Annotated in this window: 56 protein-coding genes (1 of these 56 only partly in view); 30 read left to right on the top strand and 26 right to left on the bottom strand. The window is 67.7% G+C overall.

All coding sequences use genetic code 11. The features are described from left to right. The 3 genes in view from QUS11_04905 to buk are tightly spaced (at most 18 nt apart) and all read right to left on the bottom strand, a layout consistent with a single transcriptional unit that may run on beyond the window. On the bottom strand, positions 1-485 hold the 5' portion of the coding sequence (locus QUS11_04905) for a hypothetical protein (GenBank protein ID MDM7992632.1). 1,090 nt of this gene lie to the left of the window's left edge; the window shows 485 of its 1,575 coding nt (coding positions 1-485); its start codon is at positions 483-485; its stop codon lies off the left edge, out of view. Between the two features lie 2 nt (positions 486-487). Further along, positions 488-2,149 carry a methylmalonyl-CoA mutase family protein gene (locus tag QUS11_04900; GenBank protein MDM7992631.1) on the bottom strand — a complete coding sequence of 554 codons (1,662 nt, stop codon included), beginning with the start codon at positions 2,147-2,149 and terminating at the stop codon, positions 488-490. Positions 2,150-2,167: 18 nt separating this feature from the next. Continuing rightward, positions 2,168-3,256 (bottom strand): butyrate kinase, encoded by a 1,089-nt coding sequence (gene buk / locus QUS11_04895; GenBank protein ID MDM7992630.1) that lies wholly within the window; start codon positions 3,254-3,256, stop codon positions 2,168-2,170. A 69-nt stretch (positions 3,257-3,325) separates the two neighbouring features. On the opposite strand from buk, the gene QUS11_04890 reads away from it, so the two are divergent. Continuing rightward, positions 3,326-3,931: a hypothetical protein gene (locus QUS11_04890; protein MDM7992629.1), complete on the top strand. Its 606-nt coding sequence runs from the start codon at positions 3,326-3,328 to the stop codon at positions 3,929-3,931. Here the strand turns inward: QUS11_04890 and QUS11_04885 are convergent. The 3 genes from QUS11_04885 to lat all read right to left on the bottom strand — a co-directional run bounded on the left by QUS11_04885 (position 3,919) and on the right by lat (position 7,053). Then, positions 3,919-4,263: a YigZ family protein gene (locus tag QUS11_04885; protein MDM7992628.1), complete on the bottom strand. Its 345-nt coding sequence runs from the start codon at positions 4,261-4,263 to the stop codon at positions 3,919-3,921. The genes QUS11_04890 and QUS11_04885 overlap by 13 nt on opposite strands. A gap of 77 nt (positions 4,264-4,340) precedes the next feature. Next, on the bottom strand, positions 4,341-5,681 hold the full coding sequence (gene aspS / locus QUS11_04880) for an aspartate--tRNA(Asn) ligase (GenBank protein ID MDM7992627.1): 1,341 nt from the start codon (positions 5,679-5,681) through the stop codon (positions 4,341-4,343). A 67-nt stretch (positions 5,682-5,748) separates the two neighbouring features. Continuing rightward, positions 5,749-7,053: an L-lysine 6-transaminase gene (gene lat, locus QUS11_04875; GenBank protein MDM7992626.1), complete on the bottom strand. Its 1,305-nt coding sequence runs from the start codon at positions 7,051-7,053 to the stop codon at positions 5,749-5,751. Here lat and QUS11_04870 point away from each other — a divergent pair. Genes QUS11_04870 through QUS11_04825 form a run of 10 tightly spaced genes read left to right on the top strand, consistent with a single transcriptional unit; the run spans position 7,052 to position 15,686 of the window. Then, positions 7,052-8,212 carry a bifunctional enoyl-CoA hydratase/phosphate acetyltransferase gene (locus QUS11_04870; GenBank protein MDM7992625.1) on the top strand — a complete coding sequence of 387 codons (1,161 nt, stop codon included), beginning with the start codon at positions 7,052-7,054 and terminating at the stop codon, positions 8,210-8,212. The two genes, lat and QUS11_04870, sit on opposite strands and share 2 nt — an antisense overlap. Positions 8,213-8,214: 2 nt before the next feature. Beyond that, complete coding sequence (gene rpiB / locus QUS11_04865) at positions 8,215-8,661, top strand: ribose 5-phosphate isomerase B (GenBank protein ID MDM7992624.1); 447 nt, start codon at positions 8,215-8,217, stop codon at positions 8,659-8,661. Between the two features lies 1 nt (position 8,662). Continuing rightward, entirely contained in the window at positions 8,663-9,727 is a 1,065-nt protein-coding gene (gene wecB, locus QUS11_04860) for a UDP-N-acetylglucosamine 2-epimerase (non-hydrolyzing) (GenBank protein ID MDM7992623.1), read from the top strand. Next, complete coding sequence (locus tag QUS11_04855) at positions 9,724-11,127, top strand: transglutaminase-like domain-containing protein (protein MDM7992622.1); 1,404 nt, start codon at positions 9,724-9,726, stop codon at positions 11,125-11,127. Before wecB ends, QUS11_04855 begins: the two co-directional genes overlap by 4 nt. A 46-nt stretch (positions 11,128-11,173) precedes the next feature. After that, positions 11,174-12,238, top strand: coding sequence for a bifunctional diaminohydroxyphosphoribosylaminopyrimidine deaminase/5-amino-6-(5-phosphoribosylamino)uracil reductase RibD (gene ribD / locus QUS11_04850; protein ID MDM7992621.1), 1,065 nt, complete (start codon positions 11,174-11,176; stop codon positions 12,236-12,238). Next, entirely contained in the window at positions 12,216-12,875 is a 660-nt protein-coding gene (locus tag QUS11_04845; GenBank protein MDM7992620.1) for a riboflavin synthase, read from the top strand. The genes ribD and QUS11_04845 overlap by 23 nt, the downstream gene beginning before the upstream one ends. Next, the gene (locus QUS11_04840) at positions 12,853-14,076 is read left to right on the top strand and encodes a bifunctional 3,4-dihydroxy-2-butanone-4-phosphate synthase/GTP cyclohydrolase II (GenBank protein MDM7992619.1); all 1,224 of its coding nucleotides are present in this window, start codon (positions 12,853-12,855) and stop codon (positions 14,074-14,076) included. The genes QUS11_04845 and QUS11_04840 overlap by 23 nt, the downstream gene beginning before the upstream one ends. After that, positions 14,060-14,569, top strand: a complete 510-nt coding sequence (gene ribH, locus QUS11_04835) for a 6,7-dimethyl-8-ribityllumazine synthase (protein MDM7992618.1) — start codon at positions 14,060-14,062, stop codon at positions 14,567-14,569. Before QUS11_04840 ends, ribH begins: the two co-directional genes overlap by 17 nt. A 1-nt stretch (position 14,570) precedes the next feature. Then, positions 14,571-14,978 (top strand): transcription antitermination factor NusB, encoded by a 408-nt coding sequence (gene nusB / locus QUS11_04830; GenBank protein MDM7992617.1) that lies wholly within the window; start codon positions 14,571-14,573, stop codon positions 14,976-14,978. A gap of 3 nt (positions 14,979-14,981) precedes the next feature. Then, on the top strand, positions 14,982-15,686 hold the full coding sequence (locus tag QUS11_04825) for a metallophosphoesterase family protein (GenBank protein ID MDM7992616.1): 705 nt from the start codon (positions 14,982-14,984) through the stop codon (positions 15,684-15,686). Here the strand turns inward: QUS11_04825 and QUS11_04820 are convergent. After that, a complete protein-coding gene (locus QUS11_04820) occupies positions 15,677-16,795 on the bottom strand; it encodes a glycosyltransferase family 4 protein (protein ID MDM7992615.1) in 1,119 nt (372 codons plus the stop codon). The two genes, QUS11_04825 and QUS11_04820, sit on opposite strands and share 10 nt — an antisense overlap. Then, complete coding sequence (locus QUS11_04815; protein ID MDM7992614.1) at positions 16,792-17,607, bottom strand: class I SAM-dependent methyltransferase; 816 nt, start codon at positions 17,605-17,607, stop codon at positions 16,792-16,794. Before QUS11_04815 ends, QUS11_04820 begins: the two co-directional genes overlap by 4 nt. A gap of 141 nt (positions 17,608-17,748) precedes the next feature. Between QUS11_04815 and QUS11_04810 the strand changes: the two genes are divergently transcribed. The 6 genes from QUS11_04810 to QUS11_04785 all read left to right on the top strand — a co-directional run bounded on the left by QUS11_04810 (position 17,749) and on the right by QUS11_04785 (position 27,506). Then, the gene (locus QUS11_04810; GenBank protein ID MDM7992613.1) at positions 17,749-18,333 is read left to right on the top strand and encodes a GNAT family N-acetyltransferase; all 585 of its coding nucleotides are present in this window, start codon (positions 17,749-17,751) and stop codon (positions 18,331-18,333) included. A 119-nt stretch (positions 18,334-18,452) separates the two neighbouring features. After that, positions 18,453-21,287 (top strand): hypothetical protein, encoded by a 2,835-nt coding sequence (locus tag QUS11_04805; GenBank protein ID MDM7992612.1) that lies wholly within the window; start codon positions 18,453-18,455, stop codon positions 21,285-21,287. 49 nt (positions 21,288-21,336) lie between these two features. Further along, on the top strand, positions 21,337-23,715 hold the full coding sequence (locus QUS11_04800) for an ATP-binding protein (GenBank protein ID MDM7992611.1): 2,379 nt from the start codon (positions 21,337-21,339) through the stop codon (positions 23,713-23,715). 7 nt (positions 23,716-23,722) lie between these two features. Beyond that, positions 23,723-24,925 carry a polysaccharide pyruvyl transferase family protein gene (locus QUS11_04795; GenBank protein MDM7992610.1) on the top strand — a complete coding sequence of 401 codons (1,203 nt, stop codon included), beginning with the start codon at positions 23,723-23,725 and terminating at the stop codon, positions 24,923-24,925. Positions 24,926-25,016: 91 nt separating this feature from the next. Continuing rightward, complete coding sequence (locus QUS11_04790) at positions 25,017-26,300, top strand: Glu/Leu/Phe/Val dehydrogenase (GenBank protein ID MDM7992609.1); 1,284 nt, start codon at positions 25,017-25,019, stop codon at positions 26,298-26,300. Positions 26,301-26,747: 447 nt separating this feature from the next. Next, on the top strand, positions 26,748-27,506 hold the full coding sequence (locus QUS11_04785) for an isoprenylcysteine carboxylmethyltransferase family protein (GenBank protein ID MDM7992608.1): 759 nt from the start codon (positions 26,748-26,750) through the stop codon (positions 27,504-27,506). Between the two features lie 36 nt (positions 27,507-27,542). Here QUS11_04785 and QUS11_04780 read toward each other — a convergent pair whose 3' ends face one another. After that, complete coding sequence (locus tag QUS11_04780) at positions 27,543-28,838, bottom strand: SLC13 family permease (protein MDM7992607.1); 1,296 nt, start codon at positions 28,836-28,838, stop codon at positions 27,543-27,545. A 109-nt stretch (positions 28,839-28,947) separates the two neighbouring features. Here QUS11_04780 and QUS11_04775 point away from each other — a divergent pair, with 109 nt between their 5' ends. From QUS11_04775 to QUS11_04755, 5 genes are all read left to right on the top strand, one after another. Beyond that, positions 28,948-29,637, top strand: a complete 690-nt coding sequence (locus QUS11_04775; GenBank protein ID MDM7992606.1) for a hypothetical protein — start codon at positions 28,948-28,950, stop codon at positions 29,635-29,637. Positions 29,638-29,844: 207 nt separating this feature from the next. Next, positions 29,845-30,591, top strand: coding sequence for a SagB/ThcOx family dehydrogenase (locus tag QUS11_04770; GenBank protein ID MDM7992605.1), 747 nt, complete (start codon positions 29,845-29,847; stop codon positions 30,589-30,591). Next, positions 30,591-31,274 (top strand): DUF554 domain-containing protein, encoded by a 684-nt coding sequence (locus tag QUS11_04765; GenBank protein MDM7992604.1) that lies wholly within the window; start codon positions 30,591-30,593, stop codon positions 31,272-31,274. The genes QUS11_04770 and QUS11_04765 overlap by 1 nt, the downstream gene beginning before the upstream one ends. Before the next feature lie 16 nt (positions 31,275-31,290). Beyond that, complete coding sequence (locus QUS11_04760; GenBank protein ID MDM7992603.1) at positions 31,291-32,385, top strand: glycosyltransferase family 1 protein; 1,095 nt, start codon at positions 31,291-31,293, stop codon at positions 32,383-32,385. A gap of 5 nt (positions 32,386-32,390) precedes the next feature. Then, positions 32,391-33,665 (top strand): glycosyltransferase, encoded by a 1,275-nt coding sequence (locus QUS11_04755; protein ID MDM7992602.1) that lies wholly within the window; start codon positions 32,391-32,393, stop codon positions 33,663-33,665. Here QUS11_04755 and QUS11_04750 read toward each other — a convergent pair. Then, the gene (locus tag QUS11_04750; GenBank protein ID MDM7992601.1) at positions 33,647-34,657 is read right to left on the bottom strand and encodes a glycosyltransferase family 2 protein; all 1,011 of its coding nucleotides are present in this window, start codon (positions 34,655-34,657) and stop codon (positions 33,647-33,649) included. The genes QUS11_04755 and QUS11_04750 overlap by 19 nt on opposite strands. After that, positions 34,654-35,757, bottom strand: a complete 1,104-nt coding sequence (locus QUS11_04745) for a hypothetical protein (GenBank protein MDM7992600.1) — start codon at positions 35,755-35,757, stop codon at positions 34,654-34,656. The genes QUS11_04750 and QUS11_04745 overlap by 4 nt, the downstream gene beginning before the upstream one ends. Here QUS11_04745 and QUS11_04740 point away from each other — a divergent pair. After that, positions 35,756-35,950 carry a hypothetical protein gene (locus QUS11_04740; GenBank protein ID MDM7992599.1) on the top strand — a complete coding sequence of 65 codons (195 nt, stop codon included), beginning with the start codon at positions 35,756-35,758 and terminating at the stop codon, positions 35,948-35,950. The genes QUS11_04745 and QUS11_04740 overlap by 2 nt on opposite strands. 169 nt (positions 35,951-36,119) lie before the next feature. Here the strand turns inward: QUS11_04740 and elbB are convergent, their stop codons facing one another. Both elbB and QUS11_04730 read right to left on the bottom strand, forming a co-directional pair. Beyond that, a complete protein-coding gene (gene elbB, locus QUS11_04735; GenBank protein ID MDM7992598.1) occupies positions 36,120-36,767 on the bottom strand; it encodes an isoprenoid biosynthesis glyoxalase ElbB in 648 nt (215 codons plus the stop codon). 78 nt (positions 36,768-36,845) lie between these two features. Further along, entirely contained in the window at positions 36,846-37,667 is an 822-nt protein-coding gene (locus QUS11_04730) for a metallophosphoesterase (protein MDM7992597.1), read from the bottom strand. A 135-nt stretch (positions 37,668-37,802) separates the two neighbouring features. Between QUS11_04730 and QUS11_04725 the strand changes: the two genes are divergently transcribed. Next, on the top strand, positions 37,803-38,471 hold the full coding sequence (locus tag QUS11_04725; protein ID MDM7992596.1) for a hypothetical protein: 669 nt from the start codon (positions 37,803-37,805) through the stop codon (positions 38,469-38,471). Here QUS11_04725 and QUS11_04720 read toward each other — a convergent pair. Together QUS11_04720 and QUS11_04715 are read right to left on the bottom strand one after the other, a co-directional pair. After that, a complete protein-coding gene (locus QUS11_04720) occupies positions 38,468-38,998 on the bottom strand; it encodes a methylated-DNA--[protein]-cysteine S-methyltransferase (GenBank protein MDM7992595.1) in 531 nt (176 codons plus the stop codon). The two genes, QUS11_04725 and QUS11_04720, sit on opposite strands and share 4 nt — an antisense overlap. Then, positions 38,992-39,825 carry a hypothetical protein gene (locus tag QUS11_04715; protein MDM7992594.1) on the bottom strand — a complete coding sequence of 278 codons (834 nt, stop codon included), beginning with the start codon at positions 39,823-39,825 and terminating at the stop codon, positions 38,992-38,994. The genes QUS11_04720 and QUS11_04715 overlap by 7 nt, the downstream gene beginning before the upstream one ends. Positions 39,826-39,890: 65 nt before the next feature. Between QUS11_04715 and QUS11_04710 the strand changes: the two genes are divergently transcribed. After that, a complete protein-coding gene (locus QUS11_04710; protein MDM7992593.1) occupies positions 39,891-40,712 on the top strand; it encodes a PHP domain-containing protein in 822 nt (273 codons plus the stop codon). On the opposite strand, the gene serS is transcribed toward QUS11_04710, so the two are convergent. Genes serS through QUS11_04665 form a run of 9 tightly spaced genes read right to left on the bottom strand, consistent with a single transcriptional unit; the run spans position 40,709 to position 50,466 of the window. Then, positions 40,709-42,001 carry a serine--tRNA ligase gene (gene serS / locus QUS11_04705; protein MDM7992592.1) on the bottom strand — a complete coding sequence of 431 codons (1,293 nt, stop codon included), beginning with the start codon at positions 41,999-42,001 and terminating at the stop codon, positions 40,709-40,711. The two genes, QUS11_04710 and serS, sit on opposite strands and share 4 nt — an antisense overlap. Before the next feature lie 36 nt (positions 42,002-42,037). Continuing rightward, positions 42,038-42,385 (bottom strand): diacylglycerol kinase family protein, encoded by a 348-nt coding sequence (locus QUS11_04700; protein MDM7992591.1) that lies wholly within the window; start codon positions 42,383-42,385, stop codon positions 42,038-42,040. A gap of 13 nt (positions 42,386-42,398) precedes the next feature. Continuing rightward, positions 42,399-43,073: a phosphatase PAP2 family protein gene (locus tag QUS11_04695; protein ID MDM7992590.1), complete on the bottom strand. Its 675-nt coding sequence runs from the start codon at positions 43,071-43,073 to the stop codon at positions 42,399-42,401. 1 nt (position 43,074) lies between these two features. Then, positions 43,075-44,238, bottom strand: a complete 1,164-nt coding sequence (locus tag QUS11_04690; protein MDM7992589.1) for a DegT/DnrJ/EryC1/StrS family aminotransferase — start codon at positions 44,236-44,238, stop codon at positions 43,075-43,077. A gap of 16 nt (positions 44,239-44,254) precedes the next feature. Beyond that, entirely contained in the window at positions 44,255-45,652 is a 1,398-nt protein-coding gene (locus tag QUS11_04685; protein ID MDM7992588.1) for a sugar transferase, read from the bottom strand. Then, positions 45,649-46,791, bottom strand: a complete 1,143-nt coding sequence (locus QUS11_04680) for a glycosyltransferase (GenBank protein MDM7992587.1) — start codon at positions 46,789-46,791, stop codon at positions 45,649-45,651. The genes QUS11_04685 and QUS11_04680 overlap by 4 nt, the downstream gene beginning before the upstream one ends. Then, entirely contained in the window at positions 46,788-48,254 is a 1,467-nt protein-coding gene (locus QUS11_04675; GenBank protein MDM7992586.1) for a radical SAM protein, read from the bottom strand. Before QUS11_04675 ends, QUS11_04680 begins: the two co-directional genes overlap by 4 nt. Next, complete coding sequence (locus QUS11_04670; protein ID MDM7992585.1) at positions 48,251-49,357, bottom strand: glycosyltransferase family 1 protein; 1,107 nt, start codon at positions 49,355-49,357, stop codon at positions 48,251-48,253. The genes QUS11_04675 and QUS11_04670 overlap by 4 nt, the downstream gene beginning before the upstream one ends. After that, positions 49,354-50,466, bottom strand: coding sequence for an NAD-dependent epimerase/dehydratase family protein (locus QUS11_04665; GenBank protein MDM7992584.1), 1,113 nt, complete (start codon positions 50,464-50,466; stop codon positions 49,354-49,356). Before QUS11_04665 ends, QUS11_04670 begins: the two co-directional genes overlap by 4 nt. Positions 50,467-50,588: 122 nt before the next feature. Between QUS11_04665 and QUS11_04660 the strand changes: the two genes are divergently transcribed. Then, positions 50,589-51,497 carry a glycosyltransferase family 2 protein gene (locus QUS11_04660; protein ID MDM7992583.1) on the top strand — a complete coding sequence of 303 codons (909 nt, stop codon included), beginning with the start codon at positions 50,589-50,591 and terminating at the stop codon, positions 51,495-51,497. Here the strand turns inward: QUS11_04660 and QUS11_04655 are convergent. Both QUS11_04655 and QUS11_04650 read right to left on the bottom strand, forming a co-directional pair. Then, entirely contained in the window at positions 51,448-52,641 is a 1,194-nt protein-coding gene (locus QUS11_04655; GenBank protein MDM7992582.1) for a glycosyltransferase family 4 protein, read from the bottom strand. The two genes, QUS11_04660 and QUS11_04655, sit on opposite strands and share 50 nt — an antisense overlap. Before the next feature lie 80 nt (positions 52,642-52,721). Beyond that, a complete protein-coding gene (locus QUS11_04650) occupies positions 52,722-54,005 on the bottom strand; it encodes a hypothetical protein (protein MDM7992581.1) in 1,284 nt (427 codons plus the stop codon). Positions 54,006-54,129: 124 nt separating this feature from the next. Here QUS11_04650 and QUS11_04645 point away from each other — a divergent pair, with 124 nt between their 5' ends. From QUS11_04645 to QUS11_04630, 4 genes are all read left to right on the top strand, one after another. Further along, positions 54,130-54,849: a hypothetical protein gene (locus QUS11_04645; protein MDM7992580.1), complete on the top strand. Its 720-nt coding sequence runs from the start codon at positions 54,130-54,132 to the stop codon at positions 54,847-54,849. A gap of 178 nt (positions 54,850-55,027) precedes the next feature. After that, a complete protein-coding gene (locus QUS11_04640; protein ID MDM7992579.1) occupies positions 55,028-55,294 on the top strand; it encodes a hypothetical protein in 267 nt (88 codons plus the stop codon). Continuing rightward, positions 55,291-55,761 carry an arginine repressor gene (argR, locus tag QUS11_04635; protein ID MDM7992578.1) on the top strand — a complete coding sequence of 157 codons (471 nt, stop codon included), beginning with the start codon at positions 55,291-55,293 and terminating at the stop codon, positions 55,759-55,761. The genes QUS11_04640 and argR overlap by 4 nt, the downstream gene beginning before the upstream one ends. Positions 55,762-55,917: 156 nt before the next feature. Next, positions 55,918-56,127 carry a hypothetical protein gene (locus QUS11_04630; GenBank protein MDM7992577.1) on the top strand — a complete coding sequence of 70 codons (210 nt, stop codon included), beginning with the start codon at positions 55,918-55,920 and terminating at the stop codon, positions 56,125-56,127. Positions 56,128-56,214: the final 87 nt, after the last annotated feature.

Here is a 56,214-nt window from a genome sequence, read left to right as displayed (position 1 = left end):
ACTCTGAGAGGGAGCTCCGGCAGCGGAACAGGTCCGGTGGTGACGGTATCCAGCCGGTTCGACATGGTGATGAGCACGGAGGTGCCGTAGTCCTCCAGGAATGCTTCCACGTCCGTGTCGGTGACCGACGCCAGGGCTCCTGCCAGCATGGAGTCCCCGAGTGCCCGGGCCATGGCGTTCCTGGCGGCGGCAACCCTCTGGATCGAGAAGGACTCGCTGTCCTCGTAGCCCTGCAGACGCAGTTCGCGCCTCACGAGCAGCATCCTCGAGTAGGCCTCGACATAGTCGCGCCCGGGATCGGCGCTTTCTGAGAACGCATCCCTGTCGGCCTGGTCGAGCGAATCCCAGTGGGCCGCGGCCTCGGCCACCGTGACGGTGTCGCCGTCGAGGATGATGAGCCAGGCGTCCCCGGGGCGGGCTCTGCCGCAGCCCAGAACGGCTGCCGGGAGCGCTGCACATGCGGCGATCCTGATGGCGCGGACCATGTCTAGAGTATGACGGAGGGTCTGTATTCTCCGAAGACCTTCCTCAGGACCCCGCAGACCTCTCCGAGCGTGGCGTACTCCCTGACGCAGTCTATTATCACCGGCATGAGGTTCGCATCGGTGGAGGCCGCTGCCTCTAGGGCGGCGAGCCGGGCCGGGACGGCCTGGTTGTCCCTGCCGGCCTTCATCTTCGCGAGCTTGGCCTTCTGGGAGGTCTCGAGCGCCGGATCGACCTTCAGCAGCCCCGAGGGGGGCGGTTCCTCCACCCTGAAGCTGTTGACACCGACCACCACGCGTTCGCCGGACTCGATCTGCCTCTGGCAGACGTATGCGGCGTCCTGGATCTGCCTCTGGGGGAAGCCCTCCTCGATGGCGGCCACCATGCCTCCGAGCGCGTCGATCCTCTCGATGTACGCCGCCGCCTGGCTCTCGATGCCGTCGGTGAGGCTCTCGACATACCAGCTCCCGGCCAGCGGGTCGACCGTGTTCGTCACTCCGCTCTCGCACGCGACCACCTGCTGGGTCCGCAGGGCTATGCGCACCGACTTCTCGGACGGCAGCGCGAGGGCCTCGTCGCGGCTGTTGGTGTGGAGGCTCTGCGTGCCGCCGAGCACCGCCGCCAGGGTCTGTATCGTAACCCTGATGATGTTGTTGTCGGGCTGCTGGGCGGTGAGGGTCGAGCCCCCCGTCTGGGTGTGGAAGCGCAGCATCATGCTCTCCGGCTTCCGCGCCCCGAACCGCTCCTTCATTATCCGGGCCCAGAGCCTCCGCGCGGCCCTGAACTTGGCGACCTCCTCGAGGAGATCGTTGTGCGCGTTGAAGAAGAAGCTCAGGCGGGGGGCGAAGTCGTCGACGTCCAGGCCGGCCCTGATGGCCGCCTCGACGTATGCGATCCCGTCGGCGAGGGTGAACCCCACCTCCTGGGGCGCGGTGCTGCCGGCTTCCCGTATGTGGTAGCCGGAGATGCTGATGGTGTTCCACTTCGGCACCTTGTCGCCGCAGTACGCGAAGATGTCGGTGATGAGGCGCATGGACTGGGCCGGCGGGAATATGTACGTGCCCCTTGCCATGTACTCCTTGAGTATGTCGTTCTGGATGGTGCCCCGGAGCTTCCCGGCCCCGGCGCCCTGCTTCTCGCCCACGCAGATGTACATGGCGAGGAGCACCGCCGCCGGTGCGTTGATGGTCATCGACGTGGAGACCGTGTCGAGGGGGATCCCGTCGAAGAGGATCTCCATGTCGGCCAGGCTGTCGATCGCCACGCCTACCTTGCCCACTTCGCCGGCGCTCAGCGGGTCGTCGGAATCGAGCCCTATCTGCGTGGGCAGGTCGAAGGCCACTGACAGGCCGGTCTGGCCCTGGGAGAGGAGATATCTGTACCTTCCGTTCGATTCCTCGGCAGTTCCGAACCCGGCGTACTGCCTCATGGTCCAGAACCGGCCCCTGTACATCGTGGGCTGCACCCCCCGCGTGAACGGGTACTCGCCCGGGAAGCCCAGCTTCTCTTCGTAGCCGGGGCTCTCTCCGCCGGGGATGTACACCCGCTCGACCGGGATGCCCGATCCTGTCTCGAACGCCGCCTTCTGCTCCGGCGACTTCTTCGTCACGGGAGCGACTGTCTGCTCCTCCCAGCGCTTCTTCTGCTCCTCAAGACGGCCTGGCATGGACTGGCCTCCCTGGCGTCAGCTCACGGCGGGGCTGTACGACCTTGGTTGCTCGAGGCCGCGCAGGACGCGCAGACCTCCGAGGGCGAGGGCCTGCATCTCCATCTCGCCCGGGTAGATCCTGACGGGGGCGAGGAATCCGACGCGGTTCCTCACGAGTGAAGTGAAATCCTCGTCGTACGCGATGCCGCCGGTGAGGATGATCATGTCTATCCTGCCCTCCAGGACGGCCGAAAGGGACGCGATCTCCTTGGAGACCTGGTAGGCCATGGCCTGGTAGACCCTGCCCGCCTCCTCGTCGCCCGCCTTAGCCCTCCGGTTGGCTTCGCGCATGTCGTTGATGCCCAGGTAGGCCACGAGCCCGCCCGATCCCTTGTTCAGCTTCTTGAGCTGATCAAGCGTGTAGCGTCCGCTGAAGCAGAGCGCTATCAGGTCGCCGACCGGCAGCCCGCCCGACCTCTCGGGAGAGAAGGGGCCGTCGCCGTTGAGCGCATTGTTGACGTCGATGATCCTGCCTTCGCAGTGGGCTCCGACGGAGATCCCGCCGCCGAGATGCGTCACTATGAGCCTTGCCCTGTCGTAGTCGATGCCTGCGTCCAGGCATGCCTGCCTCGCGACCGCCCTCTGGTTGAGCGCATGCAGGATCGATCTCCTGGGGAGCTGGGGGAGGCCGCTGTACCTCGCGAGCGGCATCATCTCGTCGACCACCACCGGATCCACGATGAACGCCGGGCAGTCCGCCTCACGGGAGAAGGAGTCGGCTATCAGCGCGCCCAGGTTGGACGGGTGCTCGCCCTGCACGCCCCTGCGGACGTGGTCGAGCATCGTCTCGTTGATGGCGTAGGTGCCGCCTTCGAGAGGGTAGAGGACTCCTCCCCTCCCGACCACGGCGTCGAAGGAGGAAACCGGGAATCCTGCCTTCGCGAGCTCCGACACTATGACTTCCCGGCGGAACTCGTACTGGTCCACTATCCGGTCGAAGGGCGCCAGATCCTCGACGGAGTGGGAGAGCTTGACCGCGCAAACCTCTCTCTCATCCTCGAAAACGGATATCTTTGTCGACGTGGAGCCCGGGTTGATGGCGAGAATCCTGAAGGCATCCTTCATGTTTCCCCCTTGTGGACAGAACCTGTGGATTCTACGCTCACGCCGGTTCCACGGCAAGAACGGGGGGGCATGAAGCGTAACAACCTCTCGATGCTGGCCGAGATAGAGCAGTTGCGCAGGAGGACCGTCCGTCTCGAGGAGGGTTTCGGGATCGAGAAGGACGAAGCCCTCGCGGACGGCTCGCGGAAGGCCCTGGAGGCTCTCCGCGAGAGGAGCCGGACCCGCTACCAGCCCGAGATCAGGATGATCGGGGGCGAACTCGACAAGATCTCCACGAACCTCATCCAGGGGGAGGAGTGGTACGAGGAGGCCGCCCAGGCCGCAGCCACCCTCCGCAAGAGGATCACGGAGATCCTCGCCAGGTTCATAGGTGCGCCAAGCAGGTTCCTGCGAAACGCCGAGACCGTTGCCGCGCTGGCCCCGGGCAGGACGGGGCCGGGAGCGGCAGCGGGGACACACGGGGGAGCGCCGGGCGATCCCGACGAGGACCTGTTGGAGACCGACCCCCCCGTGCCGTGCCCGGTCTGCGGCGCGACCCTGATGACCGACAGGGAGTTCACCTTCCTCAGGTGTCCGGGGTGCGGGGCCTGGGAGTCGCTGGCTCCGGAGACAGGCGGGGAGCCCGACGGCGGGATTCCGGAGCCGGAACGGCCGGACCGGCTTCAGGGGATCTGACCGGACTCCCTGAGCAGTTGCGCGGTCAGGCCCGAATACATCCTGAACCTCGCGCCTCCGAGATGCCTCCCTCCGTACCACCTCGCCACCAGCACCAGGCAGTCCAGCGCGCCTGCAGCCCGCATCACATCCAGGATGCACCTGGAGGCCCCGGTCTCGCCGCCGTCCTCGCGGATCTCCGTCACGGGCCTCCCGTCGATCCGGGCGGCCCAGCTGAGCTGCGTGGCCTTGCCGAGCCTGAACTCGCCCGTGAGGGATGCCACGAGCGCAAGGGCCTCGTCGCGGGAACGGCAGGGGCCGCCGCAGGCCCGGAACCTGCTGCGGTTCTCCACGACCCTCCCGCCGGCCGCCGCCCTGCCCAGGGTGATGAAGGATCCTGCGCGATCCTGCCCCGAAGCTCCGGAGACCGTCAGGGGACCAGCCGCTTCGCGTCCCTGGGGAACATCGTGGTCAGGCGGATGTTGTCGATGTCCAGGAGCCTCGCTGTCAGCCTCTCGAGGCCTATGGCCAGGCCGCCGTGCGGAGGCAGGCCCGCCCTGTGGGCGGACAGGTAGCTCTCGAACTGGGCGGGATCGAGCCCGAAGGAGCGCATCTTCTCCACCTGCATCGCGTAGTCGTGGATCCTCTGGCCGCCCGTCGTGATCTCGAGGCCCCTGAAGAGCAGGTCGAAGCTGAGGGTCAGACCGGGCGCGTCCGGATCGTCCATGGCGTAGAACGGCCGCTTCGACGTGGGGTAGTGGGTCACGAAGGCGAACTCGCTGCCCCACTCCCTGGCGGAGTGCTCGCAGACGAGCCGCTCCTCCTCCGGGTCGAGGTCCGGTTCACCCGAGAAGTCCCTGCCGGCCGCCGCTCCGGCGATCGCGTGGGCCTCCTCCAGTGTGATGCAGGGTATGGCGTCGGGAACGGAGGGGAGCTTCGCGCCGAGGAGATCCAGCTCGTACCCGCACTCCGAGGAGACGCGGCCGATCATGCCGCCCAGCAGCTCGGTCTCCAGGGACATCACGTCGCCGAACCCGGAGATGAAGCCCATCTCCAGGTCCAGCGAAGTGTACTCGTTGACATGCCGCGATGTCTGGTGCGGTTCGGCCCTGAAGACCGGCCCCGTCTCGTACACCCGCTCGTAGAAGGCCACGGCCATCTGCTTGTAGAACTGGGGCGATTGAGCCAGGAACGCAGTCCTGTCGAAGTACTGGACCTTGAAGATGTTGGCCCCGCCCTCGGCCCCGGCGAAGCAGATCTTGGGCGACCTTATCGACGTGAAGCCCCTCGAGGCGAGGTGCTCGCGGAAGCCTGCCTCCAGAACCGAAGCTACGCGCAGCCTGGCGCGCTCGACCGGATGACGGAGGCTCACTGGCCGCAGGTCGAGGTTGGTGTCGATGTGGAGGTCGAGGACCTTCTTCGTGAGGTCGGCCGGGATCGGGGCCGCCGGTTCCGACAGGATCCTGACGGAGTCGACGTGGATCTCGGTGTCCCTGGGCCGTATCGAAGGGTCCTTCATCGAGGCCCGGCGCACCGTGCCGGCGATCTCGACGCAGCTCTCCTCCTGGAGGTGCTGGACTTCGCCGTCGCAGGCGCCCGATTCGACCACGCACTGCACCAGGCCGTCGTGCCGCCTGAGCACGATGAAGGCGCCCCAGGAGAGCCTCCTGATCCTCATCACGGCACCGTGCACGACCACCGGCGTCCCCTCGGGAGCCGCGGAGAGGTCCGCAGCTCCGAGGGGCACGGGGAATTCCTTCGATCCTATCATCCGCATTGGACAGTCTCCCGGCGGCCCAGCCGCCCGTTGTATCCCGGAGCGGCCGGGTGCCGGCCCGCTACAGGGATCTGCCTATGATGTCGAGCGCCAGGTCGATCTCCGAGGAGCTGATGTTCAGGGGCGGCCTGAACCTGATGCTGTTGGTGCCGCAGGGCAGGATGATGGCGCCCTTCTCGTAGATGCTCGCGATGACGCCGTCCCTCGACTTCCCGTCAGGCAGGTCCATGGCGCACATCAGCCCCCGGCCCCTCAGGTTCGAGATCTGCGGGAACCGGGCCGCGATGTCGTGGAGCCCCTTCATGAGCTGCTCGCCGCGCTCGCGGACGTTCCGGAGGATGTTCTCCTCCTTCATTATCTCGAGATACTTCGTGGATCTGACCATGTCGGTCAGGTTTCCGCCCCACGTCGAGTTGAGCCTGCTGGATTCGTGGAAGACGTTGTCCGGGACCTCGTCGATCCTCCTGCTGGAGGCCATGCCGCAGATCTGGCTCTTCTTGCCGAAGGCGAACATGTCGGGCGCTATGCCGATGCTCTGCCAGGCCCACCATTCGCCGGTCAGCCCCATGCCCGACTGCACCTCGTCGAAGATGAGCATGAAGTCGTGAGCGTCCGCCCGCCTGCGGAGCTCGGCCAGGAACTCGGGCCTGAAGTGCCTGTCGCCGCCCTCGGCCTGGATGGGCTCGACGAGCAGGCAGGCGATGTCGTGGCCGTACGCCGATATGGCCGCGTCGATCTCGGCCAGCGCGGCCTTCTCGGATGCGACGGTCTGCTCCAGATGCTTCTCGAGCGGGAAGGTCGCGGCAGGGCTCTGGATCCTCGGCCAGTCGAACCTCGGGAAATACATGTACTTGCGGGGATCGGCCGTGTTCGTGAGCGACAGCGTGTACCCGGTGCGGCCGTGGAACGCGTGCCGGAAGTGGATGACCCTGCTGCCGGTCTCGCCCCTGCCGGCAGCCAGGTTCTTGCGTACCTTCCAGTCGAAGGCGGCCTTCAGGGCGTTCTCGACACCCAGGGCCCCTCCGTCGACGAAGAAGAGGTAGGGGTGGCTCTGCGGGATCACCGTTTCGGCGAAGGTATCGACGAAGAGTGCCATCTCCTCGGTGTAGAAATCCGAATTGGACGGCTTGTTGACGGCCACTTCCGCGAGATGCTTCATGAAGCCCGGCTCCATGAGCTTCGGGTGGTTCATCCCGAGCGGCAGCGAACCGAAGAAGCTGAAGAGATCGAGGAAGTCGCGGTTCCCTTCGGAGTCGTGGACCCAGCTGCCGTGGCTCTTCCGCAGGTCGAGAACCATCTCGAAGCCGTCGGCCAGCATGTGTTTCGCGATGGTCGGCCTGACCATCTGAGACGGGATTCGCCTCATGGGGCACCTTCCTTCGGGAGCTTCGCACACCCCCCGGACCGAGACCAGTTTCCATCCTCCGGGGGCATGCCTGAACGAGTGGGGGCGGCTTCGCCCTCTTGAATCTTTCGGGCGCGCACCTCCGGTGTCAACTCCGCGTTGCAGTGCGATCGAACGCGGTCCTATATTTTACGACTTCGGAGATGCGGCGCGGAAGCCGTCGTTGACTGGCGTGAAACAACCGGAGGGACCCATGAATCCCACAAAGACGCTCGCCGAACTCAAGGCCCTTGCCAGGCAGCTGCCGTCCCGCCGGGTGGCGGTCGTCCGCGCCGACGAGGTGGAGACCCTCACCGCCGTTGGCGAGGCGGTACGGGCCGACATGGTCGAGGCAGTGCTGATCGGCCCCTCGAAGGAGATCAGGGCCTGCGCCGAGCAGGCCGGCTTCGACCTGAACGGGATCGAGATCATCGAGTGCCCCGACGATCCGTCCTCCGCCCTGAAGGGCGTCGAGGTCATCCGGGAGGGGCGTGCCGACGTCCTCATGAAGGGTCTCGTCGCCACCAGCAAGTTCCTGCATGCGATAGTGGACAGGGAGCACGGGATCAGGGGCGAGGGCCTCCTGAGCCATGTCGGGGTGTTCGAGGTCCCAACGTATCACAAGCTCCTCATCATCACCGATGCCGCCATGGTGATAGCCCCGGGTCTCGAGGACAAGGTCGTGCTCCTTCGCAACGCGGTCACGGTGGCGAACGCCCTCGGCATAGACAGGCCCAAGTGCACGATGGTCTGCGCCAAGGAGGAGCCCTACGACCGGATGCCCCGCACCCTCGAGGCCGCCCGTCTCAAGGAGATGGCCGGGCAGGGGCTCCTCGGCGACGTCATCTTCGATGCGCCCCTGTCCCTCGACCTCTCCGTCTCGATGGAGTCGGTGAAGATCAAGAAGTCCCAGAGCCCGGTCGCGGGCGACGCAGACGTCCTCCTGCTGCCAGACATCGAATCGGGCAACATCCTCTACAAGTCGCTCATCTTCCTGGCGGGAGCCGAACTCGGAGCCGTGGTGATGGGCGCGAAGTGCCCCGTCGTCCTCACCTCCAGGGCGGATTCGGCGGAGTCGAAGCTGTGCTCGATCGTGCTCTCCGGCGTAGTGGCATCCTTCCTGGGCGGAGGGAAGGCCTGAGCATGAGGGTCGCGACCGCGTCCGACCATGCCGGGACCGGCCTGAGGCTGACCCTTGCGGAAAGGCTCAGGGCGGCCGGGCACGAGGTGCTCGACCTGGGGCCCGCCGGGCCGGGTTCCGTCGACTACCCCGACTACGCCGGCCCCGTGGCGGATGCGGTGCTCGGAGGTTCCGCCGATCTCGGCCTCCTGATCTGCAACACCGGCATCGGCATGAGCATCGCCGCGAACCGGAGGCGGGGGATCAGGGCGGCGCTGTGCCTCTACCCGCTGATGGCCAGGTACGCGAGGAGGCACAACGACGCGAATGTCCTCGTGCTGGGCGCCGGCCTCACGGGTGACTTCCTGGCATGGGAGATACTGGAGGCTTTCCTGGCGGAGGGCTTCGAGGGCGGCAGGCACCTGCGGAGGATAGGCAAGATCGACGCCGCACCGGGAACCGGAGCCTGACGTGATCGACCTGGTCTGCGGAGCCAGGCCCAACTTCATGAAGGTGGACCCGGTGGTGAGGGCCCTGGGTGACGGGGCGCGCATCAGGCTGGTCCATACGGGTCAGCACTACGACCACGCCATGTCCCAGTCCTTCTTCGACGACCTCGGGCTCCCGCGCCCGGACGTCAACCTAGGCGCCGGCTCGGCTTCGATCACGGTGCAGACCGCGACGGTGATGCAGAGGTACGAGGAGGCACTCCCCGACCCGCTGCCCGAGCTGCTGGTGGTGGTGGGCGACGTGAACTCCACCCTGGCGTGCGCTCTGGTGGCCGTGAGGTACGGCATCCCCGTCTGCCACGTCGAATCAGGCCTCCGGAGCGGCGACAGGACGATGCCGGAGGAGATAAACAGGCTCCTGACCGACCAGCTCTCCGACCTGATGCTCATCACCAGCCCCGAGGCCCGGAGGAATCTCGCTTCCGAAGGCCGCCCGGCCGCCGGTGTCGTGATGACCGGCAATCCCATGATAGACACCCTCTTCAGGCTTCTCCCGCTGGCGAGGCGGAGGCATCGCCCGCCCGGGGGCGGGTACGGCCTCGTGACTCTCCACAGGCCTTCCAACGTCGACTCTCCGGAACGGCTCCCCGCCATACTCGACGCACTCGGATCGCTGTCTCCGCTGCGGTTCCTGTTCCCCGTACATCCCCGCACCGGCAGGAATCTCGAGCAGTGGGGGCTCGCGATCCCGGACAACGTCGAGGTGACGCAGCCCATGGGCTATCTGGAGTTCACTTCGCTCGAGAGTTCGGCCAGTGCCGTCATCACCGACTCCGGCGGAGTCCAGGAGGAGACGTCCGTGCTCGGCGTACCCTGCGTCACGGTGAGGCCCAACACCGAGAGGCCCATCACCGTCGAGCTCGGCACCAACGTCCTCTGCCCCGATCCCGGCGGCATCCCGGATGCCGTCAGGCTGCAGATCTCGAAAAGGCCGCCCTCCCCGCCGGAGATCCCGTTCTGGGACGGGGCTGCGGGCCCCAGGATAGCCAACGCGATAGAAACGTTCATTTCGGGAGGTTTCCGATGACCCGGTACGCGCCGGCTCCTCTCGCTGCGATCCTGCTGGCGTCCTCCTGCGGATCCCCGCTGCCTTCGGGCGGCGGAGCCGGCGTCCAGAGGTTTGCCGTGTCCCTGCAGGGCGAGGAGATAGGCTACTTCCAGATCGACCTCGAAGAGACCGCCGGAGACTCTCTGCTGCTCCGCGAAGAGACTGTCTGGGACCTCAACCTCATGGGCAGCACGAGGCACGTCGTGATGACCCTCGAGGCGCGCGCCGACTCGACGCTGAACCTCTCGAGCCTGGACTTCAGCCTGTCGGACGGTTCGGCCTACCTGGAGTCCCACACCGAGCGGGGCGACGGCGTTCTGATGACCACCGTCACCTCCGCCGGACGCGAGACGAAGATGACCGCCTCCTTCGAGGGGGACTACATCCCGGCCGTCACCGACCTCGCAGCCGCAGGGATGACCTGGCGCGAGGGCGACTCCGCGAGCTTCCCCTCCTTCGACCCCGCCACGGGCTCCGTGAGCGAAGCCGGGATAGCCTGCGTCGCCACGGAGGACGTGGTTCTCCTGGGCGACACCGTTCATGCCTCCGTGCTCGAGATCAGCTACATGGGCACGGTCACGAAGGTCTGGGTCCACGACGGACAGATCGTGAGGGAGCTCGACGAGGGTCTGGGCATGGAGCTCACCAGGGTTCCGCCGGGACAGGGCGGCGACGTGTCGAGCACCCGCGACCTCTACGAGGTTTTCGCCGTGACTTCGACCCCGGTCAGCGACCCGAGGCGCACCGGTTCGAGGACGTTCTCCCTCGAGGGCGACATAGACTGGACGCAGTTCGTCCTGGCCTATCCCCCGGTGCAGACGGCGGAGGGTGCCACCGTCACCGTGACGACGACCACCCCCGATTCGGTCGCCGACTTCCCCGCCGCGGTCCCGGCCGGGTTCGAGCAGTGGCTCTGCGCGGAGCCTATGATCCAGACCGGCGATTCCTCGCTCGTCAGGGTCGCCGACAGCCTGACCGCCGGCGCCCGCGATTCGTGGCAGGCGGCGATGGCCATCTGCAGTTTCGTCGACGTCTTCGTGGAGAACAGCCCGACTGTCTCTCTGCCGTCATCGGTCGAGGTCCTCCAGAGCCGCAGGGGCGACTGCAACGAGCACACCGTGCTCTTCGTGGCCCTCGCCCGGGCCGCCGGCCTGCCGGCCAGGACCTGCGCCGGCATCGTGTACCTCGACGGGTCCTTCGGATATCACGCCTGGCCGCTGGTCTGGGTGGGATCGTGGGTCGCCATGGATCCTACGTTCGGACAGCCGGTTGCGGACGCCACTCACATAATCCTGGCCGAAGGCAGCCTCGAGTCCCAGTACGTGATCACGGCAGTGATGGGCAGGCTCAGCGTGTCGGAAATCACACCGGAGCAGTGAGTTGGACCCGGACTGCCCCCGGCCCGGCCCTTTACTGGAGAAGGCCATGGCCGAGGCGCTGGGGCTGGCCCGGAACGGAAGGGGCGCGACCTTTCCCAACCCGATGGTCGGAGCCGTCGTCGTAAGGGACGGAACGGCGGTCGGGAGGGGATGGCACGGCTGCTGCGGAGGCCCCCATGCCGAGGCTGTGGCTCTCGACGAAGCCGGCGAACTCGCACGCGGCGCGACCCTCGTGGTCACCCTCGAGCCCTGCTGCCACCAGGGCCGCACGGGACCCTGCGTCGAGAGGATCATTTCGGCGGGCATAGCCAGGGTGGTCGCCGCCATGTCCGATCCCGACGCGAGGGTCGACGGCCGGGGATTCGAGGCCCTCAGGGCGGGGGGGATCGAGGTGCTCGTGGGCGCCTCGGCCGCGGAGGCGGCCGAGCTGAACCGGGCGTACCTGCACTACAAGAGAACCGGCAGGAGCTTCCTGAGGCTCAAGCTCGCCGCCTCCCTCGACGGCAGGATCGCGGCCCGTGACGGATCGAGCAGATGGATCACGTCCGGGCCCGCCCGGGAGAGGGCGGGCGGGATGAGGACAGAGGCCGATGCCGTGATGGTGGGGGCCGGAACGGTCCTGGCCGACGACCCCTCCCTTCTGCCGCCCTCGCCTCCTGGTCCGGGCTTCAGGAGGATCGTGGTTTCCGGGAGGAGACCCCTCCCGGCTGATGCGAAGGTCTTCGACGGGAGAGCCCGGACGATCCTGGCGGTCCGGGAGGGGGCGGTACCGCACCGGATTCCCGGCGGAGCCGAGCTGCTCCTCCTGCCGGAGGGTCCGGGGGGCCTCGACCTGGCGGCGCTGCTGGAAGGCTGTGCGGCTCTCGGGATCGGAGAGATCCTGTGCGAAGGCGGAGCGGCGCTGGCGGCCTCCCTGGTTTCCGCCGGCCTGGCGGACAGGCTGAGCTTCCTCACTGCTCCGGTGCTGCTCGGAGCCACCGGGGTGCCGGCGCTGGGGGACATAGGGGCCGGATCGATCACGGAGGCATTCCGGGTGGAGGATCCGCACGTCGAGCTGCTGGGCTGCGACGTGCTGACGGAGGGCCGTATTGTTCACGGGTCTGATAGATAGGACCGCTTCCGTGGCCGAGGCAGGAGCCGTGCTGCGCCTGCGCGCGCCCGGGTTCGCGGTGGAGCGGGGCTGGAGCGTCTGTGTCGACGGCTCCTGTCTGACGGTGAAGGATTCCTCGGGCGGGGACTGCCTGTTCGACCTCTCGGAGGAGACCCTGTCGCGGACGAAGGCGGCCTCCTACCGCCCGGGGGACCTGGTGAACCTGGAGCTTCCGCTGCCCCTCTCCGGAAGGCTGCATGGCCATTTCGTCACCGGGCACGTCGACTGCACGGGCGTCGTGGAGGCAGTGAGGCGGTCAGGTGCGGGCATGGAGGCGACCGTGTCCTTCCCCGGCGCGTTCGAGGGGCTGATCGTCGAGAAGGGATCCGTGGCCGTGGACGGCATAAGCCTGACCGTGGCCTCCTCGGAGGCCGGACGGTTCGGAGTGGCGCTGATCCCGCTCACCGTCGCATCGACCGGCGCCTCCGCCTGGCGCGGGGGCACCCGTGTGAACCTCGAATTCGACATCATCGGCAAGTATGTCCAGGCCGTCCTCGCTGGATCCCGGCAGGGATCCGGGGGGCGGCGCGGTGCGTCCGGAACAGCGGAGCGCGATTCGCTCCTGAGGGAGTACCTTGAACGGCACAGCCAGGGCTGAGGAGGCTCTCGAAGCGATAGGCCGCGGCGAGATGATAATCGTCGTGGACGACGAGAACCGCGAGAACGAGGGAGACATCGTCGTGGCGGCGGAGAAGTGCTCGGCGCGCGCGATCAACTTCATGGCCAGGGAGGCCAGGGGGCTGATCTGCCTCGCCATGACCCGCGAGAGCCTCGACAGGCTCGAGATAGGGGAGATGGTAACGCGCAACACCGCCCTCCACAGCACGGCGTTCATGGTGAGCATAGACGCGGCCCGGGGCGTGAGCACCGGCATCTCCGCCGCCGACAGGGCGAAGACCATCGAGGTGGCCATCGGTGACGGCTCCAGGCCGGAGGACCTCGCCCGGCCGGGCCACATCTTCCCGCTCTGCGCCCGCGAGGGCGGCGTCCTCAGGCGCACCGGGCACACCGAGGCCGCTGTCGACCTCGCGAGGCTCTCCGGCCTCAGACCCGCGGGCGTGCTCTGCGAGGTGATGAACGACGACGGAACCATGGCGAGGCTCCCCCAGTTGAGGGAGTTCGCACAGAGGCATGGCCTGCTCCTCACCACCGTCGAGGAGCTGGTGAAGTACAGGAGGAGGACCGAGAAGCTCGTCCGGAGGGTGGCCGAGTCCGATCTCCCGACCGAGTGGGGCTCGTTCAGGTTGTCCATCTACGAGAGCCTCGTGGACAGGGAACTCCACGTGGCCCTGGTGAAGGGGGATGTCGCCGGGCGAGGCAACGTGCTGGTGAGGGTGCACTCCCAGTGCCTCACGGGGGACGTCTTCGGGTCGAGGAGATGCGACTGCGGCTCCCAGCTCCACCTCGCGATGCACAGGATCGAGGAGGAGGGCGCCGGCGTGCTCCTGTACATGTCCCAGGAGGGCAGGGGGATAGGCATCGTGAACAAGATCCATGCCTACAACCTCCAGGATCACGGGCTCGACACCGTCGAGGCAAACGAGAGGCTCGGCTTCGAGGCCGACCTGAGGGACTACGGGATCGGGGCGCAGATCCTGGCCGATCTGGGGCTCTCGACCATCAGGCTCCTGACGAACAATCCTCGCAAGATCGTCGGCCTGAGCGGCTACGGCCTGGAGGTCGTGGAGCGGGTGAGGCTCGAGGTCGACCCCGTCAGCGAGAACGAGAAGTATCTGAGAACGAAGAAGGAGAAGCTCGGTCACATGCTGGAAGGAGTGGGGAATGGCCTGGATACATGAGGGCAGCCTCGAGGGCGGGGGTCTCAGGGTGGCCCTCGTAGTGAGCAGGTTCAACGGATTCATAACCGAGAGGCTCGTGGAGGGCGCCCTGGACTGCCTGGAGCGCCACGGGGTCAATCCGGACGACATCGACATCTTCAAGACCCCCGGAGCCTGGGAGATACCCGCCGTGGCCTCGCGCGTCGTGCTGGCCGGCGGATTCGACGCGGTCGTCTGCCTCGGCGCCGTGATCCGCGGCGACACACCCCACTTCGAGTACGTAGCCGCCGAGAGCGCCAAGGGCATAGCCGCCCTGGCCGCCGAATCCGACATCCCCGTCATCTACGGGATCATCACGGCAGATTCGGTCGAGCAGGCTGTCGACAGGGCCGGGGCGAAGTCGGGGAACCGCGGTTTCGACGCCGCCATGACCGCCCTCGAGATGGCCGGGCTCTACCGCTACCTCGACGGCGAAGCCTGCGAGGAAGAGGAAGCCCCGGAGGGGGAGAAGTAGCTTGGGAGTCCGCAACAGGGCGCGCAAGTTCCTGCTGCAGGCGAGGTACGCCTCCGACATGAACGGCGACGGCCTCGCCGAGAACCTGGACAGGCTGGGCCTCTCGATGAGGTTCGATCCGCCCGAGAGGCTCTGGATCAGAGAACTCGCGGCGGGGATCGACAGGGACAGGGCGGGTCTGGACGCCGCACTCGAGGGGGCTCTCAGGAACTGGAGCCTCTCGCGGCTCCACCTGCTGGCCAGGCTGATACTCGAGCAGGGTCTGGCCGAGGTGAGATACGCCGGAACCCCGGTTCCGGTGGCGATCGACGAGGCCATCGAGCTGTCGCGCGAATTCCTCGACGACGAGGCCGCGGCCTTCATCAACGGGGTGCTCGACAAGGCCTGCAGATCCGGGGGCGGGGGCTAGCGCTTGCTCCTCAGGGTCCTCTCGGACGTCCACTCCAACCTCCCCGCGCTGGAGGCCGTGCTCTCCCACGCGGACGGTTCGGGCGCCGACTGCACGGTCTGCCTCGGGGACGTCGTCGGCTACGGCGGAGACCCGTCCCCCTGCATCCGGATGGTCCGGGCGGCCTGTGACCTGGTGGTCGCGGGCAACCACGACCTGGGTGCCGGCGGCGTCGAACCCCTCGGGAACTTCGGTCCTGCAGCCGCGGTGACGGTCTGCTGGAACAGGAGGGTCCTCGACCGGGACTCGCTCGGGTACCTCGCCGGGCTCCCTCTCACGGCGCAGAAGGCCGGCTGTATCCTCTGTCATTCCTTCCCGCCCGACCCGGGCTCGTTCACCTACATCCTCCATCCGTCGCTGGCACGGAAGTGCTGCAGGCTCTTCCCCGGAATCGTGATGCTGACCGGCCACACCCACGTCCCCGGGTTGTGGCGCCCGGACGGATCGTTCTCGACCGATGAAGGCGGGATCCTCCCGGGATGCTGCGTCGTGGCCGCGGGCAGCGTGGGCCAGCCCCGCGACGCCGATCCGAGGGCGGCCTACCTGCTTCTGGATACGGATTCGGGAATGTACCGGCATGTGAGGGTGGAATACGACGTGGACAGGGCCGCTGAGTCGATAAGGGCCGCGGGGCTCCCCGACGGCCTGTGGATGCGCCTCTACCGCTGAATGCCCGCCCCGGCGGCCCTGATCATCTCGCCGATGACCTCGCCGGCGGTGACGTCCCACCTGAAGCGCCCGGCCCAGACCTTCCCGGCCTCCGACAGGCGCGCCCTCAGGACGGGGTCGGACAGTACGGCCGACAGGGCGTCGGCAAGGGCTGCAGGATCGCCGTGAGGCACCAGGATGCCCGTCTCTCCGTTGCGCACGGAGTCCCTCAGGCCGTCGCTGTCGCTGGCGACCACCGGGGTCCCGCACGCATTGGCCTCGATCACGGTGAGGCCCCAGCCCTCCTTCTCCGAGGGCAGGGCGGCGACGCATGCGTTCCTGAGCTCGGCCAGCTTGCTCTCCCCGGGGACGAAGCCCGTGAAGACGACTCTGTCCCGCAGGCCCAGCCGGTCAGCGAGACGTTCGAGCTCCTCCCGGTAGTCTCCCGTCCCCACGACCCGCAGGACGACGTCCGATCCGCGCTCCCTGAGGATGGAGAGCGCCTCGATCAGGGTCTGCACCCCCTTGTACCTCTTCAGCCTGCCGACGTAGAGGATCGTGCGCGGATCGTGAGCGTCCGAAGGCGAAGGCGCGTATTCGTCGAGATCTATGCCGCAGGGGCTGACGGAGATGTCTCCGCCGGGGATCCCCCTGCGCTCCAGATCGCGTTTCGTGCTCTCCGAGATGGCGACGAAGCGGCAGCCGCGGTACACCCGCGGTATCAGCCTCTCGAGGGCGTTGACGTAGAGTGCCAGGGGGAATGCCACCTCCCTGTAGGCCGTGGTGCCGAAGAGGTGCGGCACCAGCACCAGCACCGGGGCTGGAGACCAGGAGGGCGAGAAGAATGGCAGCTTGCAGAGGTCCTCGACGACCAGGTCGAAGGAGGCCAGGTCGAGATGCCTCCTGCACCATCCCCGGAGGCCCAGGTTGAACGTGGACCGGCCGCTTCTGCGGATTATCCCGACTCCGTCGATGGTCTCCTCCCGGGGCAGCCCGTCGCAGGCCTGGGAGACCTGCACTATCTCATGGCCGGCCGAGGCGGCCCGCCGCATTATCTCGTGGAGGTGCACCTCGGCGCCTCCCGCCTCCGGGTTCCTCGGATCACGCCAGTTGAGCACCAGCACCTTCATGGGGCTTCCCTCGCGCTCTCCGGCGGAGCGGCTGCACGATCCCCGGGGCGGGAGCCCCTCCCGGCGAAGACTCCGATGACGTAGCCCAGCGCCGGGCCGGCCCGCGTGCCCTCCACCGCCATCCTGACGCGGGCCCTCAGCCTGTGCACCGGGCCGACGAGGACGGGATCCAGCGGGAGCCTGACACCCGCCTTGAACAGGATCTCCCTCAGGATCCGGTACGAGAGCGAAGGGCTCATGAACCGGCCGTAAGCCCTGCAGGGCGCGAGGCCGCTCTTCCGCAGGAGCGTCTCGAGGGACCGCCTCGTGAACTGGGTCTCCCATCCCGCGAACCAGGCTCCGGCGGCGATCAGGATCTTCTTCACCGCTGTGTACGGGTGGAATGTCTGGGGGACGTCGACCAGGACGAGGCCCGATGCCGAGAGCACCCTCCTGTTCTCGTCCAGCAGGCCCGCAGGCTCCCGGAAGTGTTCGAGCACTCCCTGATGGAAAACGAGATCGAAGGATCCGTCACGGAAGGGGAGATGGAAGGCGTCGCCGCAGACGAGGGCGGCCCCCGTGCCCCGGCAGACGTCCCTCGCGATCGAGAGCGCGGCGGGGGAGTAGTCGAGGGCGACGGCGAACGCGCCGGCCCGGGCGAGGGCCGCGGTATCGCGCGCGGTGGCTGCGCCAACCTCGAGACAGGCCCTTCCCCGCACGTCCATGGCCAGGGCGATCTCTCCGGTGATCCTCCCGGCGTTGTCGTAGATTTCCCGGGTCTTGCGCCCCCGGGTCCAGAACCTGTCCCAGTGTCCCCTGTCGGATGTCCTCAAGAGATTCTCCCGTTCTGCAGCGCAAAGCTACACTCCCCGCCCCTCCGGGGGGAAGACCTTGCCCGGGAATGGGGGGAGATGTTATGATAACACGATATTACCCGGTCGTCCGGGTCGTTTTATATGGAAAGAAGAACTTTGATGAGGATATCCCTGAGGAGATTCGCGGAGCGCGACCTGCCCTCGCTCGAGCGCTGGCGCGACGAGATCGACTCCGACAGGTACATGGAGAGGCTGAGCCCCGTGAACTTCGACGGTTCGGGATTCGAGGGCTGGGGCCTCGACTATGTCTGGTACGCGATCGAGGTCGACGGTTCCACCGTGGGCGGCATCTGGTTCGACCTGAAGAGGAACGACAGGTCGATAGGAGTGATGGGGATAGTGATCGGACGGACCGAGTCCCTGGGCAGGGGGATAGGACGCAGGGCCATAGCGAAGGCGATCCCCGCCGCCAGGAGGGTGCTCGGTTTCGACACGGTCCGGCTCCACGTCCGGAGAACCAATCCCAGGGCCATCTCCTGCTACCTCGGCTGCGGGTTCGTGGTCACCGGCGAAGGCTCCAAGCTCCTCGAAGACCGCGGCAAGGTCCCCTTCTACCGCATGGAGATGTACCTCGAATCCGGCGTCCCCGTCATGCCGGCGACCGGAGGGCTCGCCCTGCGCGCTTCCGGCACCGGTCAGGCCGGCCGCCGGAGCGAATCCGGCGGGCAGAGGCGCACTGGCTGATCCCGGAGCGGCGTCCCCGGCTCCACCTGCAGCAGACTCCATATCGCATCATGTTGTGAAGCGGCCGGTCCGGCGCACGGCGGCTGGCGCCCCGATGCAAACAGATGTATACATCGGGCATGAGTGCCATCATCGTAGCGAGGAGCTGCTACTCCTTCGGCTACGGCGTCGAGACGCCGTCCGACATCGCCTGCGCGGCGCCCCCCGGGGCTGCCGGAGTGCTGCTCGCCGATTCCGGGGGTCTCCACGGCCAGCACGAGTTCCAGGCTGCCGCCCCGGACGGGATGAAGCCGGGAGCCGGCTGCCGGATCTCCCCGGGGGTGGTCCTGGCCTCCCTCGAAGGCGGCTGGGCCCAGCTCTCGTCCCTTGTCACGGCCGTCTCGTCGCAGCTCCCCCTCGCCGAGGCCTTCTCGTCCGGCACGGACCGTCTCGCGGCGCTCGTCTCCCGGCCTGGTGACGCCCTGGCCCTGGCGGAGGCCGGGTTCTCGGGCGCCCTTTTCGGTGCGGTCCTCCCGGCGTGTTTCGGAAACGATCCCGGGGTGTCGGAGGCTTCGTTCACCGGGGCGGGCATCGTGCCTGCGGCATGCTGGCCGGTCGTTTCCATCGCGGAATCCTCGCGCAGGGCGCACAGGCTTCTGCGGGCCGCCTCCGCCGGTTCTTCCGAGGCTTCGCTGCCGTCACGGGCGTTCGCCTCGCGCCATGCCTCCATGCCCGGCGACGGAGCGCTGGAGCGTCAGTTCACCGGTCTGCGCGCCTCGCGCGAGGGCGCGGCCCTGCTTGCATCCCGGCTGGACGCGTTCCACCCCCATGCGGGCCTCCTCCTGTCGGCCGGAGATGCCGGCAGCGTGCCGCTCCTGCGAAGCATGGCCGAGGAGGCATTCCGGCGCACCTACGGGAACGGCATGGCGGCCCGGAGGCGCCTGGAGACGGAGCTTTCGGCCATAGCGGCCGCGGGCCTGGCCGGATACTTCCTCGCCTTCAGGGAGGTTGCGGAATTCTGCGCCGCGAGGGGCATATCGGCGACGGCGCGCGGGTCGGCCGCGGGCAGCATGGTGAGCTACCTGCTGGGCATCTCGGGGGTCTGCCCGCTGCGCTGCGGCCTGTCCTTCAGCCGGTTCTTCAATCCGCAGAGGCCCGATCCGCCCGACATCGACCTCGACATCGACAGTGCGCGGCGCGACGAGGTCGTGTCCTTCGTCCTGGGCAGGTGGGGCCGGGAGTCGGCCTGCGTGGGCGAGATCGTGAGGCACAGGCGCAGCTCCGCGTTCCGCTGCGCCGCCTCGGCGGCCGGGCTGGGCCCGTCCGACATAGACTCGATGTCGGTGCTCCTCGACGACCGGGATGCCGCGGTCTGGCGGAGGGATGCCGGCAGACGCCTCCTGGCCGACGCCGCCCTGCTCGAGGGCCTGCCCTCGCATGTCGCCCCCCATCCCTGCGGGATCGTGATATCCCCGCGCCCGGTCTGCGAGGTCGTGCCGCTGTCGCCCGGCACGTCGGGCCAGGCCGTCACCCAGTTCGACATGGTCGGAGTCGAGAGAGCCGGGCTCCTGAAGATGGATCTGCTCGGACAGCGCGGCCTCACCGCCATTTCCCTCGCCCTCGGATGGGATGCGCGGGGCGGGCAGGCGGCCCGGGGCGGGATGCCGCACGTCCCGGGGGACATCCGGGACGCCCTCGAGCTGATGGCGTCGGGCAGGACGATAGGCGTCGCACATGTCGAGTCCCCGGCGCTCAGGGGCCTCCTGACGGAGATGAGGGTGGCGAGCCTCGACGACGTGGCGCGCGCGCTGGCCCTGGTCAGGCCGGGCGCCTCGGGCAGCGGGACCAGGGAGCGCTTCTTCGCGGCCATGAAGGGCGAAGCCCGTCCGGAGTGGGAGTTCGACGAGCTTCGCGACATCCTGGGCGGCAGCTTCGGCGAGATGCTCTACGAGGAGGACGTGTCGGAGTGCGCCGCAAGGCTCCTCGGAATCGACGAAGGGCAGGGCGACCTGGTCAGGCGCCGGCTGAAGAGGAAGAGGCTGTCGCCCGCGGATCTCGAGGCATTCGGGGTGGAGGGCGCCCGGGCCTCGGCCGTCCACGCCTTCCTCTCGCGCTTCGCCGGGTACGGATTCTGCCGGGCCCACGCCTACTCGTATGCAGCGATAGCGTGCATCTCGGCATCCCTGAAGGCCTCGAGCCCGGCATGCTTCATGGCCGCCGTCCTGGCAGGAGGCGGAGGCTTCTACGACCAGCGGACCTATGTGGAGGAGGCCAGGCGCCTCGGGCTCGCGATCGCGCCGCCGGGGGTCAACTCGGGGGAGTGGTGCGCCAGGCCGTCCGGTGGGGGCGTGATGCTCGGATTCTCGAGCCTGCGCGGCATGGGGCCCTCGGAGCATGCCGCACTCGTCCGGGGGAGGCCGTACGACTCCCCGGGGCAGGTCGTCGCCGCGGGCGTGGGTCGCGGGGTCGTGAAGGCCATGGCTCAGGCCGGGTGCTTCGGGGAGATCGGCCTGACCCGCCCCGGGGCCCTCTGGGAGATGAACCGCAGGTCCGGTGGCTTCTTCACGCGGGAGGAGGAGGGGCTGCCCGGGATCCCCGAACACTGCAGGAGCGAGATGGTATCGCTCGATCTCGAGTTTCTCGGGGCGGCGGTCACCTGCAGCCCCCTCTCGCTGGTCGATCGCCCGGACGGCACCGTTCCGCTCGATCGTCTCACCGGGGCCGTCCAGTCCGGCATCTGGGGCAGGGTGGCCTCCCGCAGGAGCCTCTCCGAGGGGGCTGGTTTCCTCATGCTCGAGGACGACAGGGGGTATGCCGACGTCTTCCTGCCGTCCCCCCTGTACTCGCAGTCACGCCTGATATCGCGCAGGGAGGGCGCCACCGTCGTACTGAGGGTCGCAGCGGGCCGCGACGGCAGGCTCCGCGCCACGTCCGTCTCCGCCGGCCCATTGACGCCATGCCGCCGGGTGGTATGAAAAGGTGCGGACATGGAGCCGCAGGCCGGACAGGACTGGAGGAAAGAGCATGCCGGAGCCGCTTGCTCCAGGAGATCTCAGGTGGCGCTGTCCCGAGGGTGCCATGGGTTTCGACAGGACCGACAGGGCTTCCACCAGCAACAGGATCGTCGGCCAGGAGCGCGCAGTCAAGGCTGTGAGGCTCGGCCTCGAGATCCAGTCCCTGGGCTACAACATGTTCGTGACGGGCGTGTCCGGCACCGGGCGCGAGTCCACCGTGAAGCGGATACTCGATTCCCTCGACCTCACCACCGATGATCTGAAGGACATCCTCTTCGTGCACAACTTCGAGGATCCCCAGCGCCCGATGGTCATCACCCTACCCGCCGACGACGGGGAGGAGTTCGTCGGGAGCCTCGCCCAGTGCGTCGAGCTCCTGAAGAGCAACATCCCGGCGGTCATGTCGGGCGACCGCATGGGCAGCGAACGCAAGAAGATCCGTGCCGACGCCACCGCGAGGCAGCAGGAGCATCTTGACGCCTTCAGCCGGGAGGCGTCGGAGAAGGGCTTCGCGCTGGTGAAGGTGCAGACCGGACCCGGCCAGTTCGGCCCCGAGGTCCTCCCCGTCGTGAACGGCGAACCCGCAGGATTCGACAAGCTCGACGAGATGCAGAAGGCCGGGAGCCTCACCGCGGAGGCGAGGGAGAAGTACACATCCGATCACGAGGCGCTCTTCGGGCGCCTGATAGACGTGATCAGGCGCAACCAGAGAATCGAGATGGAGGCGGCCGGGGAGGACCAGGAACTCGTCAGGAGGACGCTCAGGCCGACCGTCGAGGGCATCCTCGACAGGCTGAAGGAGACGGGTGACTCCAAGGTGGAGGCCTATGCCGACTCCCTCTCCGCGGCCATCCTCGACAATCTCGAACAGTTCCTCAACCCCGGCGAGGGCGAGGATCCGTACTACCTCTTCTCTGCCAACCTGCTGGTGGACAACAGCAGAAAAAGGGGCAGGCCGGTCGTGATCGAGCAGTTCCCCGACCAGGTGAGCCTCTTCGGCAGCATCGACAGGCTGACGGTCGACAACAAGCCCTACAGCGACTTCACCCTGATCCGCGCCGGGTCGCTCCTCAGGGCCAACGGCGGATACATAATAATGGACGCCATGGACATACTCAGGCAGCCCGGGCTCTGGCCCGCGCTGATGCAGACCCTCCGGAACCAGACCGTGGTCATCAGGCAGCACGATCCGCTGAACCTATTCCCGATCGACCTGCAGCCCGAGCCCGTGGAGATCGACGTCAAGGTGATCCTCCTGGGCTCCGACTACCTCTACACGATGCTCGGCATGAGCGAGCCGGAGTTCGGGCTCCTGTTCCGCATCAGGGCCGACTTCGACGACGAGATGGACCTGACTCCGGAGAACCTGAGGGATTTCGGCGGCGTGATCGCATTCATCGCGGGCAACGAGAAGCTGACCCCTCTCTCCGGGTCTGCCGTGGCCGCGCTCGCCGAGCAGGCCGTGAGGATGGCGGACAGGAGGGACAGGATCTCGACCCAGTTCAGCCGCATAGCCGACTACGCAAGGCAGGCCGCCTACTGGGCCCGGTGCGAGTCGTCCCCCGTGGTCGAGGCCCCCCATGTCAGGAAGGCGATCCTCGAAAAGCGCGAGAGGCTCTCGATGGGGCAGGAGTACGCCCTGGACAGCATCGAGCGCGGCGAGATGATGATAGACACCTCGGGGGCGAAGGCGGGGCAGGTCAACGGCCTGGTGGTGCTGAGCGGCGTCGACTACTCGTACGGCCTCCCGATGAGGGTGACGGCCCGCGTCTCGGCCGGGCGCGAGGGCGTGATAAACATCGAGAGGGAGGCGGATCTCTCAGGCTCCCTGCACACCAAGGGCATCCTCATCATCACCGGCTTCCTCAGGGGCAGGTATGCGCTCGACTTCCCCCTGTCGCTGTCCGCCAGCATCTGCATCGAGCAGAGCTACGGAGGGGTCGAGGGCGACAGCGCGTCGAGCGCCGAGCTCTATGCCCTCCTGAGCGCCCTCTCGGGGCTCCCGGTGCGCCAGGACCTGGCAGTCACCGGGTCCGTGAACCAGTACGGCGAGATCCAGCCCATCGGCGGCGTGAACTACAAGATCGAGGGCTTCTTCAACGTCTGCAGGCGCAGGGGTCTGACCGGCACCCAGGGGGTGCTCGTGCCCGCATCCAACGTCGGGAGCCTCCAGCTCGACGACGACGTCGTGGCTGCGGTCGAGGCCGGCAGCTTCTCCATCTACCCCGTCAGAACCATCGACGAGGGCATCGAACTGCTCACCGGAATCCCCTCCGGATCTCCGGCGGGCCCGGGCGGCTGCTACCCGGAGGGATCCGTCAACGGGCTGGCAGAGGCCTCCCTCCGCCGCATGGCCGAGATCCTCCGGAGCTTCGGCAGGGGGAGCTGAGGGGCCCTTGCGGAGGCCCAGGGTCTTCACGTCGAGCTGGGGCCAGATGGAGAGCGCCGGTTCCAACATCGGCGATCTGGCCGTGTTCGCATCCCAGATGCAGGAGCTCGGCGGTGCCTTCGACGTGGGCGTGATGTCGGGCGACCCCGCGGGGACGGCCGCCCGGTGGGGCGCGAGGGGATTCTCCACCCGCCGGGGGCGTCTCGCCTCGATGATCCGCGGAGTCCTCTGGGCGGACTATGTGGTCGTGGGCGGAGGGGAGCTGGTCCAGGACAGGTCCTCGCTCCTCTACTCGCCGTTCAACCTGCTGCCGTTCCTGCTGTCGTCCTCCTTCGGGAAACGCTCGTTCGCATGGCTCGTCGGGCTCGGACAGGGAGGAGAGCTGCGCCCCTGGACCCGCGCCTGGATAGCCCGGTGCATGGCGACCGCCAGAGGGATCAGCGTGAGGGACGCGCCTTCCGCCGACCTCCTTGCCGGCCTCGGGTTCCGGCCCGGGAGGGTCCTGCGCGCTGCCGACTCCGCCTTCTGCCTCTGCAGCGGGCGCAGGCCGGGCCCGGTGGACTCGGACATCCTCGGGGCGGCGCCCCGCGATGTTTCCAACCGGACAGGAGGGCTTCTCCCGCTCGAGACGAGGCGGAAGCTGGGGCTCGACCGCCCGGGAGGGGGGAGCTCCGCGGCCGCTGACTGGGCTCGCATGCTCGACGGGCACCTCGCGAGAAGAGGGGGCAGGGTCCTCCTCCTCCCTTTCCACACGGGACCGCTCTCCAATTCCGACGACCACTTCTGCCGCGAGGTCCTCGGCAGTATGCAGAGGGCGGACCGCGCCTCGATCCTCGAGACGGAGAACCTGCACGGGTTCATGGATGCGATGGCCGGGTGCAGGGTCGTCGTGACCGCCCCCCTCCACGGTGCGATCCTGTCCGTGGTGACCGGCGCGCTTCCCGTCGCGGTGCCGTACTCGTCGAAGGGTACGAGATTCATGGAGGAGGCGGGGCTCGGCGACCTCTCCGTGCAGACATCCCGGCCCGGGTGGGCGGATGAGGCGGCCGCGCTGGTCGACGAAGCCTGGCGCACGTGCGGATCTCGCTGGTGCAGTCTCTCCGCGAGACGCTCCGAACTGCGGGCCAGGGCCGAACTGAACACGGCCTACTTCGGGTCGGTGTGCGTGACCGCCAGCCTTGCCCCGTCCGTCCCGCGGCGAGTATATTGACATCGCGAAGCTAGGCGACACTGCACCGAAAACGGTGTGGCGCCTATTTTTATCTCTCCGGTACCCGTAACCGTCTGTTCAGGAGGTCAAAGTGGAGAAGGGGTTCAACCCGTTCGCCATGGCTCAGGCGCAGTTCGACCGCGTGGCCGAAATGCTGGGTCTCGAGCCGGGCGTCCGCGAGTTCCTGCGCTGGCCTCAGCGCGAGTACCATTTCACGATTCCCGTCCGCATGGATGACGGCAGCATCCGCGTTTTCCGCGGTTTCCGCGTCCAGCACAGCGACGTTCGCGGGCCCTGCAAGGGCGGCATCCGCTTCCACCCCCATGAGACCGCCGATACTGTGAAGGCACTCGCCACCTGGATGACCTGGAAGTGCTCGGTCGTCGACATCCCCCTGGGCGGCGGCAAGGGCGGCGTCATCTGCGATCCACACGAGCTTTCCCAGCTCGAGCAGGAGCGCATCTGCCGCGGCTGGGTCCGCCAGGTCTGGAAGAACGTGGGCCCCGTGCAGGACGTGCCTGCCCCCGACGTCATGACCTCCGGCCAGCACATGATATGGATGCTCGATGAGTTCGAGACCCTGTCCGGCGGCAAGTACCCCGGCTTCATCACCGGCAAGCCCGTCGGCGTCGGCGGCTCCCTCGGCCGCACCGAGGCCACCGGCTATGGCGTGATCTACACGGTCCGCGAGGCCCTCAAGCGCAAGGGCATCGACATCAAGACCACGACCATGGCGGTCCAGGGCTTCGGCAACGTCGCGCAGTACGCCGTCGACCTCTTCACCCGCTACGGCGGCAAGGTGGTCTGCGTCTCCTGCTGGGATCAGAAGGACCAGGTCTCCTACACCTACCGCAAGATGGACGGGATCGACCTGAAGTTCCTCATGGGCATCACCGACAAGTTCGGCACCGTCGACGCCGGCAAGGCGATAGCGGCCGGCTACGAGAAGCTCCCCGGCGACGCCTGGATCGAGACGGAGGCCGACATCCTCGTGCCCGCCGCCCTCGAGAACCAGATCAACGGCGAGAACGCCAAGAAGATCCACCCGAGGGTCAAGATACTCGCCGAGGGCGCGAACGGCCCCACGACCCCCGATGCCGACGATGTGATCAAGCAGCGCGGCATCTACCTGGTCCCCGACTTCCTCTGCAACGCCGGCGGGGTCACCTGCTCCTACTTCGAGCAGGTCCAGAACAACATGAACTACTACTGGGAGAAGGACGAGGTCCTCTCCAAGCTCGACACCAAGATGACCAACGCCTTCCACGCCGTGGCCGACATGGCGGAGAAGCACAACGTCTACATGCGCGACGCGGCCTACATGATCGCGATCGAGCGCGTGGCGAAGGCGGCCCAGCTCCGCGGGCTCGTCTAGGCGCAGGTACCGGAACCTCAGGGAGGCCCGGGGGTCCGCCCCCGGGCCCTTCATTTCCGCAGACGCGGAAATGAGCAGGCCCGGCAGTTGCCCGCCACCTTGCGGATCCATCTCCACGGCGGGCAATGAGAGGGCCGGAGCGTACTTCCTCGGACGATGCCCGAAGGGCGAACGATCCTCCTGCCGGCTCCTCGGGGAGCCAGCATCGAAACGTAATAACAGGCTGGAGTCATTGTCTCTCGCATGTTTGCTCCGCAAACATGCTGGCGACGCCTTCATTTCCGCAGACGCGGAAATGAAGGCATTTCAAACCAGGAATGAAACCAGGAACAAGAGGTCTCATCGGCCTTCGATCCGGGGGGGGAACCTCTCCTGCGACTTCCTGGTATCCTCGAACGGAGCGGGTCTCATGAAAGCAGGCGCAGGCCGGGAAGGAGGATTACCCCGATGCCTCTGGTAGAGGAGTTCGAGTCGTCGGGACGCTTCCTGTTCAGGTGGCGGAGCTATCTCCCACTGGTCCTCCTATCGGTCGTCGGCGCCTCCCTGGTGGAGTTCCGGTATCCAGGCGGGAGCCATGTCCTGGACACGCTCTGGGAGATGCTATGCCTGCTGGTCTCGCTCTCGGGACTGGCCGTGAGGGCGGTTACCGTTGGCTACGCGTCCGCGGGCACATCCGGGAGGAACACCCGCAGGCAGGTGGCGGACAGCCTGAACACCACCGGGCCCTACTCCCTCGTCAGGCATCCCCTGTACCTCGGGAACTTCCTCATGGCACTGGGGGTCTTCCTCTTCCTCAGGGTCTGGTGGCTCCCTCTGGTCTACTCACTGGCCTTCGCGCTCTACTACGAGCGGATCATGTTCGCCGAGGAGGCCTTCCTTCGCGGGAAGTTCGGCGTCGAGTACATCGCATGGGCCGTGGGGACCCCGGCCTTTGTGCCCGGCAGGAGCAGGTGGAGGGCGCCCGGCAGGCCGTTCGCCTGGCGGACCGTCGCCAAGAGGGAGAGCCAGTCGCTGGCGGCCGTCTGCATAGCGATGTTCGTCCTGGAGGTCCTGGGGGACATCCGTCACACGGGGGCCGTCATCGCCGATCCAATCTGGGTCTGGATAACCGCCTCGTCCATCCTGCTGTATGCCATGATCAGGATCCTCAGGAAGACCACTCGCATCCTGGACGCCGGCAGGCACTCGCCCGCCCCGGAGGTCTGAGCGGTCCGAACCCCGGCGGCATCGTGAGCGTGCGGGTCACCAGGACGAGGATAGGGCTATGAGAGGGACTCCGATCGCGAGAGAGAGCGCGGTGGACACCGCGCCGAACTTCAGGTACTCCACATAGCCGAGATGGTACGAGTCCTTGGCCCGCTCCGCCACGATTATGTTCGCCACCGATCCCACCAGCGTCAGGTTGCCCGCGATCGTCGTGACGAACCCCAGCAGCACCCATCCCGTCGACGGGTCTCCGAGAGATGCGAGATGGGGGCCGGTGAGCAGTGTCATGGGCACGTTCGACACCAGGTTCGAACCGAGCGTGACGAAGGCCGTGAACAGGGCCAGGCCGCCTGCAGAGACGAAATCCATCGAGGGGGCCGCGGCAGCCCATGCCCTGGCGACGACCCCGGTGCCGTTCAGGCCCGCGACCACCATGAAGAGAGCCGCGAAGAACACGAGCAGGGTCCAGTCCACGCGCTCGAATACGGCGGCGGGGTTCCTGCGCCTCGAGACCATGATGACCAGCACTCCGGCGAGGGCTGTGTAGCCCATGTGCAGGCCGGCGAAGAACCCGGCGGCGATGGCGGCCAGAACCGCGTACTCCACCGGCCTGCCCCGGCCGGAGGCCCGGGTCCGGTCAGCGGGTTCGGGAGGCGCGATGCGCACGGAGACCCTTTTCCCGAAGAACAGCACGAGCAGGACGATGTTGACCGCCAGGGCCGCCAGGACCGCCGGCAGGCTCCTCCACAGGTACTCCGAGAAGCCGTATCCGCTCATCGAACCGATGATCATGTTCTGGGGATTGCCCACGAGAGTGGCCGCGCTGCCGATGTTCGCCCCCGTCGCCAGGGCTATCAGGTAGGGCCCCGGATCGAGCCCGGATCTCCGGGCCGCGGACAGCACGAAGGGCGTCATGAACACGCATACCGTGTCGTTCACGAGGAGCGCCGACAGGGCCGCCGCGGATACGGAGGTCATGGCGAGGAGGATCCGGGGCGAACCCGCACAGGCCGTCGCCCGCCTCGCCAGGACATCCAGGACCCCGGCGTCCTCCAGGTAGGCGGACAGGAGCATCATGCTGAACAGCAGCAGGATCGTGGAGCAGTCCACCGCCCGGAAGGACTCCTCCGGAGTCATCACCCCGAGGGCGACCATGAGCAGGGCGCCCAGGAGGGCGCCCGCGGGCCGCCCGATGGGGATGAAGCTCAGCTCCCTGGCCGCGATCAGGACGTACGTGAGCGCGAAGACCGCAATCGCCGCCGCTGTCAGACCGTACCTCCGGTTCGGGCCGTATCGATGCCGATAGATGCGGGATGGGCCGCTGCGGCGCAAGCCCGTGCGCGTCGGCGCCGATGGCAAGCCGTATGCTTGATGTGCTGCTGGCGACAACGAGCATCAGCAGCCAGGATCCGCTGGGGGAAGAATTGGGCATAGAATCCCGATGAGTTCCGCCGTGCCCGCCGTCGATGGAAATGGCTCTGCCGCCGGGGCATCCCCGGTTGCCGACGCCCGCTGCCGATTCATCCTGGCAGAGCTGGGGCTCGAGCGGGACGGCTCCGGCTACGGCCTCCCCCCCTCCCGCGAGCGTCCAATAATCGACAGCATCGAGCTGTACAGCGATTACGACTTCGACGGAGCTCTCTCGATCGTCCTCGCCGTGCATGCCGGGCGAACGCCCGAAAGAGCCCGCCTCCTCTTCGGATCGATCCACGAGAAGGCGGTCTCGGTGCTCTACGGCGAATGGATCTTCATCCCCGAACCCGTGCTCGCCTGCGGTCCGCGCATCGTCCCGCTGGCCTCCGACCTCGCGATAATCGAGTACATCCGGGGATGGAAGGCGCTGATGCGGGATCTCGGCCCCTCCTGCTGCGAGGCCGGGAGCCCCGCCGGCGCGCTTGCCCCGGCATTGCCGCCGGGCCTCGTCTCCGCCTGCTCGGCCGAGGCGGCCCTTTCTGCGATCGGAAGCGGCGACCCCTGCGAGGGGCCCTTCAAGGTATGCCCCGGCATCTGCCTGAAACACGGCTGGAGGGACTCCGTCGCGCACGACCTGGAACAGGAGGGAGCCCTGGCGCGATGCGTCGGAGAAAGGCTCCGCCAGGCGTTCGACATACTGGGGGAGTCCAGGGTCTGATCCCCGTGCGGAGTCGAATTGTCGACGAATCGTCAGGATGTTGACACCCCGTCGGGCCGGACGCCTCTCCCCGCTCTCTGCTCTCCGCCGGACATGACCCCGGGCACCCCGGCAGTACGATCTTGACCGGCGCCATGCGGGTTGATATGGACGAATGCACGAGTCAGGAAACACTCCACGGCCGGGCATCCGGCAGGGAAGGACCCCATGGGGGACGGAGCGATGGATGCAGCAGTGCTTCTGCGCAGCAGATGGGACGAACTGGAGGGCTTCGAGTCGGATCAGGACAGGGGGATCCCGGCCCCTCCCGCACAGCCCGTACCTCCCGCGGACGCGAAGATCATCGAACTGCCCCCCGCGGATTCCGATCATGCAGGTCCCGCTCTCGGCCGGATGCTCTCGGACAGGAGGAGCCGGCGCAGCTATTCCGCTGGGGATCTCTCGATCGGAGAGCTCTCCTTCCTGCTCTGGGCCGCCCAGGGGCTCCTGAAGCCGCTGCCGAAGCAGGCCGGCTTCCGCACCTCCCCTTCGGGCGGGGCGAGGCATCCCCTCGACACGTACGTCGTGGTCTCCCGCATCTCCGGCATCGAGCCCGGGCTCTACGTCTATCTTCCGAACGGCCACTCGCTCTGGCGCAAGGCAGCCCATCCCGGGAAGGAGAAGCTGCTCGAAGCCTGCAACGGCCAGGCTTTCGCCGCATCGGCCCCCGTCCTGGTGATCTGGGCCGCCGTCCCGGCGCGGAGTTCGTGGAGGTATGGCCCTGCCGCGCCGAAGCTGGTCCTCCTCGATGCCGGCCATGCCTGCGAGAACCTCTACCTGGCCTGCGAGCATCTCGGGCTGGGGACCTGCGCCATCGGGGCGTATCTGCAGGACGAGTCGGACCGCATGCTGGGCCTCGACGGCCGGAGTGAAACGACCGTCTACATGGCCCCCGTCGGGAGGCGCAGGGGCTGATGCTCTTCCTCGGAACGGCGGTGAACGCCGCGACGGTCGCGGCCGGAGGCATCCTCGGGTGCCTCGCAGGGTCCAGGCTGCCGGCCAGGCTCTCTCCCGCCGCCTTCCGGGCGATAGGGCTCTTCACGCTCGTAATGGGGGTCTCCATGGCCCTGGAGACCGGCAGCTTCCTCATACTGGCGATCTCCTGCATCGCGGGCTCCATTGCCGGAGAGGCCGTGGGGCTGGAAGCCCGGCTCCTGCGACTGGGGGAGAGGATCAGAAACAGGGCGGGCCTCTCCTCGGCCACCTTCGCCCAGGGCATGACCACGGCGTTCCTCCTCTTCTGCATGGGCTCCATGACCGTCGTCGGCTCTCTGGAGGAGGGGCTGGGAGGCTCTTCGGAACTGCTCCTGGCCAAGGCCGTCATGGACGGATTCGCTGCGCTCATGCTGGCTTCCGCCCTCGGGTTCGGAGTGGTGCTCTCGATAGTGCCGCTGGTGCTGTACCAGGGCGGGCTGACTCTGGCGGCATCGCTCTTCGGCGCGTCCATCCCGGCCGGCCCGGTATCCGAGATGTCGGCGGCGGGAGGTGTGATCCTGGTGGGTCTGGGCATCGACATACTCGGGATAAGGAAGATCGAGGTGGCGAACATGCTGCCCGCCCTCCCGCTGGCGCTCGCAGCGGGATGGATCGCGGGATGAGCGCGGAGAGGCGCCCTTGAACCTCGCGCTCCAGGTCGACTTCGACCCGTCCCGTCCCACGGGCATCGGCCGCTACGGCATAGAGCTCTCGCGCAGCCTCGAGGCTTCCGGCGAGAAACCGACGGTGTGGATAGAGTCGGGGCGCCTGGCGGCATGGAAGAGGCTCGGGATCGGTACCGGGCCTGTCCGCGTACTGCACCGTCCCGGCAGGATCTCCTCCCGGATAGGCCCCGGCGTGTTCTCCGCCCTGGACGGAGTCGACCTGGTGCATTCCTTCGGGAGCACCGTGCCGAGCATCCACGGAGGCAGGACGAAGAGGTCGACCATGATCCACGACCTGGGGCCCTTCCTCCACCCGGAGATGAAGGAGGCCGGCGACACGGCGGCCTGGAGGGCCCGGATATCGGATGCCGCGGGATGCGCCGACTGCCTGCTGGTCAACTCCCGCACCACGATGGACGACCTGCTCGGCATCTTCCCGCTCGCCGAGGGGCGCGTCTTCCTCACTCCTCCCGGCGTCGACCATCTCCCCCCGCCTTCCGATCCTGGCAGGAAGCCCCCCGGAGGCGGCCACGTCCTCATGGTCGGACTGATCGAACCCAGGAAGAACCTGGGGCGTGTGTTCGAGGCCTGGGCGATGCTCGAGCGGGAGGCCGGCCCGGGCGGCCTCCCGAACCTCGTGGTGGCCGGTGCGGACGGATTCCGCGCAGGCGAGATAAGGGACATCCCCGCGCGCCTGGGCATAGCCGGGAGCGTGCGGTTCGAAGGGTACGTGACGGAGCGGAGGCTTGCCGAGCTGTACTCGGGCGCATCCATCCTGGTGCACGCCGCCGTCTACGAGGGTTTCGGCTTCACTCTGCCCGAGGCCTTCTCCTACGGCCTGCCCGTGGCGGCATCGGGAAGGGCCTCGATCCGCGAGATGTTCTCCTCCGCCTGCGACCTGTTCGATCCCTCCGACCCGGTTTCGATAGCCACCGCCGTGAAGCTCTGCATGGACAGGGGAGTACCGGAGGAACAGCTCGCAGAGAGGCGCAGGATCCTATGTAAGTACACGTGGGCGAACTGTGCGGAAGCCACGATGAAGGCCTTCCGGACAGTGACGGGGGCCTGACCGGCATGTCCAGGGTGCTGCTCGCGGGATGCCCGGGAGGTTCGGAGCATTCCGGCGAGGGAGCCTGCGCGGCGCGCACCTCTAGGTTCCTCGCGGCCCTCGAGGGGGAGGGCCACGAGGTCGCAGCGGTATCGGGAGCCGGACCGGCCGGGGCCTCGAAGCTCAGGAGCCTGCTCGCGGGGGGCCGTTTCGACTCTGTCACCGCCATCAGCCCCTATCCGGCCGAGGCGGCGGCTCTTGCCGGCTCCGACTGCCCCCTCTGGATCGACATCAACGGCTCCCATACGTCCGAAGTGGTCTGCGCGTCGGACGACCCTGTGACGAGGCGGATGCATGCCGTGCGGATCTCGAGCCTCGAATCCGCGCTCCTGGCAGCCGGGGATGCCTTCTCGACCCCGACCTCGCGGCAGAGGCTGGCCGTGCTGGGTGAGCTCCTGATCTCCGGCCGCATAGGGGCCGCCGCACTGGCGGCGCCTCCCGTGCACGCGATACCGCACTGCGCCATGCCCCGCCCAGCAGGCATCCCGCGCAGGAAGGCCCCGGCGGGATGCTTCCCGGTGGTCTCGACCGGCTCCTTCAACACCTGGTTCGACCACGAAACGCTGTTCAGGGCTCTGGAAGGGGCCATGAAGGCGGACGGGAGGATATCCTTCACAGCCACGGGAGGACCCACGCCCCATTCCGGCGGAGGGTGGTCGGAGTTCTCGGCGCTCGCCGCATCGTCACCCATGAGGGACCGCTTCCGCCTGGCGGGATGGCTGCCCGGACCCGGGCTCGCGGAGGTCCTGGAAGGGGCGTCCGCAGCCGTCTTCGCCGACCTGCCGGGGCTCGAGACCGAGCTCGGCGCGCGCACGAGGACCCTGGACTGGATCGCCCGGGGGATCCCCGTCGTGTGCACCGCCGGGTCTGAGGTGGCCGCCGAGGTCGAGTCGCACGGGCTGGGCCTGGTGGTGCCCCAGCGCGATCCCGGAGCCATGGCCGGCGCGATCCTGCGGCTGGCTTCCGATCCCGGGCTCGCATGCCGCATCTCCGAAGCCCAGGAGAGATGGCGTCTCGGTCCCGGGTCCCTGCGGGAGATCTTCGCCCCGTACCTGCGATGGGTCGGCTCCCCCGCCAGGACGCTTTCCGCGCCGTTCCGGAAGGCGCCGGTCCCGCGGTTCGGCTCCGCTGCCTATCGGGTCTTCCTGTTCCGGGATCTGGCGGGGGTGTTCGGATTGTCCACGGCCCTGCGCAGGGCCGTGGGGATCCGCCCCCGGAAGGCTCAGGCCCTCCGGCAGTAATCCTCCAGGAGTCTTTCCGCCATACCCTGGGCCGCGCGCTTCACCCGCCCCCCGCCGGGCGGGGTGGCGAACCGCGACAGGAGCAGGTGCCCCGAAGGCTGTCGCATCCCTTCCACCCGCCACGAGAGCCCCATGGCCGTACCCTCCGCCAGCGCCCTGAGCTGGCGCCCGCGCAGGGCGAGGGCTGCCGAGAGCGCCCAGACGGCCTGGTAAGCCAGCATCAGCGGCAGCATCGAGCGGAACAGGCCGGCGGGCAGGTGCCGCCTGAGGACCAGCAGTCGGTTGCGGACGCAGTTGATCTCCTTGCCCAGAGGATTCCTCGAACCGGTGGCGGAGTGCTCGTGGGCTATCACCGCGTCCGGTTCGTACAGCACGCGCCATCCCCCCGCGTGGAGCCTGAATCCCAGGTCGACGTCCTCCATGTAGAAGACCAGCCGCTCCCAGAACAGCGTTTTCCCGTCCTCGAGGGCGTCACGGCGGACGAGACAGGCGCCCGCGCACGGGAACGGCACCTCCGTGCGGCTTGCGAATTCCGAGGCCGGGCGGCCGGCCCCCCTGTCCCTGGCGAAGCCCATGTGGTCGGTTTCGCCTCCGGCCGAATCGATCAGTCCGGGGTCGCGCGAGTTCCTCATGGAGCTGGTGACGGCGCCGACCCCGTCCCCGGGCCCTCCCGCCGCGCCGACAAGGGCTTCCAGCCATCCCGGTGCGGCCACGCAGTCGTTGTTGACCAGAGCGAGGAGAGGGTTGGAGGCCTCGGCAGCCGCGATGTTGTTGGCCCGCGCGAACCCCAGGTTGGAATCGAGCGCGATCAGCCTCACGGAAGGGAAGTCGCGCACGACCATTCCCGGCGAACCGTCCGTCGAGCCGTTGTCGACCACCAGGACCTCCGCCGGGGCGGGCTCCTGGGAGAGGATGGAGGGGAGGCATCTCGACAGCAGGTCCCTGCCTTCGTAGTTGGGGACGATCACGGTGACCGGCGCGCGGGTGCTCATCTCCAGTCCAGCCTGTAGAGGACGCGGGTATAGGTCTCGCCGCCCGAGAGGGACGTACCCCCGGGGAAGACCCAGGAACCGAGGGGCTCGAACGCGACGCCCAGGCGGTCCTCCGAGCCTGCCAGCCGGGCTACGGCCCCGTGCGGATCGAGGATGTGGGTGGCCCCGTGGTCCCTCAGGTACGAGACTGAGGCCATTGCGTCGGTGTCGAGCCCGGGGTACCCGGACCGGGCCCCGGGCGTCACCAGGCCGCCGAGGTCGAGGAGCCGCCTGTGCCCCTCGTACCCGAAGACCCCTATCTCCTGCACCGCGACCAGCGATCCCGGAGGGGTGAGGGAGTCGAGCCCCGACGCCACCTCGCGGTAGATCTCCATGTTGGCCGCCGCGACGGCCATGTGGGGCCAGACGGCCGAAGCCGAGAGTCCGATCTGCAGGGCAAGCGTGAGTACCGAGGCGGCCCCCGCGCCCCGGCGCGGCACGGGCCCCGGGCCGAAGGCCGCCGACGCCAGCCCGGCGAACAGCAGGGGCATCACGGGGACCATGTAGCGCGTGGTCGCCGGAGCTCCGCCCGCGAGCAGCATGACGGACAGGATCACCGCGGGGAGGACAGCGAGGGAGATGCCTGTCTTCCTCCGCCCCGATCCCTCCGGCGAGGATCCCCTCCCGCGCACGACGGCGCAGATGGCGGCGGCGGCGAGGGGACCGCAGGAGACGGCGAGCGATCCGGCCAGACGGGGCAGCTCCGATGCCAGATAGGAGAGGATCGGAACGGTGCTGGCCTTGGCCGATACGGCTTCGGGGACGGCCCTTCCGAAATAATGGAGGGCGAAGAGGCTCCAGGCCGATACGACCGCCACCCAGGGCAGGATCAGCAGCGCGGTCCGGCGGAGGCTGGTCCTGTACTCGCTGCGCAGGAGGCCAAGGGGTCCGAGGATCGCGAGCTCGGGCCTGACGAGGAAGGCCAGCCCGGCCAGGGCGCCAGGTGCAAAGGGCCGGACGGAGCGTGAGAGCATCGTCAGGAGCCAGGCCGCCGCCACGGCCGCGGCCAGGGAGGCCTCCATCCCCGAGGCTCCCCAGCGGGTCATCCAGGGATCGGCCATGCAGAAGATCATTACTGCGGCCGGAACGCTCCCGCCCTTGTTCCCGGCGATCCGCCCCGCGGCCGCCCAGGCCAGGACGGCGGCCGCTCCCGCCGAGATCGACGACAGGAGCCTGGCCGCGACGGGCCCGCCGAGCCCGGCATGGAAGGGAAGGGACAGGAGGAACGCCCAGGCCGGGCTGCTGCATGCATAGACCGGGGGGGTGCCCGCGGAGAATCGCAGGCCCTCACCTCCGGCGAGGTTCCGGGCGTACTGGAGATGGATGTAGGTGTCGTCTATGGCATATCCCCGGGGGAGCAGGAAGAGCAGGGCCGCCCAGGCCGCCCCTGCGGCGAAAGGCGCGAAGGCGCCGAGCGGATTCCTCAGAGGAGGACCCCCAGCTCCTCGACCATCCGGGCGGCTCCGAGGTAGACCTCCTCGATCCCTTTCGCAACCATGTAGGCGGGGGTCGTGACGACCCTGAAGACCGGGTCGGTCACTGCATCGGAAGCCGGGCATTCGACGGTCAGGGCCCCCAGGGCGCGGGCCCGTGCGGCATCCCCGCACTCCGAGCCCAGCGTGATCGTGACCCCCGGCAGGCACGCCGCGAGGATCATGGGGGCTATGCACATGGCGCCGATGGGCCGGCCAGCCTTCCTGGCGCCGGCGACCAGGGATGCGACCGACGGCTCCACCCAGCCGGACGCCCCGTCCTCCGCGACGCGGCACAGGGTCGTCGCTGCGCCCATCCCTCCCGGAATGACCACCAGGTCGAAATCCGGAGGCCGGAAGGAGCTCAGGGGACGTATCCTGCCCCTGGCCATCCTCGCCGCCTCGTCGAGGACCCTGCGTGACCCGGCGGCCGCACCGGTGAGATGGTTGACGGTTGCCGCCTGCTCGATGTCGGGAGCCGCGAACACGGTCTCGAAGCCCGACTGGCGCAGCGCGAGCATGGCGCAGACCGTCTCGTGTATCTCGGAGCCGTCCCTGTTCCCGCATCCCGACAGCACGATCAGCGCTCTCTCGGGCATTCCGTCCTCCCATCGACCTGCACGCCGGCCGGCACGAGGCACCGGCCGGTGGAATATGGGCCGGGGGGGCCCCGCCGATCAGTCCGCGGGGAATCCGGCCGCAGCCCTCCTCAGGATTCCGAGGAGCAGCGCCTCGCCGGGGGAGTCGAATCCCCCCCGCAGCGCCGCGCCCTCGGGCAGCGATACGAAGCTCGCCGAATCGCGGTCGACCGTCAGCCAGCCCACCTGCGGCAGCGTGGCGCCTGTCGGGCTCGACGGCAGGCTGGCCCCTCCGGACGGTCCCGCGGAGACGTAGAGGACTCCCCCGGCGCGCTCGGTGCGCAGGATGTGGATGTGCCCGGACAGGACCGCCTCGATGTCGGCCCTCTCCGCCGCCGCCCTCACCCCCCCGGCGAGCCCGGGCCCCCCCTGCCCCTCGAGCCAGCACGGCCTGTGCGTGACGAGCACCGACGCGCTCTCGGGAGAGACCCCCGACAGCAGGGAATCCAGGCCGCGGAGCGCGGTGCCGGTGTCGCCGATGTCGCCCGACGTGTCCCACGACACGATCAGCACGCCCATGACGGTGTCCACGCCGGTGCCGGGAGCCGGCACGGAAGGGGTCGCGACCGGCCCGCCCCCCGGACCTGCGTCATCGTGGTTCCCCGGGGTGGCGAAGAATGGTACGGACGACACGAGCGGGGCCAGGAGGGCCGATGCCTCGGCCCACTGGGATTCCGGCCCGGCCGGACCGGATCCCTCTATCAGGTCGCCCACGGAGATCACCGCGTCCGGGCGCATGGAAACCGCCAGCGAAACGCACCGGCCGAAAGCCTCCGTGTCGTCTCCGCCCGTGGTTCTGTCCCCCAGGACCGCGATCCTCACAGGGGCCGCCATCAGTGCGGCAAGGACGACGGCATGCATGGAATCCTCCCGTGTTCTCCGGAAGATATCCCCGCTCCCCGCCCGGCGTCGACGAAACCCCGGGCCCGCAGTGAAGCCCCCGGGATAGACCCGGACCCGCGCCAGTGCTACATTCCCCGGAACGAAGGAGGCGGTATGAGGGTATCCGCGCTGCCCGCCGTGCTGGCGGCCCTGTCCTGCGGCTGCTACTACGGCTCGATGCAGGGTGCGAGGACGATGGGGGAGGAGCGCGCCTCCTTCAGGGGGGGCGTCATGATGCCCGCCTATTTCAGCAGCGCGGACAGGCTCGAAGCCGAGGAGACGGGGGAGGACTTCATGGACTCCTATCCCGGCTTCTCGTTCTCCGTGGGGGCCACCGAGACGATAGACCTCGGGCTGGCGGCGATGGGCTACGGCATAGGCCCGTTCATCAAGTACGGGCTCCTGGATCCCGGTTCCGAGCGCGCCCTCTCGATCCTGGGCGGCATCAACTATGTCATGCCCCCCCAGGTGGTGAGTCCCAGAGGGTCCATACAGGCCGGGACGCTCCTCGGCAGCGATCTGGAGGTGTACGGGGGATGGGAGGCCGGATACGGGCCCGATCTGTCCGACATCCCCGATGACGAGTACGGCGACAGGGACTGGGATGCCGTGGAGAACACCTTCTTCCATGCCCTGAAGGCCGGCTGCATCTACACCATCAAGGGCGAGGGGTCGGAGGGGGAGTACGGCATGTTCGTACCCGAGCTCATCGGGTTCGAGTTCTCGGTCCCCCTGGATCTCGAGACCGGCATGATCGTGGCCGGGCTCAGCGTCGGCTACTAGCCCGGCGGAACAGGAAGCAGCGCCGGCGGGCCGAACCTGCCGGAGGGATCCGGTCCGGCTCCCTCGAGTCTCAACAGGGAAAGCTTCAGCGAGATGTTCCCGGGATCCGAGCCCGAGTATCCTCCGGGCCCGTCCGCCGCGACCACCCTGTGGCACGGCACGATCAGCCCGACTGGATTCGATCTGCAGGCCCCCCCGACCGCCCTCGCCGCTCCTGGCCTGCCGACTGCGAGGGCGAGCATGCCGTAGGTGGCCACCCGGCCGTACGGGATCCTCCTCATCGCCCCGAGCACCTCGAGCCTGAAGCCCGACACCCCTCCCAGGTCCACGTCGGATGTGAACTCGACGCGCTCACCGTCGAAATAGCGGTCCAGCTCGTCCTTCAGGAGGCAGGAGGGCAGGGGCGGGGCGGGGGTATCAGAGAGGAACCGCGCGCCGGTGATCCCCGACGCGCCGATCCCGATCTCGAACATCCCGAGGCTCGAGGAATAGCCGTAGGTGCCCGGCCGGACCCCCGCTGCTACCACAGGCTCTTTATCTGCCCCCACGTGGTCCGGGAGAGGGAGGTGTAGATGGTGCCCGGCGTGACTGCGACGATCGTCCAGGTCGTGGACATGTTCTCGCTGGTCTCGTCGTGGCCGGTGAGCCCGTTGCCCCCGGTGGGGGTCTCGGTGCCCTCGGTGAAGTCGATGCGCTGGTAGGAGTACCCGGACGAGTGAGCCGCCAGGGAGATGGGGACCTGGCTCGCCGAAACCACGTCGGTCATGTATGCGGTCGGCGAGGTGTCGCCGTCGGGGCCGTCGAGGCTGATGCCGGTCTTCTCCACCCTGCGGGCGGTGTCGTCTCCCCAGAGGGCGTAGTCGAGGTCGTAGACGCGGTCGGACGTGCCGTCCCAGTAGAACAGCACAGCGACCTCGTCGCCGTTGGTGAGTCCCGCCGTGGAGTTGATGTAGCCGTTGGGCGGGGTGGTCATCTGGGTTCCCACGCCGGTGTTCATGAGCTCGTAGTCGGGAGCCTCGCCGTACGTGGTCTGATAGTTCGCACCGTTCATGGCGACCGTGATGACGCCGCCCGCGGGCAGGCTGGAACCCGCGGGGAACTTGACCAGGAAGTCAGCCGAGACGTTGGTCACGGCTCCGACGACGATCTGCGGGTAGAAGCTGGCGAGGGTTGCCGAGGTGCCGTACAGGTCGCAGAGGTATACATAGTCGAGGGATATGGAGGATGCAGTGGGGTTGTAGATCTCCACGAACTCGCCCTCGGTCGGTGTTACGCAGACTTCGGAGATCAGGGGTATCCCCTGGGCCGATGCAAGGGTTGCCAGTACAAGCGCGATAATCGGTAGATTACGCATGACGGTTCCGCCTTCCGGGTTGTGTGATAACGGAATATGCAGTTCCGGGAAAGGTATGGACAGAGATGACCGGAATCCCCGGCCGGCTGGTGGACATGCACGTTCACACCACCGACTCCCCCGACGCGGAGCTCGAAGCCGCTGAACTCGCATCCAGGGCCGCCGGCGCCGGTCTCCGGGGCCTGGGATTCGTGGCGCACGTCGACTTCCACCCCTCGGACTGCTGCACGGGGGCGTTCAGCGCCGGCGGATACGATGCCTCCTTCGGGCGGGCGGCGATCTCCGCGCAGGAGGTCATGCTGCTGAAGGGGGTGGAGATAGGCGAGCCCCACCTGTTCATGGGCAGGGCTGAGGAGGCCATGGCCGGCCGCAGGTACGACTTCGTCACCGGGGCGCTCCACTGGGTCGGCGACCGCCTGCTCCTCGACGCGGAGGGCTTTGCGGGCTCGACCCCGGAGGAACTCGTCGAGAGGTACATCCTGGAATCGACAGAGATCGCCTCGACTTCGCGCATCGACATCCTGGCGCATTTCGGGATCTGGCGCAGGGGGCTGGCAAAAGCCGGGATGCCCGTGGCGCCGGACGAGGCCGCCATCTGGCCGGGCCTCCTCGGGAGGCTGTTCGAGGCGATGATCGACAGGGGGATCGCCCTGGAGCTGAACACGGCGGGCCTGAGGAGGCGGGAGGCCGTCACCTACCCGACCCCGGCCGTCCTCTCGGCCTACAGGAGGCTCGGAGGTCGGCTGGTCACCCTGGGCTCCGACACCCACGGCGAGCCGCACGTCTTCTTCGGGCTCTCGCGGGGTGCCGAGGTCCTGGCTGCGGCAGGCTTCGACCGGGCCTTCTTCTTCAGGGAAGGGGAGCCGGTCTCCTATCCGCTGGGCTAGCCTTCGGCCGCCCTGCCCCCGGTCCCCTGAAGCGCCGGATCGCAGGCAATCCCGCTCTCGAGATCGTGCAGGAGCCATTCCCCGACTCCGTCCCGCCTCTGCCGGTTCTCCACCAGGGCCGCGATGAGCCTCGGGAGGGCCAGTCCGGAGCCGTTGAGGGTGTGGACGAATCTCGTCCTCCCTCCGCCGGAAGGCCTGAACTTCATGTTCCCGCGCCTGGCCTGGAAGTCCCGGAAGTTGGACACGGAGGAAACTTCCAGCCATCTCTGCTGGCCGCCGGACCAGATCTCTAGGTCGCAGCACTTCGCGGCCGAGAAGCTGAGGTCGCCTGTCGAGAGCAGAACCACGCGGTGGGGGATCCCGAGCGTCCTGAGCAGGGAGCAGGACTGTTCGACCATCTCCTCGTGAGCCGCCGCGGACCTGTCGGGATGCTCCAGCCTCACCATCTCCACCTTCTCGAACTGGTGGACCCTGTTCAGCCCCCTGGTCTCCCTTCCGTAGGAGCCCGCCTCGCGCCTGAAGCACGGCGTGTAGCAGCACATCCTGACGGGGAGGTCCCTCTCGTCCAGCGTCTCACCCCGGTAGAGGTTGGTCACGGGCACCTCGCCGGTCGGGATGAGATAGAGGCCGTCGCCGGGCAGGTGGTACATGTCGTCGCCGAGCTTGGGAAGCTGCCCCGTGGCCGTCATGCTCTCCGCGGAAGCCAGGAATGGCGGCCATATCTCCTCCATGCCCGAGGCGGAATGGCGGTCGAGCATCCAGGAGATGAGCGTCCTCTGGAGCTTCGCGGCCCAGCCCCGGAGGAGGATGAAGTTCGATCCCGCGATCCTCCCCGCGGCTTCGAAGTCGAGCACGCCCGCGAGCAGATCCCAGTGGGGTCTGGGTTCGAAATCGAACCGGGGCTTCTCCCCCCACTCGCGCAGGACCACGTTTGCGGAGGCGTCCTTCCCGACCGGGACGTCCTCGTCGGGGATGTTGGGGAATGTCAGCTCCAGGGCGTCCATCTGCTCTCCCAGGGTCTTCTCCCCGGCCTCGAGCTCCGGTATGCGCTCACCGGCCGCACGTGCCTCCTCCAGGAGGGCCGATGCGTCGCCCCCTCCACGCTTCACGGCCGACACGCGCTGCGAGAGTTCGTTGCGCCTCTTGCGCAGTTCGTCCAGCTCGTGGACTGCCGCCCGCCTGGCCTCGTCGCACGCGCTCCATTCGTCGATCCTGCAAGGTTCGTTCTTCGATGCGCAGGCCCGGGCCACCTTCGCCGGGTCGTGCCGCAGGAGCTCCCTGTCAAGCATATGTGCTCCATCCTCTTTTCATGTCCGGAACGGGGATCATGCGAACCTGGGCAGGAACACGACCAGCCCCACGGCCAGCGCCCCGAGAGAGGCGATCAGCACGCCGGCCGCGGCCACGTCCTTGGCCGCGCGGACCAGAGGATGGCGCTCGGGCGCGGTCCTGTCAGCCAGCCTCTCGACGGCGGTGTTCATGGCTTCCGCGCTCCAGACCGTCGAGACGGCCAGGATGACGGCCGTCCACTCCCCGGACGAGAGCCTGCATGCGATGCCCAGTGCCATCACCGCCGCCGTGGCTGCGAGATGGATCCTGGCGTTCGTCTCGGAGGCCACGAGGGTCCGGATGCCTCTGAACGCGTATCCGAAGCTGCGAATCCTGTCTTTCACGAACCCTCCCGCCTCATCTCAAAACCGGGATGACCCCGTCCCCGGTGAGGACGACGCCGATCGTCGGGCCGCCGCCCCCTGTGCCTCCCCGGCCTGCCGCGGCGATCCCCGCCGCCGCACCGATCGCCAGCCCTGCCACGGCATCCGAGACGTGATGATCCCCCCGGTGCATCCGCGAGAGGGCCGTGAATGCCGCCAGGGCTGCCACGGGTATTCCGGCCGAGGGCCCGTGCTCGCTCCAGACCACGGCCGCGAAGGCTGCGGAGGACGCGGAATGGAACGAGGGGAAGCTCATGCTGTCCGACCCGTCCGGCCTCTCCCTGCGTGTCGCGACCTTCAGGAGCCCCGACATCCCGTAGCTCAGCGCGAGGGCTTCCGTGCAGCGCATGCCGGTCAGTTCGAGCCCATCGTCGTCGAGAAGGCCTCCGGCGGCCCAGAGGCCGGAGGAGAGGCCGATCGAAGCGTAGCCGAAGAGCAGGTCGCAGGCATCGGAAGCCGCGTCCGCCGGCCCGTCCCCCAGGAATCCCGAAACGTCCCCGGCGGGTTCGAGAACCAGGGCCATGCCGGTTGCCGAGGCGCCGAAGCCGGCCGCCGGGCCCGAGATCATGTCGAGATAGCCTTCCCCCAGGTCGTCGACGAACGAGTCGAGCGACGCCATCAGGATCAGGAGGAAGGCCCCGACAGGCAATTCACCTCCCGCGGCCCTTCGCGTAGAAATCCTTCACCGAGCGAACGACCTCTCCGAGCTCCTCCTCTGTGAGTTCTCCGAAGACGGGCAGCGACAGGACCTCCGCGGCGGCCTTCTCGGACGCGGGGAAGTCGCCCGCGGAGTATCCCAGGCTCGAGAAGCACTCCTGCAGATGGAGGGGGAGCGGGTAGTAGACGGCGCAGCCTATCCCGGCCGACTTGAGATGGGCCATCAGGCCGTCCCTGTCGGCCGCCCTGACGGTGTACTGGTTGTAGACGGACCACGCCCTGGGATCGATCACGGGGGTGGCTATCTCATCGACATCGGCGAAGGCCCGGGCGTAGAACTCGGCGTTCCGGCGCCTCCCGTCGTGCCATCCGTCGAGATGCCGCAGCTTGACCGTGAGGAAGCCGGCCTGGATGGCGTCCATCCTGCTGTTGGTGCCCACCTCGCGATGGATGTAGCCCTGCCCGCCGTGCTCGCGCAGGCTCACCAGCCTGTCGGCCAGCGCGCAGTCGTCGGTGACCATCGCGCCCGCGTCGCCGAGGGCGCCCAGGTTCTTGGACGGGAAGAAGCTGAAGCATCCGATGCGCCCGAAGGTCCCCGCCCTGCGTTCCTTCCACATGGCGCCGATCGACTGGCAGGCGTCCTCGACCAGGGATATCCCCCAGTCCGAACAGGTCCTCTCCAGGGAGTCCATGTCGGCCACCTGGCCGAAGAGGTCCACCGCGACCAGCGCCCGTACCGCCAGCCCCGTCCGCCTGTCGACGGCGCCCCTGTCCGTCAGGGCGCAGTTCTGGTCGAGGAAGCGCTTGAAGGCTGCCGGCGAGATGTTGAAGGTGTCGGGCTGGATGTCGATGAAGACGGGTATCCCTCCTGCCCTGACGATGGCTCCCGCCGATGCGAAGAACGTGAACGGCGTGGTGACGACCTCCTCGCCCGGCGCCAGGTCGAGCGCCTGGAGGGCGAGGATGATGGCGTCGGTGCCGGAGGCGCAGCCCACGGCGCGCCTCGCGTCGCAGTAGCCCGCGAGGTCATGTTCGAACCTCTCCAGAGCGGGGCCCTTTATGAAGCGCGATCCAGCCAGGGCCTCGTCGAGGACGGCTCGCAGCTCGGAAAGTATGGGCGCGTGCTGGCGGGAGATGTCGAGTAGCGGAACGGGCATATCCGGTGCCTCCGTGCTAGTGGGCGCCCTTCCCGGTGATCATCACGATCATCGTGCGGAGCATTATCTCGATGTCCAGGAACAGCGACTGGTTCTCCATGTAGAAGAAATCGTACCTGAGCCTGTCGGCGATGTTCTCCACGGTGTCGACATAATCGAGCTTGACCTGCGCCCAGCCCGTGATGCCGGGCTTGAGGGTGAGCCTCTTCTCGAAGAACGGATAGACCTTCTTGAGCTCCTCGACGATCTTGGGGCGTTCCGGCCTCGGGCCGACCACCGACATCTCGCCCCGCAGGACGTTGATGAACTGCGGGATCTCGTCGAGATGGGTCTTCCTTATGAAGGCGCCGACCCTGGTGATCCTGGGGTCGTTCTTGCCGGCCCAGACTGGTCCCGTGTTCTTCTCGGCCTCGCTTATCATGCTCCTGAACTTGTAGATGGGAAAGGGCCTCCCGCCCATGCCCACCCTCGTCTGCGAGTAGAAGACGGTGCCCCGGCTGTCCAGCTTTATGGCAAGGGCGATCGCCAGGAGGACGGGGGAGCCGATCAGGAGGACCAGTGAGCTGAAGGTGTAGTCCAGCACCACCTTCGCCAGCTTCTGCCAGAACGGCATCCTCCCGGGCGTGATCTCCATGAGCTGTGCGCCGTGTATCTGGGTGTTGTGGACATGCCCCGCGACCACGTCGAAGAGGTCGGGGACCACCTTCACCCTCACTCCGGAGCAGGTGGCCGGCAGGAGCATGGACAGGATGTCGTCGTGGAAGTTCGAGGCCAGGGTGATGATGATCTCGGTGGCCCCCTCCCTCTCGATGATGCCGGGCAGCTCGGAGCTGTCGCCCAGTATCCGGTCGGCGGGGACCTCCGACGGACCGTTCTCGCAGGAGGATCTGACGAACCCGATCGTCCTGTAGCCCAGGGCAGGCCGGGCGGCCAGGTCGGAAGCCATGGCCAGAGCCTTCGAGCCGGTTCCGACTATCACGGTCCTGCGCCAGACCAGCCCGCGTTCCGCGGATTTCTTCTCGATCAGCCTCATGAAGCCGCGGGCTGCGAAGACCGAGGCGAGGGTGAGCAGGTAGTAGAAGAGGAAGATCCACCTGCCTATCGAGAATCCGGGCGCGGCCAGGAATGTGATGGCAGCGAGCAGCACCATCCCTGCCGTCACCGGTTTTGCGGTCATCCGCATCTCGTCGTTCCAGCTCCTGTCCCAGTGCATCGTGAAGCAGCCCGTCACCGCGAAGAACAGGATCCAGTAGAGGACGGAGACCGAGATCCCGGCGATCATGGCGCTCGGGCCCGGGCCTTCGGTGCCGGGGAACAGCCCGGAGTCGAACTTCAGCCAGCTCGCGGCGGCGAGGGAGATGGCGACGGCGGCTCCGTCGGCCACGATCCCCATGAGGATGAGCAGCTTCCTCATGTCCGGGTCACCGTCCGCAAGGCCCTGCGGTCCCAGGTCTCCACGGGTCTCCCGATGATCATCCTGGCGAAGCCCACCATCGATGCGAGGTTCATGACCCAGAAGTAGAACGGGAACCTCGCCGGGCCCGGCATGGCGTCCCCGAGGAGCAGCCCTGCCAGGGCGAGGGTATGGAAGGCCATCAGGAGCCAGAAGATGTAGGAGAAGGGTGCGGCGGCGGACAGCAGCCCGGCGCAGACCGTGGCGATCACCAGGAGGTAGCCCGAGGTCCACCGGAGGATCTTGTGGACGAGGAGCTGGAGGGCGAGGCCCGCGCGGCCGCGGGAGAGCGCCATGGCGAGCATCCGCAGGCCGCTCCCGGACATCCAGCTCACGATCCTCACCATGCGCCTGTACTGGGCGCGGTCGTCCGGCGAGGGCTCCACGGCCACCGCTCCCGGGGCGCACACGCATCCGAAGCCCTGCATCCTGGCCATGACCGCGAGTTCGAAGTCATCCGACCTGTCCTCCGCGAGAGGGGAGAAGGCGGATGCGCGGAGGGCGAACACCGCTCCGGTCCCTCCGAGTACGGCCCCGAACCTGCTGCACATCCTCTTTATCCATCTCTCGTACTTCATGTAGGTGCTCTCGCAGGTGCTCCCGTCCAGGCTGTTCAGCCTGACCCCGTCTACGCACCCGACACGGGGGTCTGCGAAGGGCCGGACGAGGCTGCCGATGGTCCCCGGGGCGAAGACGGTGTCGGCATCGGTGAAGACGAGCACGTCGCCGGTAGCCATCCTCCTGAGGGCCTGCAGCATCCTCGGCTTGCCCGACCTGGTCTCCGACCTGAGCAGCCTCACTCCCTCGAATCCGGAGACGATCCGGTCCGTGCCGTCGGTGGAGGCGTCGGATCCGACGAGTATCTCGACCGGACCTTCGTAGTCCTGGGCGAGGAGGTTCTCGATCCTGGAGGCCATGTGGCGCTCCTCGTTCCTCGCGGAGATCAGCACGCTCACCTTCATGGGTCCGCCTTCCGCGGGTTCTCCGCCTCGACGCCTCCCCATGAGGCCGGCCGCCAGGGCCAGGGCCAGGGGATAGCCGGCGTAGTGCAGGAGCAGGAGCCCCGCAGACACCCAGAGGAGGATCCCGGCCGCAGTCATCCGCGGGCGGCGCGGGAGTTGCGGAAGAGGTGCTTCCGGAACGTGCCGAAGGCCTTCATGGTCCTCCTGCCTTCCGTCAGGGGGTGGCGCAGGCACTGGATCCCCTTGTAGAGGAGGTACGAAGGTCTGAGGTAGAACCTCCTGCGCGCGCCGTCGCACCAGTCGACGAGGTCGCGCGAGCTGAGGCCGGGCAGGTCCACCACGCAGTCGTGGAGCCCCTCCGGCGTCACCCACTGCCGGAAGTCACGGGTCCTCAGCATGCCCTGCCTGTCGTACTCCTCATAGATCTTCGTGCCGGGATAGGCCATGATCGGGAAGAACTGGGCGGTGTCGGGCCGGAGCCTCATGGCCATCGAGAGAGTGGCCTCGAGCGTGTCGGGCGTCTCGCCGGGGTTGCCCGCCATGAAGCACCCGTGCACCAGGAGGCCGGCCCTGCGGGCCCTCTCGGCGAATTCCAGGTTCTGCCCGATGGTGGTCCCCTTCGTCACCCTGTCGAGTATCTCCTGCGAACCCGACTCGTAGCCCACGATTATCAGCCTGCAGCCCGCGGCCTTCATCTTCCGCATGGCCTCGAGGGTGATCGTGGCCCTGGTGTTGGCCGTCCAGGGGAGGCGGTTCCCGGCGGCGATCAGCGCGTCGGCCACGGCCTCCACACGCCTGCTGTCGGCCGAGAACGTGTCGTCCTCGACGACGATCTCCTGGATCTGCGGGAAGTACTCCCTGAACAGCAGGAACTCCTCGGCCACGTGCCCGGGGGTCCTGGTGCGGTACAGGCCGCGGTGCAGGACCTGCGGCCACAGGCAGAACGAGCACCTGCAGGGGCACCCCCTGCTGGTGATCGTCATCACGCTCGGATATCTGGCAGCCGCGAAGAAGTAGTCCCCGGGCCTGAGATGCCTCCGGTATACGTCGGCGAGGAAGGGAAGCGAGTCGAGGTCGCGGATCGGCTCCCGGGCGGGAGTGCGGTGGAAATCCATGTCGCGGTTGAGGCAGAGGCCGGGTATGGCGTCGAAACCGCCCCCCCCGTCGACCGCCTGCGCCAGCTCGACCAGGGTGCGGTCGTATTCGCCGAGGACCACTCCGTCCAGCGAGGGGGCGAGCCTGAGGCATTCCTCCGGCAGCGCGCTCGCATGGGTGCCGAGCAGGAACACCCGGGCGCCGGGGTTCCCCGCCTTCAGGGCCGAGGCCAGCCTGAGATCGCTGTATATCGCTGCCGTGGAGGTGTCCACCGCGATCAGCCCGGGGGATGCCTCGGAGACCCTGCGGAGCATCTCGTCCTCGCCGATGCCCTGAGCCGGGCAGTCGAGGAAGAGCGTCTCGAATCCGGCCTGCTCGAGCGCCCCCGTTCCGTGGGCCAGCCAGAACGGCCAGTAGAGGGTTCCGCTCTTCAGGATGGCCGGGGATCTCGATGTCCTGGAGAACCTCCCCCCGAGGAACGGGGCGTTGACGACGGCAGTCTTCATGGCTTCATCGTTCCTTCTATCATCTCCGCGATCCTCCCAGCCGTGGAGTCCCAGCCGAACAGGGCGGCGCGGGAGGATGCCCTGGCCGACAGCTCGGCCCTCATGCCGGGGTTTCCGCAGATCTCCGTGATGGCTCCCGCCATGGCGTCCACATCGGTCGGATCGACCAGGAGTGCGCCGTCTCCGGCCACCTCCTCCAGAGCCGTTCCCCGGCTGGCGATCACCGGGCAGCCGGCGGCCATCGCCTCGAGCACGGGCAGGCCGAACCCCTCACGGACGGAGGGCGAGACGAAGGCCGTGCACGACCGGTAGAGCCGGGTCAGCTCCTCGTCCGGCACCGCGCTCAGGACCCTTATCCTCCCCCGGGCGCCCGAACGCTGCAGGACCCGCTCGAAGGCCGGGTACTCCCGGTCGTGCCTCACGACCATGACGAGGTCCGGTGCGCCCGACGCCTTCTCATATGCCGCCAGGAGCCTCGGCAGGTTCTTGTAGAGCCTCGCATTGCCGACGTACAGGAGGAAACCGCCCTCCCGCAGGCCGGCCGGCGCGGCGGGGTCGAACAGGTCCTGGCCCTCGTACACCACCGTGATCTTCTCCTCCGCCTCGGGATAAAGCCTGCACAGGTCGTCCATCACGCTGCGCGTGGGGACTGCGAGGGCGGCCGAGCCGGACAGGGAGACCCGGAACAGGTTCCTGCAGCGCATCCTCTTGAGGGCGTCCTGGATCGGGCCGGCGCCGAAGTACCCCTTCATCTCCAGGACCATCGTGTCGTGGACCACGAAGGATGTGGGGCAGAGCGGTCCGTTTCGCCCGTCCCAGAGAGGGCCCGTGAAGGAGAAGTTGAGGCAGGCATCGGGTGCGATCCCACGGACGAGCTGTGACAGGCAGCGCTTCTCCCGGGGCCGGAATCTGGCGACCCGGGACTCGATCACGCGCAGGCCGTCCCTGTTCTCGAAATGCCGGGCCGAACCCGGGGAGACCAGCAGCGTGAGATCCCAGTTCGGCCTCAGGGACCGGAGCCTGCCCGAAACGGAGATCACGAAGCGCCCGATCCCGTCGATCCCGGGTTGCAGCGCCCGTCCGTCGAGCAGGATCCTCTTCACCTGGCCAGACCTCTCGACCTCAGTTCGAGCGCGGCGCTCTCGGACATGTCCACGGAGTGCTGCGTGGAGAGCCATGAAGCGAGGCCGGCCATGCCCTCCTCGAGAGGTACGGAGGCCGAGAAGCCCAGTTCGCGCGAGGCCCTGGAAACGTCAGCGTAGCAGTGTCTTATGTCTCCCGCCCTGAACTCCCCGGTCACTTCCGGTTCCAGCCCGGTGCCCAGGGCCCTGTCGAGGATGCGGGCGATCTCGATGACCGGCGTGGGTCGGCCGGTGCCCACGTTGACCGCTCCGCCCGGAGCCTTCCGGAGCGCCAGCAGGCAGGCCCTGGCCACGTCGCTGACGTGGGTGAAGTCCCTGCTCTGCAGGCCGTCCTCGAAGACGATGGGCCTGTTCCCGTTCAGCAGCCTGGAGGCGAAGATCGCGGCGACCCCGGTGTAGGGATTGGAGAGGGCCTGCCTGTCGCCGTAGACGTTGAAGAACCTGAGCGCGGTGGCGGGTATCCCGTAGGCCGCCCCGACCGACAGGAAGAGCTCCTCGTGATCCCTCTTGTTGACCGCGTACACCGAGGTCGGGGCCAGCGTCTTGGTCTCGGGCGTCGGAACGGCCTCGCAGGCGGATCCGCATGCGGGACAGAGGGGTTCCCACCGCCCGGCCGCCATGTCGCCGCGCGACCTCAGCCCGGGTTCGGCGTCGCCGCAGGCGGGGCACCGGTACAGCCCCTCGCCGTAGATGGACATCGAGCTGGCCACCACCATCCCCTCGATGCCGCGGCTCTTCGAGACCGCCTCGAGGACCACGGCCGCCCCCAGCGAGTTCACGGAGGTGTACCTCGCGATCTCGTACATCGACTGGCCGACTCCCACGGCGGCCGCGAAGTGGACCAGGTGCGAGCAGCCCTCGAGGGCGGAGGAAACTGCGCCTGCATCGCGCACGTCGCCCATCGCCAGTTCGACCTCGTCCGCCAGGTATGACGGCCTCCGCGCATCCCGGCCGTGCACCTGGGGGTCGAGGCAGTCCAGCGCCCTCACGCAGTATCCGCTTTCGAGAAGCAGATCGGCGAGATGCGAGCCGATGAAGCCGGCTCCGCCGGTGATCAGGACCTTCTTCAAATCGGTGCCTTCCTGATGTGAAATGCCCGTGGAAGATAAGCGCTCGCACGGCGGGGGGCATAGCCCGAAACTGCTGGACAGGCGCGGGGGGCGTGAGATATTAGCCGGGAAAGGCGGAACTCTTGAAGATCGCGGTCTTGCTTGTGAACTACGGTCAGTGGGATCTGGCCAGGCGCTGCCTGGACTCGCTGTCGGCCTCCGAGGGTGTCGACCTCCTGTCTCTGATGGTCGACAACGCGAGTCCGTCCCCTCCCCCCTCCTGGGTGCGCGAAGCGCCCGGGCTCAGGTTCGCCGCCCTTGACCGGAACAGCGGGTTCGCCGAGGGCAACAACCGGGCATTCGCCATGCTGGGAGAAGGAGAGGCAGACTACGTCTTCCTGCTCAACACCGACGCGGTCGTCTCGCCCACGGCCATACGGATCCTCGCCGACTTCCTCGAGGCTCATCCCGAGGCATCCGTGGCATCCGCCCCCGTCTTCTACATGGCCGATCCCTCGCGGGTCTGGAGCGCCGGAGGCCGGTTCATGCCGGCGCGCATGCTGCTAGATCAGAGGTACGACACTCCCAGGACCTGCCTGCCTGCCGGCCCGGTCGAGACCGACTTCGCGACCGGATGCGCGATGATGGTCAGGGCCGGCGTGTTCGCGGCGATGGGCGGGTTCAGGTCCGACTACTTCATGTACTGGGAGGACGTGGAGTTCTGCCTGAGGCTGAAGCGGGCCGGGGGGAGGGTGTTCCTCGTGCCCTCCGCGGAGGTGCTGCACGAGGTCGCGGCGTGCAGCGGGGGCCCCGGATCGCCCGTGGCGATCTACTACCCGTTCAGGAACCGCTTCCTCCTCGCGAGGGACGTGCTCGGCCCGATGGGGAGGCTCGTCTTCCACCTCTACGCCTCGGCCGTGGTGGCGGCCAAGTCGGTCATCTTCCCGCTCTCCGGCCGGTCGGGGCTCGTCCCGGTCCTGTGGGAGGCCTGGCGGGACGGTGTCAGGGGGAAGCCGGGCCGGTGGCGCGGGCAGAGCGGCTGCGCCGGATGACCGCCTCGATCTGATCCGCAAGGGCGAGGGCAGCGAGATCCACCGTCCTCCGCGCCTCCACGAACGCCCTGCCAGCAGATCCCAGAGAGGCCGCGAGAGCCCGGTCCGCCGTCACCGAGGCCACTGCCGACGCCACGGCCTCGACACTCCTCTCTACGAGGATGCCGGTGACCCCGTCCTCGATGTTCTCGACGAAGCCGCCCTCCCGCACTGCCACGACCGGCCTGCCGCAGGCCATGGCCTCGAGGGGCACCAGCCCGTAGGGTTCGGACTTCTGGCAGCAGATCACCACCGCGGCCGACCTGTAGATCGAGAGCAGCTCCCTGTCGTCTATGCCCCGGAGGATCAGGAGGCGCGTGCCCGAGGAGGCCGCCAGCTTCTCGAGCGTCTCCCGGAAGCCCGGATACTCCCTGTCGGCGACTATTACGAACTCGCGCAGGCCCGCCCCGGCAGCCGCCGTGATCGCGAGGTCGTGCCCCTTGTACGGCCAGAGCGCTCCGGCCGAGACCGCATATCCGCCGTTTCCCGCTACCGGTCCGGGGCTGAAGAAGCCGGAGTCCACGCCCGGTCTGACCACGCCGGCGGATACCCCGTAGATGCCTGCGAGCCTGCCGGCCATGTAGGAGGAAAGGGTCGCGACCGAGCCGGCATGGCTCACTGCAGCCGAGTCCATGCGCCCCTCCCTGCGCGTCAGCGGAACGAGGGCGGCCTCGGCGACCCTGCTCCCCGATCTTCGGATGAGGTCCCCGTCGTGTATGTGCCTGGGGAACTCGTAGCAGTAGTAGAGGGAGGGCGTCCGCAGATGGGAGAGCAGCGGCGGCGCCGCCACGTACATCGAGTTGTGCACCAGGACGCAGTCGGCCCCGGAGTCGTCGATGGAGTCTGCGATTCGCCGGCAGAGCGCATCGAACGCCGAGAGCCTGCGCAGGTAGGGAAGCGGTCCGAGGAGCCGGGCCGTGCGCGGGATCCTCGCACCCTCCGGGAAGGGCCATGTCCGGATCCCGGCCGTCCCGTCGCAGACCGGGGCCGATCCCTCAGGTGCGTGGATCACGACCTCGAACCGCTCCCGGAGGTGCGGCAGGACGGACGAGAGCGCCCTGGCGCCGCCTCCGGAGGGCAGGTTGTGGAAGACGTGCAGCTTCATCGGGCGATTATAGGTCCGTGCAGGCGGGAGGGGCCCCTCGCGGGGCCCCGGCCGTGGATTCCGTCCCCTGACCGCTGGTGCTAGTCGTCCTCCCAGCTGTTCCCTTCTATGAGGTCGGGCCTGCCGATGTCGAGCAGGAGCTGGCGGCGGGTCTCCTCCCAGTAGCGGGTGAGCCTGCGCGAGGGATGGTCGCGGTCCCAGTCCGTGGGTCTGTAGCTCCCGGGTTCGGGCAGGACGAGCGAGCCGATGTAGGATGCGTCCTCGTAGACCCTGCCGATCTGGTCCCTTATCTCCCTGATGTCGTCCTCGGTTACGACTCCGTTGGAGGTCGCCTTGTAGAACTGCACGGTGACCCTGATGGGGTAGTCGGTGTCCCTCTGGATCCTCAGGCCGTCGATCTCGGTGAATGGCCCCTCGAGGTCGCCGTGGCCCACGACGGCGGACTCGACATCGGAGCCGCGGCTCATGGCGCCACAGGCGGAGGGAGCGCAGGATTCATAGCAGACATCCCCGTCGAACCAGGTCTGGGCGGGCCTGTTCTGCCTGAGCGGGATCTGTATGAGGAGCACCATGTTGAGCCCCTCCTCGCCCGAGGCGCTGACCGAGATGTCGTCGGAACCGTCGGGGTCGAAGTCGGAGATCCGCTCGCCGGTCAGGCAGGCCCTCTGTCCGTCGTCGTTGAAGAACAGCCTCTGGCCCCATGAATACGCGCCGGGCACCGGATCCCTCGTGTTGTCGATGATCGTTGCGCTGGTGCCCTCGCGTGTGCAGAGGATGGCCAGCACGGCAGGGTTGTCCTCGTAGGACTGGTAGTTGAACAGCACGGGGTTGAACGTGGCCGTGCCGTTCTCCCCGATCGGCAGGAAGACCGCCTGCGCGCTCACGAGGACGACGCTGTCGCGATCCGCCAGCAGGCTCGACCTGCCTCCCCTCCAGGAGTAGGGGTCGTGCAGGTAGCTCCTCAGATCGTCGACATAGTCGGTCAGCGAGACGGGTTCCAGCTCGTCGCCGGACTCGTTGCCCACCAGCAGGAAGAAGTCGTCGGGATCGAGGTCGGCGGACAGGTCGTAGAAGTTGGGATACCTTATCACCGGCATGCATGTGAGGGCGGTCTCGCCGGAGTACGGGTCGGTGTGGTGGACCTGTATCGTCAGGTCGCTGATGTTTGGACCCCAGCACGATCCGTAGTATCTGCCGGTGTCCTCCCAGGTGACGTTGACCACGTCGAGCCCGAATCCGGAGGCCATGTCACAGACTTCGTAGTTCCAGGTCATCCCGGCTACGCTGCTGACCACTTCGTTGTAGTCCGGCGCGGTCACTCTCGACGCCGCAGCGAGGGCAACGATCGCAAGGCAGGGGAACATCGGACACCTCCATGGAAAGCCTTTCACTAGCTTTCTACAGGGGAGGGCCGGGTATATTCCGGCGGCCCGCGCGGATGACCGGGCCGAGGGCTTCCAGGCACAGGCGGGGGGCGTCATGGGAGGCTTGATTCTGTTTCTGGCTGCGGCGGCGACCACGGGATACGGTTCCGGGATGCCCGGAGTCTTCGGTCCGTGCTTCCTCGACCCCGGCATATCCGAGATCCAGGTCCGGCACAGGTTCCTCGGGGAGGCCTTCGACGATCCTCTGGACGATTTCATGGGGACCGACCGGGGGGCGAACACCTCGATCGGCTCCAGGAGTTTCATGGCCGGGGGCGTGGAGCTCGACATGTCGCATGAATCCTCGCATGGCGAGTACATGCTCGGAGCCGGCTACAACGCCCGGACCGGGGGGATGTCGGCCTCCGTGCATGTCTCGGGGCACTGGTACTGGGTCGAAACCGACGGGGGCGAAAGGGAGGACGGCTTCCTCGGCCTGGCATCCGCCGAGTCGCCGAGGCTCGGCGGGCTCGCCACCGTCCTGGTCTGCGGCGGTTACGACGCCAGGGAGGAGCGGACCATCCTCGGCTTCGGGGCCGACGCCGCCCTGACCGCCTCTGTCGGTCTCCAGGGCGAGTACTGGCCGGCACAGGACGGTTCCGGTGGATTCGAGGCGGATTCCATCGATGTCTGGTGCCTGGGCCTCAGGATGGACACCGCGGGCCACCGTTTCGGCCTGTTCGCTGGAAACGGCACGGCAACCGGCCCGAGGCTGCTCTCGGCCGGAACCGGATATGACTCGCCGAGACTGGGATTCTACATCGCCAGGAGTCTGAGCCTGTAGCCCGCCGCCGGGCTCCCATGACGTACAAGCCGTTCTGCGCGAACGCTCAAATTTTTCCACACGCTCAACAATTTTTGCAGGTACTGGAATAACCTATGGACTCCCGGTGTCCGTTGCTGTATTTTAGGAGGCATAAAATGGAGTGAAGAACCGTTCCCGACCCGGAAGGCCCGGTGGAATGGTGGAGGCGAGAGAGATCGGCAGCCATCTTTCGTTATTGGATGACAGGAATGGCCTGATCCTCGATGACCTGCAAGGTCCTGACGCGGAACGCGCTGCAGGCGAGTCGGCACCATTGCCGGACATGACGCGCCTTCCGAATCGTGAAACGGATAACGATTCCCGTTTCCAGCGCCTGACCCGTCTCTGCATGCAAGGTTCCACCGTGGATAATGCCCTGTTTGCTTGTGAAATTCCCGTCAACCCATTCGAGGAGGAATCATGAGAAGGTCCAAGGCCGACAGGCTCGATGCACTCAGGAAGCTCCTGAACGATACCGAGGTCGGAGACCAGATCGAGATCACCAACCATCTCAAGGAGAAGGGATTCAAGGTCACACAGGCCACCGTCTCCCGCGACCTGCTCGAGCTCGGCGCGGCAAGGGTCTCGGTCCGCCCGGGCGTGCACCGCTACCAGGTCATCTCCGAGAGCAACACGGCCGACATCCGCAGGCGGCTGGAGATAGCCTTCCGCGACAACGTCGAGACCGTCAACATGTGCGGCAACCTCATGCTCATCAAGACCACCCCCGGCGCGGCGGCAGGGGTCGCCAACGCCTTCGACCAGTATGGCTTCCAGGACGTGATAGGTACGGTCGCGGGCGACGACACCATCCTCGCGGTCTGCGCGAACGAGGAAACCTGCAGCATGCTCCGCAACAAGCTGCTGCCGGTCCTGGGCAACAGGTTCTAGGACATCGCGGCCGGGTGCGGGGGCGGACGGCGTCCGCCCCCGTATCGCATCTCCGCACCCGGCCAGTCCCCTGTTCGACGTCGTCCCTCCGGCTTTGCACACCGGCATACCCTGCTGTATAGTCCGCCGGGGTTCATCCAGAAGGAGGGGTCGACAGTGGATACCATCGCTCAGATTCTGAAGTGGCTCGGCTGGGCCGGGATCGTGGCCGGTGCCGTGAGCATGTACGGCGCCTTCACCCCCGGTTCGTGGGAGTACGCAGGCATCGCCCTGCCCGACAACTATGTCGGCGCCGGCGCCATACTCGTGGCCGGCATCGTCCTGATGCTCATAGGAAACGCGATGGCGAAGAAGTCACATTCCTGAGGCGGAGGGGCCGGACAGGCGCCTCACGTCGAGAGTTCGTGCCCTGTCTCTTATACACATCTCCGAGCCCACGAGACAGCGCTGTGT

The sequence above is a fragment of the Candidatus Fermentibacter sp. genome (assembly GCA_030373045.1).
Taxonomy (GTDB): Bacteria; Fermentibacterota; Fermentibacteria; order Fermentibacterales; family Fermentibacteraceae; genus Fermentibacter.
This window is presented reverse-complemented; position numbering and strand designations above follow the sequence as displayed.

What these genes read in the sequence shown, in the direction of transcription:
- QUS11_04900 (MDM7992631.1), bottom strand. Translation starts at nt 2,149, where the DNA reads ATGCCAGGCCGTCTTGAGGAGCAGAAGAAGCGCTGGGAGGAGCAGACA.
- buk (MDM7992630.1), bottom strand. Translation starts at nt 3,256, where the DNA reads ATGAAGGATGCCTTCAGGATTCTCGCCATCAACCCGGGCTCCACGTCG.
- QUS11_04890 (MDM7992629.1), top strand. Translation starts at nt 3,326, where the DNA reads ATGAAGCGTAACAACCTCTCGATGCTGGCCGAGATAGAGCAGTTGCGC.
- aspS (MDM7992627.1), bottom strand. Translation starts at nt 5,681, where the DNA reads ATGATAGGATCGAAGGAATTCCCCGTGCCCCTCGGAGCTGCGGACCTC.
- QUS11_04870 (MDM7992625.1), top strand. Translation starts at nt 7,052, where the DNA reads ATGGGGCACCTTCCTTCGGGAGCTTCGCACACCCCCCGGACCGAGACC.
- lat (MDM7992626.1), bottom strand. Translation starts at nt 7,053, where the DNA reads ATGAGGCGAATCCCGTCTCAGATGGTCAGGCCGACCATCGCGAAACAC.
- rpiB (MDM7992624.1), top strand. Translation starts at nt 8,215, where the DNA reads ATGAGGGTCGCGACCGCGTCCGACCATGCCGGGACCGGCCTGAGGCTG.
- QUS11_04855 (MDM7992622.1), top strand. Translation starts at nt 9,724, where the DNA reads ATGACCCGGTACGCGCCGGCTCCTCTCGCTGCGATCCTGCTGGCGTCC.
- ribD (MDM7992621.1), top strand. Translation starts at nt 11,174, where the DNA reads ATGGCCGAGGCGCTGGGGCTGGCCCGGAACGGAAGGGGCGCGACCTTT.
- ribH (MDM7992618.1), top strand. Translation starts at nt 14,060, where the DNA reads ATGGCCTGGATACATGAGGGCAGCCTCGAGGGCGGGGGTCTCAGGGTG.
- QUS11_04820 (MDM7992615.1), bottom strand. Translation starts at nt 16,795, where the DNA reads ATGAAGGTGCTGGTGCTCAACTGGCGTGATCCGAGGAACCCGGAGGCG.
- QUS11_04810 (MDM7992613.1), top strand. Translation starts at nt 17,749, where the DNA reads ATGAGGATATCCCTGAGGAGATTCGCGGAGCGCGACCTGCCCTCGCTC.
- QUS11_04805 (MDM7992612.1), top strand. Translation starts at nt 18,453, where the DNA reads ATGAGTGCCATCATCGTAGCGAGGAGCTGCTACTCCTTCGGCTACGGC.
- QUS11_04800 (MDM7992611.1), top strand. Translation starts at nt 21,337, where the DNA reads ATGCCGGAGCCGCTTGCTCCAGGAGATCTCAGGTGGCGCTGTCCCGAG.
- QUS11_04785 (MDM7992608.1), top strand. Translation starts at nt 26,748, where the DNA reads ATGCCTCTGGTAGAGGAGTTCGAGTCGTCGGGACGCTTCCTGTTCAGG.
- QUS11_04775 (MDM7992606.1), top strand. Translation starts at nt 28,948, where the DNA reads ATGAGTTCCGCCGTGCCCGCCGTCGATGGAAATGGCTCTGCCGCCGGG.
- QUS11_04770 (MDM7992605.1), top strand. Translation starts at nt 29,845, where the DNA reads ATGGGGGACGGAGCGATGGATGCAGCAGTGCTTCTGCGCAGCAGATGG.
- QUS11_04765 (MDM7992604.1), top strand. Translation starts at nt 30,591, where the DNA reads ATGCTCTTCCTCGGAACGGCGGTGAACGCCGCGACGGTCGCGGCCGGA.
- QUS11_04755 (MDM7992602.1), top strand. Translation starts at nt 32,391, where the DNA reads ATGTCCAGGGTGCTGCTCGCGGGATGCCCGGGAGGTTCGGAGCATTCC.
- QUS11_04750 (MDM7992601.1), bottom strand. Translation starts at nt 34,657, where the DNA reads ATGAGCACCCGCGCGCCGGTCACCGTGATCGTCCCCAACTACGAAGGC.
- QUS11_04740 (MDM7992599.1), top strand. Translation starts at nt 35,756, where the DNA reads ATGCAGAAGATCATTACTGCGGCCGGAACGCTCCCGCCCTTGTTCCCG.
- QUS11_04745 (MDM7992600.1), bottom strand. Translation starts at nt 35,757, where the DNA reads ATGGCCGATCCCTGGATGACCCGCTGGGGAGCCTCGGGGATGGAGGCC.
- elbB (MDM7992598.1), bottom strand. Translation starts at nt 36,767, where the DNA reads ATGCCCGAGAGAGCGCTGATCGTGCTGTCGGGATGCGGGAACAGGGAC.
- QUS11_04730 (MDM7992597.1), bottom strand. Translation starts at nt 37,667, where the DNA reads ATGCATGCCGTCGTCCTTGCCGCACTGATGGCGGCCCCTGTGAGGATC.
- QUS11_04725 (MDM7992596.1), top strand. Translation starts at nt 37,803, where the DNA reads ATGAGGGTATCCGCGCTGCCCGCCGTGCTGGCGGCCCTGTCCTGCGGC.
- QUS11_04715 (MDM7992594.1), bottom strand. Translation starts at nt 39,825, where the DNA reads ATGCGTAATCTACCGATTATCGCGCTTGTACTGGCAACCCTTGCATCG.
- QUS11_04710 (MDM7992593.1), top strand. Translation starts at nt 39,891, where the DNA reads ATGACCGGAATCCCCGGCCGGCTGGTGGACATGCACGTTCACACCACC.
- serS (MDM7992592.1), bottom strand. Translation starts at nt 42,001, where the DNA reads ATGCTTGACAGGGAGCTCCTGCGGCACGACCCGGCGAAGGTGGCCCGG.
- QUS11_04690 (MDM7992589.1), bottom strand. Translation starts at nt 44,238, where the DNA reads ATGCCCGTTCCGCTACTCGACATCTCCCGCCAGCACGCGCCCATACTT.
- QUS11_04685 (MDM7992588.1), bottom strand. Translation starts at nt 45,652, where the DNA reads ATGAGGAAGCTGCTCATCCTCATGGGGATCGTGGCCGACGGAGCCGCC.
- QUS11_04680 (MDM7992587.1), bottom strand. Translation starts at nt 46,791, where the DNA reads ATGACTGCGGCCGGGATCCTCCTCTGGGTGTCTGCGGGGCTCCTGCTC.
- QUS11_04675 (MDM7992586.1), bottom strand. Translation starts at nt 48,254, where the DNA reads ATGAAGACTGCCGTCGTCAACGCCCCGTTCCTCGGGGGGAGGTTCTCC.
- QUS11_04655 (MDM7992582.1), bottom strand. Translation starts at nt 52,641, where the DNA reads ATGAAGCTGCACGTCTTCCACAACCTGCCCTCCGGAGGCGGCGCCAGG.
- QUS11_04650 (MDM7992581.1), bottom strand. Translation starts at nt 54,005, where the DNA reads ATGTTCCCCTGCCTTGCGATCGTTGCCCTCGCTGCGGCGTCGAGAGTG.
- QUS11_04640 (MDM7992579.1), top strand. Translation starts at nt 55,028, where the DNA reads ATGGTGGAGGCGAGAGAGATCGGCAGCCATCTTTCGTTATTGGATGAC.
- argR (MDM7992578.1), top strand. Translation starts at nt 55,291, where the DNA reads ATGAGAAGGTCCAAGGCCGACAGGCTCGATGCACTCAGGAAGCTCCTG.